Source organism: Brucella tritici, from assembly GCF_902825325.1.
GTDB lineage: Bacteria > Pseudomonadota > Alphaproteobacteria > Rhizobiales > Rhizobiaceae > Brucella.
In genome coordinates this window covers 172,808-227,220 of the sequence record NZ_CADEAR010000008.1, presented here as the reverse complement: position 1 = coordinate 227,220, position 54,413 = coordinate 172,808, and the positions used below count along the sequence as shown (strand labels likewise).

The window sequence follows — 54,413 nt, the reverse complement described above, 5'->3', positions numbered from 1 at the left end:
CATTCCGCTTTTCTCGATGGTTATCAGCCAGCTCTGGGGTCTTGAACGCATCACCTCGCGTAGCCTTATCGGCCTGCTGCTTGGCGTGACCGGCATCGTGCTTCTGGTTGGCTTCCCTGCCGTTGCTGTCACGCCGGCCTTCATCATGGGCTGTGTTGCTGTGCTTTTCTCCTGTTTTTCAGCGGCTTTCGGCAGCAACTATGCCAGCCGCCGTCTTTCCGGCACCGGCTCATGGGAAACCACCATCGGCGCATTCGTCTTTGGCGGCATTCTGAGCTTGCCATTGATCGTTGCCGTCCCTGTGCCAGCCATGCCGGGGCCGGTTGACTTTGTATATCTGCTGATTTCGGCATGTGTGATGAGCGCGCTCACCTATGTGCTTTATTTCAAACTGGTCGGAAATGTCGGACCGACAAAAGCCATCAGCGTTGAATTTGTGGTGACAGTCATCGCAGTTCTGGTCGGTGCGGTGTTCCTGAAGGAGCAGCTTTCCGTGATTCAGTTTGTCGGCGCTGCTATCATCATTGCAGGTTGCGCTCTGGTGCTGAGTTCGCGCCCGGCACTACCCAAAGAACCCCAAACTTTCCCGGTCTCGGAAGCGACGCCGGACGGTCTCAAATCCGATCCGCTTTGATTTTGCATTTTAGTTGAATGTCAAAGGCCCGCGCTCCTACAGCCGGGCCTTTTCTGCATTTGTAGTGCGGAATCCTCATAAATTGACCATATGATAAAAAATTTGACCTTCCGTGAAAATCTGTCATCCTGTCATTAACGGGCATCATATGACGACAAAGATCGCAGCCCGGAATAGTTGAGGCGCGCAAAGGGAACCCGCGCCAAAACGCAAGCAAAAATGGGAGATGCGATCCATGCGATCAGCAGAGAATTCGCCTATTGATGCAGTCGATAATCCGGGACACGCAAACGGGCCTGACATCCGTGGGGCGCGGCTTGAAAAGGCCGAATACGCGCATGTTTTCGACGATCTGCATCCGCCGCTTACCAAGCATGAAGCCATTGTGGAATCGGATCGCTGCTATTTCTGCTACGACGCACCGTGCATGAATGCCTGCCCGACCAGCATCGACATTCCGTTGTTCATTCGGCAGATCAATGCTGGCAATCCGGTAGGCGCCGCAAAGACCATTCTTTCGGAAAACATTCTTGGCGGCATGTGCGCCCGCGTTTGCCCGACAGAAACGCTCTGCGAAGAAGTGTGCGTTCGCGAAACTTCGGAAGGCAAGCCGGTCAAGATTGGTGAATTGCAGCGCTATGCCACCGATGTTCTGATGGAAACCGGCAATCATCCATTCAAGCGCGCGCCTGAAACCGGCAAACACATCGCTGTTGTTGGTGCCGGTCCGGCGGGTATCTCTGCGGCTCATCGCCTTGCCATGCATGGTCATCAGGTGACGATTTTTGAAGCGCGGCCCAAGGGCGGCGGGCTCAATGAATATGGTATTGCCGCCTATAAGACGGTCAATAATTTCGCCCAGCGCGAACTCGAATTCGTGCTCAAAATCGGCGCGATCAACGTCGAATATAACCAGACGCTTGGTCAGGACATCACCATTGAAGCCTTGAAATCTGGCTATGATGCAGTTTTCCTCGGCATGGGCATGCCTGGCGTGAATGATCTCGGACTGGCGGGCGAAGATGCGCCCAATGTGATCGATGCCGTCGATTACATCGCCAATCTGCGACAGGCAAAAGACCTCTCGTCCCTGCCCGTTGGCCGCAATGTCGTGGTTATCGGTGGCGGCATGACCGCTGTAGACGTCGCCATCCAGACCAAGAAGCTCGGCGCTGAAAACGTGACCATCGTTTATCGTCGCGGTCAGGAAAACATGAACGCCAGTGCCTATGAGCAGGAACTGGCGCAGATTCATGGTGTGGTGATCCGTCATTGGTTGCAGCCGCATGCACTTGAGCGGAGCGAAGACGACACGGTCAATGCCGTGGTCTTTGAATACACCAATACCGATAGCGGCAAGCTTTCCGGCACCGGCGAATATCTCATTCTTGAAGCCGATCAGGTTTTCAAGGCAATCGGCCAGAAGTTTGAACCGGAGCCGCTAGCGGGTTCAGGTATCGGGCTTTCCAAAGGACGCATCAGCGTCGATGAAGATCGTCGTACATCCGTTGAGGGCATATGGGCTGGGGGCGACTGCGTTGCAGGTGGTCAGGATCTGACCGTTGCATCGGTGGAAGACGGCAAGGTTGCAGCAGAATCCATCCATGCGACGCTGACAAAACGTCCCGAAGCGATTGAAGGCTTTGCCGATGCGGTGTTGTCGGGCGGCGCACTTCATGCGCCCTCCCCGTCTGCTTCGCACGACCGCAGTGTGCCATTGGGCCAGGAACAGGGCTGAGGAGAGTAAAAATGGCTGATCTTTCAACGAACTTCCTCGGCATCAAGTCTCCAAACCCGTTCTGGCTGGCTTCGGCTCCGCCGACCGACAAAGCTTACAATGTCGAACGGGCTTTCAAGGCTGGCTGGGGTGGCGTGGTCTGGAAAACGCTGGGGGCTGAAGGCCCGCCGGTGGTCAACGTCAATGGTCCGCGTTATGGCGCGATCCATGGTGCCGACCGGCGCCTGCTGGGTCTCAACAATATCGAGCTGATCACCGACCGGCCGCTGGAAGTGAACCTGCGTGAAATGAAAGAAGTGAAGATGCGCTGGCCCGACCGCGCACTGATCGCCTCGATCATGGTGCCTTGCGAAGAAGAAGCATGGAAAGCAATCCTGCCACTGGTGGAAGAAACCGGCGCAGATGGCATTGAGCTGAACTTCGGCTGTCCGCACGGCATGAGCGAACGCGGCATGGGTGCGGCTGTTGGCCAGGTGCCGGAATATGTCGCCATGGTCGTCAAGTGGTGCAAGCAATATAGCCGGATGCCAGTGATCACCAAACTGACGCCGAACATCACTGATATTCGCAAGCCCGCACGCGGTGCCCATGCTGCGGGTACGGATGCCGTGTCGTTGATCAACACCATCAATTCCATCGTGTCGGTCGATCTCGACAGCATGTCGCCGGTCCCATCCATTGATGGTCGCGGGAGCCATGGCGGCTATTGCGGCCCGGCAGTGAAGCCGATTGCGCTCAACATGGTGGCGGAAATTGCGCGCGACCCTGAAACGCATTGCCTGCCGATTTCAGGCATTGGCGGGATTACCACATGGCGCGATGCAGCCGAATTTATCGCGCTCGGCTGCGGCACGGTTCAGGTCTGTACCGCTGCTATGACCTATGGCTTCAAGGTCGTTGAAGAAATGATCGACGGTCTTTCCGACTGGATGGATAGCAAAGGCTATCAGACGCTCGATGATTTCCGTGGCATGGCTGTGGGGCATGTCAGCGACTGGCAATATCTCAACCTCAATTATGTCACCAAGGCGCGGATCGATCAGGATCTCTGCATCAAATGCGGGCGTTGCCATATTGCCTGCGAGGACACCTCGCATCAGGCAATCACCAATCTGGTGAATGGTGCGCGGCACTTTGAGGTCATCGATGAGGAATGCGTTGGCTGCAATCTTTGCGTCAATGTCTGCCCGGTCGAGGATTGCATCACCATGGAGCAGATCGGTGATTTCGATCCGCGCACCAAGGCACCGATCCCGGCACAATATGCCAACTGGACGACCCATCCGAACAATCCGATGGCCGTGAAAGAGGCTGCGGAATAGAGCGCATCCCGAAAAGTGAGAACCGGTTTTCGGATAAGATACGCGTAAAACAAATATCAAAAACGCCGGGCAAAAGCCCGGCGTTTTTCATTGCTGACAGATGATTTAGCGACTGACGCGTTTACCTTTTTCCGGCTCAAACACATGGCTTGTTGCCGGATCAACCGCAATGGTCAGCACATCGCCGGAACGCACCGTCAGGCGCTCGCGGAACAGACAGGTAACCGGCTGATCGCCGAGCTTGCCCATAACCATGATTTCCGAACCGGTCGGCTCAACGATTTCGACTGTGACCGGCACGCCGTTATCGGCAATCTTCATGTGCTCAGGGCGCATACCGTAAACGGCCTTGCCCGAAAGACTTGAATAATCGCCTTCAGGCAGCGGCAGACGGATGCCGCCATCAGCCACAAACGAACCTTCTTCGATCTTGCCATTGACGAAGTTCATCGATGGCGAACCAATGAAGCCAGCGACAAACATATTGGCCGGACGATCATAAAGATCGAGCGGCGCACCGATCTGCTCCACCAGACCATCGCGCATGACAACGATCTTGTCGGCCATGGTCATGGCTTCGATCTGATCGTGGGTCACGTAAATCGTGGTGGTCTTGAGACGCTGATGCAGGCCCTTGATCTCGCCGCGCATCTGCACGCGCAGCTTGGCGTCAAGATTGGAGAGCGGTTCGTCAAACAGAAACACCTGTGGATCGCGAACAATCGCACGCCCCATAGCCACACGCTGGCGCTGACCGCCGGAAAGCTGGCGGGGGAAGCGGTCGAGCAGCTTGTTGAGGCCGAGGATTTCTGCTGCACGATTGACACGGCTGTCGCGTTCTTCCTTCGGCGCGTTTTTCAGCATGAGCGCGAAGCCCATATTGTCGGCCACCGTCATATGCGGATAGAGCGCATAGTTCTGGAACACCATGGCGATATCGCGTTCCTTGGCGCGCAGATCATTGACGACGCGCGGGCCAATGGCGATTTCACCATCGCTGATTTCCTCAAGCCCTGCGATCATGCGCAGAAGCGTGGATTTTCCACAGCCCGACGGGCCGACCAGTACGACAAATTCGCCGTCCTGAATATCCACGGACACGCCGTGCAACACGCCGACATTGCCATATTTCTTGATTGCATTTCGGATGGATACAGATGCCATCTTGAACCTCAACTCTTATTTGACGGCGCCTGCAGTCAGACCAGCAACGATCTGGCGCTGTGCGAAAACGGTTAGCAACAGGACCGGCAATGTCACCACAAGCGCCGCGGCGGCAAGTGGCCCCCAACTGACCTGTTCAAAGGACAGCATGTTGTAAACTGCGACCGGCAGGGTGCGTGTCTCGCGGCTTGCGAGCACGATGCCGAAAACGAAATTGTTCCACGAGAAGATCACCGCGAGGATGAGCGACACCACAACGCCGGGTTTGGCAATCGGGAGTGCAACTTTCATGAACACCTGCCACGAGGAAGCGCCATCGATAATGGCTGCTTCTTCAAGCTCCATCGGTGTTGTCTCGAAATAACCGATCATGATCCAGATCACGATTGGAACGGTGACGACCAGATGGATGATGATCTGCGGCCAGAGTGTACCGAGCAGACCCAGCGTCTGGAACAGCAGGAACAGCGGAATCAGGTAAGAAAGACCCGGCGTCATACGTGCAATCATGATGACGATTGCCGATTTATGCGCCTTGAGCCGTGCGATGCCATAGCCTGCCGGAACACCAACCAGCAGCGCAAGCAATGTCGCCATACCGGTCACGAGAAGGCTGTTCCAAAAGTAGAGCAGGAAGTCGTTGGCCGCAAAGATATCGGTGTAGTTCGACCAGGCAAAGCGTTCCGGTATCAGGATCGGCGGGTAAGCACCGTTGTCGATTTCGTATTTCAGCGAAAGCGACAGCATCCAGACGAAGAAGAAGATTGCCGGCGACACGATGATGAACACAAGAAGTGCAGTGCCAAGCTTTGAAAGAATAGACTTGCTTGCCATGACCGGTCCTTAAGCGTTCCACTTGGTCCGTTGGCGCAGCGCCAGAAGAACCAGTGACATGGCGATAATGACAATGAAGAACACCACGGCAATCGCCGATGCGTAGCCAATGTCGTAATAGGAAAACGCCACGTTATAGAGATAGATATTGATCGTTTCCGACGCTGTTCCGGGACCGCCCTGCGTCATCGCATAAATGATGTCGAAACTTTTTAGCGCATCGATCGAGCGGATGATGACAGCCACCATGATGAAGGGCAGGATCATCGGAAGGGTGATGTAGCGGAATTTCTGCCAGCCATTTGCACCATCGATTTCCGCGCTCTCAAACGGATCGCGCGGCATGGAGGCAAGGCCACCCAGCACGATCAGCATGACAAGCGGCGTCCACTGCCAGGTTTCAACAGCCACCAGTGACGGGATAACCGTGTTCTGATTGAATATCCATTCCTGCGGTGGAATGCCGATCAGCGACAGAAGATAGTTCAGAACGCCGAGCTGCGGGTGATACATCATCGTCCAGACCAGCGCGACCGCCACCGGCGTTGCCATCATCGGCATGACAAAGATGCCGCGCAAGAGCCCGCGCATTGGCAGCTTGCTGTCAAAGACCAGCGCTGCGATCGTGCCTAAAACCATCGGAGCCACGACCGACAGAACCGTATAGACAACCGTATGCCACATGGATTCCCAGAAGCGCATGTCGGCTGCAAGACGCAGATAATTGTCGAAGCCGACAAAGCTCTGCTCTCCACCAAGCTGCCACTGGTTGGTACTCATCCAGAGTGTAAACACCCATGGGAAGACGATCACCGCCCCGACGGTGATCAAGGCTGGAAGAACAAACGGCCAGTAGCTCGGCCGCAAGCGGCTCTTGCCAGTCTTGGTGGAGGAAGCTGCATTGGCAGCAGCTCCCGTTTTTGCTCCTGTCGGGGCGGCAGATGTCATTTTCCTTCGCTCCGTGCGAGGACCGGACGGAATTCCTCCGTCGCGCGTTTCATTTCAGCTTCTGCGTCCGCACCGTTCAGAAGATTGGTAAGGCCGACCCCGATGATGTCGCGGAATTCCGTGACTGGCACGATGACCGGCAGGCAGAGCTGGCTGATCGGGGCAGACTTCGAGAGAGCTTCCACCCAGCCTTCCGGCATGGTGACGCCCTTGCGCACGGCCTCATCGTCGATGACCGACTTGCGGAACGGAACGCCCGATCCCGACTGCAACAGGCGGGCACCCATTTCCTTGGAAATGGCCCACTGGCAGTAAAGATATGCGGCTTCCTTGTTCTTGGAGGCTTCGGTCACGCCGATGCCATCGCCTGTCGTCGGTGCTGCCTGGGCATTCGGGCCGGCTGGCATGACACCATAGCCAACCTTGCCGACAACGCGCGACTTGTTCGGGTCTTCGAGCGGTGGCGCAAAACCGATACCGTCGAGCCACATGCCGACACGACCCTGCAGGAAGTTCGACTGGCATTCAGCCCAGTTGAAGCCTGCAACACCGGGAGGTGCCGATTTGGTCATCAGGCGCTGATAGAGCTTGGCGGCTTCAATGCCTTCAGCCGAGTCAGTCTGTAGATTGCCATCCGCATCAACCGACTGCTTGCCATAGCCGAGCAGAAGGCTGGTATAGACCGGGGCATTGGCATTCTTCATGCCCCGCGCGACGAAACCATAGGTGTTGGTCGATGGATCGGTGAGCGCTTCAGCGGCTGCGACCAGCTCTTCGAAGGTCTTCGGGAATTCGATGCCCTTTGCGGCAAAGAGCTCCTTGTTCCAGTAGATGATCCAGTAATCGACCGAGAATGGCAGTGCGCCGAAACGGCCATTGGCATCCTTGGCGAAGGTCAGACCAGCGCTTGCGAAATCATCTTCCGTCAGCGACGCCTCGGTCAGCGTTGGGTCCTTCAGGAACGGATTGAGGTCGGCAAGCCAGCCACCCTTTTCAAACTGGCGCTTTTGAACGTGATAGCTGATATGGATGACGTCGAAGCTCGGACGGCCAGACGTCAGCTCGATCACCGCTTTCTGGCGCTGCTGCTGTTCCGGCATCTGTTCGGAATGCACCTTGATGCCAGTGAGCTCTTCAAATTCCTTCTGGTATTTCTGAAGAATTTCTCCTCGCGGGCTCTTGATGAGGTTTACTTCAAGCGTGGTCCCGGCAAATTTCTTCCAGTCGACTTTCGACTGGGCGAAAGATGGGCTGATACCCGTCATACCAGATGCAGCGATTGCTGCTGATCCCGCCAGAAACTGGCGACGTGTTGGACGTAATAGATTCATTACATGCTCCTCCCCTATCCTTCTTCCGGCCTGGCAACTCCTCTTGCCCGGCCCTGGTTATTAAATCTGCAAAGCCAGCTTGCGCGCATTGTTGATGTGAACGGCGATGGCATCCATGGCTGTCTGCGGATCGCGTGTTTCAATAGCAGCAAGCACAGCCAGATGCTCCTGCATGACCGGGATAACACGTCCGGTGATGCGGAAACGCTCCTGATTGATCAGACGCATCTTGATGGTGTTCGTCTGATAGGCACGCCAGATGATTTCATTGTCGAGCGAGCCGACAATCGTATCGTGCAGGCTCCAGTCGATATTCTGCGCCCGTTCTTCAAGCTCCGGCGTTTCGCCTTCTGCCTTTGCACGCTCCAGCGTTTCCTCATGCTCCGCACGCAATGAACGCAGTAACTCGTCGGAAGCCGACTGACAAAAAATCGCAACCGACTCTTTCTCGATGAAAAGCCGGAACTGAAACGCTTCACGGATCAGATTGAGGTCAATATGGGCGATCTGGAGCCCGCGCTGCGGCACGGTCTTGATAAGACCTTCCGCTTCAAGACGCGGGATCAGTTCGCGGATAGCTCCCAGCGGCAAGCCCGTCATGGTGACGAGCTGGCGCTGTGAAACGAACTGGCCCGGATGGAAATCGCGCGCCAGCAAATGCTGGGTGAAGCTCTGATAAGCCTTATCCCGCAGTTTCACCGGTTCGTTATGATCTTCCGCCAAAGCCGTTCCCCTCCATCCTCCAAGGCTTATGCCGCCCTCAAGCTGCTTTTGCCATATGCAGACGGTCGAATACACTGCCAATTGCATCGAATTCCGCATCATTCAGCGAAATCAGCGGCGCACGTACACGACGCCATTCCTTGTCACCCGTATGACGCGCCACCATGGCCTTGACCGCAGGCGTTACGGGATAGTTCAGCAACCGCTGCACGGCATCGACCAGTTCGGCATCATCCTGACCGTCATTGATCATGCGCAGCAGGCGGTGCGGGAACAGATTTGCCATGCCGGAAATTGCGCCTTGCCCACCAAGACGGACACCAGCTGCAAGATCGCGCTCATCGCCGATCAGGATCGCAATGTCCTTGTGGGCTGCAAGCAGCTTTTCCGTATAGGCCCAATTACCGGACGAATCCTTCACGCCCGTAATAATGTCACCGAAAGCCGCACGCAGACGACCGATGAGATCGACCGACAGTTCAACCGCAGTCACCGACGGAATATTGTAGAGAATGATGCTGCGCGCATCTTCGCCCAAACCTTTGAAGACTGCCGAGAACCAGTCGAACAGGCCCTCATCAGAGAGGTTCTTGAAATAGGAAGGCGGTGCCAGAAGGATGGCCTTGCAGCCGCGACGCAACGCATCGCCTGCCTGAAGAACCGCATCGGCAACCGAGTTCTCCATAACGCCAACAACGATATTGCCTGCAGGAAAGCCCTGCGCGATAAACGCATCAAGAAGGGCGGCGCGCTCGGCATCGGCAATCGACGAACCTTCGCCGGTCGTGCCGAACAGGGTTACGCTTGAGCAGCCATTATCAAGGCGTGCGCGTGCGTGCTTCAGCGCACGGCTGACATCGATTTTGCCATCTGCATCGAATGGCGTCGTGAGCGCTGCAGAGAGCCCGAAGCGCTCCTGCCCGGAATTGTTATGTGCCAAAACTGGCTCCTCCCAAATTTGAACTTTAAGTTTGCACATACTAACATGTTAGTAAAGAGTCAATTCGAGTTCAGTGTGCAATCGCGTCATTTTGGGGGAAGGATTTAGAGATTATCGGACTGGAACAATGCCGGTTTCAATGAAGGAAACAACTTCGGCCTGACTTGGTGAACCAGCGCGTCCACCAAAGCGCGCGCATTTGATGGCGGCAGCGGCATTGGCAAAACGGATGATGTCGGCAATCTTCCTGCCCTCAACCAGACCATGCGCGAAAGCGCCATGGAACACATCGCCCGCAGCCAGCGTATCGACTGCATCGACCTTGAAACCGGCCACATGGGAAACAGGCTTGCCAGCACCTTCCGCCCAATAGCAGCCATCTGCGCCACCAGTAACAGACGTGAAAACATCATAGCGATTGCTGAGAATGCGTACACATTCACGCAAATCAGGGGTGCCTGCAACGCTGATTGCAGCAGGCTCCGATGCAACGATATGAGTTGCAAGTGGCAGCAGCGTTTCCAGCAATTCTACGGGTGCGGTATCGGCATCCAGAATCGCCGGAATACCTGCATCGCGTGCCGCACGCAGCGCCGTTTCAGCAGCCCATGGCCAGCGAACATCGGTCATGACGGCAGCATAGGCTCCTGCCGTAATCGGCGGCACCGGATCAGATGGACTTGCAAGCCTGCGATCATAAAACGGCACGATGATGCGCTCACCATTCGCATCGACAAGGATCGAAGAAAATGCCGTGCGCGCGCCTTCCAGCCGCCGGATATAGGCACAATCAATGCCTTCGGCTTCAAGCTCTGCAACAGCGCGATCACCCACCGGATCAACCCCGGCAGAAGCCCAGAGCGCCACATCACCGCCAAGCCGGGCAATCGCAGCGGCTGCACTTGAAGCCATGCCGGCTGCGATTTCCACGGCTTCGCGCGGCAGATATTTACCTGCCGCGTGTGGGAGTTCAGCAAGGCGGAGAATGGTGTCCATGGTGAGGGCACCAACGCAGAGAATTTTGGAAGTCATGATTAGGAAATGAGACCTTCCGAGCGAAGCGTCGTCCAGAATTCACCCGGGATCGACTGCTCGAACCAGACGACATTCTGCCTGATCTGTTCCGGCGAACGAACACCGATCAGAATAGAGCTGACGGCCTCGTGCATCATCGGGAACTGCATGGCGGCAGCGGCGAGCGGCACATGATACTCATCGCAAATATCATGCAGGCGATTGGTGCGAGCAATGATTTCAGCAGGCGCGTCGGCATAATCGAACTTCTGTTCGCCGCCGCGCGGTGCAGCCAGAATACCGGAGTTGAACACACCGGCTATCACCAGCGCCATGCCACGCTTTTGTGCCAGCGGCAGAAATTCCTTTTCGGACACCTGATCGAGTAGCGAATAGCGGCCAGCCAGAAGCGAACAATCAAGATCAGCCTCGTCGAGCGCATCGCGAATGACCTGCCATTCATTCACACCAAGACCAAAACCCTTGATATTGCCTGCCGCGCGCAACTCGGTCAGCGCACGGAAACCACCGCCTTTGGTCAGCGCATTCCAGTGAAGTTCGTGTCTGTCGCCATGGGTCACGCGACCAATATCATGAACATAGAGAAGATCGATTTCCGGAAAGCCAAGACGCTGCTGGCTGTCATCGAAGCTCCGCATGATGCCATCATAGCTGTAGTCAAAAACCTCGCGAAAATTGAGGCCATTGTGCCAGCCCGAATCGAACGGATTTTTCGGCAGTGGCGGAGGTAAGGTACGACCAGCGCGCTCATTGGCCATCAAGCGCCCGACCTTCGTTGAGACAACAGCACGCTCGCTCTTTTCGCGCAGCATGTCGCCAAGAAGGTGTTCGCATCGGCCATAGCCATACATCGGCGCGCTGTCGAAATAGCGGATACCACTGCTCCAACCGGCTTCCAGCAATGCGTCCGCGTCAGCACGGGAAACAGGCGCATAAAGCCCACCCAAAGGTGCAGTACCCAGACCAAGCGCGGTTACGGTCAGGCCGGTGCGGCCAAGCGCCCGCTTCTCGGATGCCTTTAATTGCATGGGTATTTCCTCCATCGCGGCACGCAGAATGCCGCACTCCGTTTTCGCGCATCTTGTTCCGAAAACCGCTTCGCACTTTTCGGGATGCGCTGCCTCTTCCAGCGATTGATAGGAGCAAGCTTGCAGAAGCGCAATCGGAAAAGCATGCGCATGCAAACAGTCCATTCACTCGCAAATAAACCGCTCTTGACAGCCTTGAATTCCTGCCGATATTACTATGATGTCAGACCAATTTTAAAACCAATAAGGGAACCAGGTCTGATCTGATTGCGCTTCAAGTTTCTAGGCCAGTCTGTGAAGTGGAGGCAGGATGAAAGATCGCAGGCTGCTGCAGATTGCGCCATTACCGCCGATGGATCGCGCCCGGCAGGTAACGGACGCGCTCGCCAATTATATCGCGACAGCGCATCTTCAGGCCGGAGACCGCCTCCCCGCAGAGCGCGAACTGATGGCAGCACTCGTAGTCGGTCGTTCCACCATTCGCGAAGCAATCCGACACTTTCAGGCGCTGGGTGTGATCGAAGCCCGCAAAGGCAGCGGCACGTATCTGCTGAAGCCGATTTCGGCGGCAACCATCCACATGCCGCTTTCATTCGACCCCGCGCAATTGCGCGATGCATTGCTGCAATCGCTTGAAGTGCGCCGTGGTATCGAAGCCGAGGCCAGCATGGTCGCCGCCCGCAAACGCACGGCAGAAGACCTCGTTATCATCGAACGCAACCTCGATGAGATGGAGCGCGTTCATATCGCGGAAGGCACGTCAGGTCCGGAAGATCTGGCGTTTCACCTCGCCATTTATGACGCGACTCATAATCCGCTTTTCAGACAATTGCTCGAACAGATGCGCGAAGCCTTCTTGCACTTCTGGGATCATCCGTTCGAGCGGATCGACTTCGCGCGGCGAACCTTTCCGTTCCACCGCACGCTCTTTAACGCCATCGTGGCTCAGGACCCTGAAGCCGCTCGGCAGGAAACACTCAAAATCCTCGACATTGTCGAGGAAGACATCAAGGAAATGTCCAAATGACTGACGGGATGGATCCGCTGGATTTCGCAGCGCTTACGGTTGCCCACGATGAAGGCAATGCTTTCGACGCCGTGGTTCCGCCCATCGTGCAGACATCACTTTTCACCTTCCCAAGCTATGACGACATGGTCGCCTCCTATCGCGGCGAAAAGGTTCGCCCGATCTACACGCGCGGCCTGAACCCGACCGTACGGGCATTTGAAGAAATGCTGGCGAAACTTGAAGGCGGCGAAGACGCGCTGGGGTTTGCCAGCGGCATGGCTGCGATCTCCTCAAGTGTTCTGGCATTTGTTAAGCCGGGTGATCGCATTGTTGCCGTGCGCCATGTCTATCCAGATGCGTTCCGCCTGTTCGGCACCATTATGAAGCGCATGCAGGTGCAGGTAGACTACGTCGATGGCCGCGACGAGGAAGCGGTCGCAAAAGCCCTGCCCGGTGCAAAGCTCTTCTACATGGAAAGCCCGACAAGCTGGGTTATGGAAGCCCATGATGTCGGCGCCTTGGCAACGATTGCCAAGCAGCATGGCGTGCTGAGCATCATCGACAACAGCTGGGCCAGCCCGATCTTCCAGCGCCCGCTGTCGCTTGGCGTTGATCTCGTCGTGCATTCAGCATCGAAATATCTTGGCGGCCATAGCGATGTCGTGGCCGGTGTCGTGACTGGCTCGAAAGAGCTGATCAATGCAATCCGCGCAGAAACATATCCATATCTTGGCGGCAAGCTTTCACCATTTGATGCGTGGCTTCTGGTGCGTGGTATGCGCACTTTGCCAACACGCATGAAGGCGCATGAGGCTTCGGCACTGGAAATTGCAAAACGCCTTCAGGCGCTGGATGTGGTTGAGACCGTCTGCCACCCGGCACTTGCCAATCGTCTGCCGGCGGGTCTCAAGGGTACGTCCGGTCTGTTCTCGGTCATCTTCCGGGAAGGCGTGAACATTCGCGAATTCTGCAATCATCTCGATCTGTTCAAGCTCGGCGTGAGCTGGGGCGGACATGAAAGCCTGATCGTACCAGGCGAAGTCGTGCTGCAGCAGAAAGCACAGCCAAATTCAGCACATACGTTCGGCATCGACCCGCGCTCCGTGCGCCTGCATGTCGGACTGGAAGGAACGGAAGCGCTGTGGCGGGATATTGAAGGAGCGCTCACAGCATCGACCGAATAACGAAAATCCAGTGAGGAGCAATAAGGGGAACTGCAATGAAAAAACTAATAGCAGCCGCATTCGCAACCATGCTTTTGAGCGGTACGGCGCTTGCCGATACCACGCTGAAGCTTGTTGAAGTCATCACCAGCCCGGAGCGCACAAAGACGCTCGAATCCATCGTTGCCAAGTTTGAGGCAGCCAATCCGGGCACCAAGGTCGAGATCATCTCGCTGCCATGGGGCGAATCCTTCCAGAAATTCGCAACCATGGTTTCGGCTGGCGAAATTCCCGACGTCATGGAAATGCCGGACACCTGGGTTTCGCTCTATGGCAACAACGGCATGTTGGAGAACCTCGAACCTTATCTCGAAAAGTGGGAAACCACTCCAGACCTGACCGAACGTGCGCTTGAGCTTGGCCGAAGCGTCAACAACACAGCCTATACGCTGCCTTACGGCTTCTATCTGAACGCCATGTTCTACAACAAGAAACTGCTTAGCGAAGCCGGCGTCTCCGAGCCGCCGAAGACGATGGACGAATTTGTTGAAGCTTCCAAGAAGATCGCAGCCCTTCCCGGCAAATCCGGTTTCTGTATGCGTGGTGGTCCCGGCGGCCTCAATGGCTGGGTGATTTTTGCTGCATCCATGGCGGGCAACAACAAGTTCTTCAATGAAGACGGCACCTCGACCATGAACAGCGAAGGCTGGAAAAAGGGCATCACCTGGATGGTCGATCTTTACAAGAACGGCCTTGCACCAAAGGACAGCGTCAACTGGGGCTTCAACGAAACCGTTGCCGGTTTCTATAGCGGCACCTGCGCCTTCCTCAACCAAGACCCGGATGCACTGATCGCCATTGCCGAGCGCATGAAGCCGGAAGATTTCGGCGTTACCATCATGCCGAAGGGTCCGGATGGCAAGACCTTCCCGACCATCGGTTTTGCCGGATGGTCAATGATGAGTGGAAGCAAGAACAAGGATCTTTCCTGGAAGCTGATCTCGATGCTGGAAGGCCCGGAAGGCAACATCGAATGGAACAAGCGCACCGGTGCATTGCCGGTTCTCAAATCCGCTCAGAACGATCCGTTTTATAGCGGCGAGCAGTTCAAGGGCTGGTTCGATGAACTGGCTGACAAGAACGTCGTTCCAACCGTCATGCCGACCTATCTGGAAGAATTTGCCTTCTTCAAGGATTCGCTCGTCATCAAGACCTCGCAGGAAGCGCTTCTCGGCGACATTACGCCAGACCAGCTCGCCGACCAGTGGGCAGAATATCTGACCAAGGCGCAGCAGAAGCACCTTTCAAAGCAATAGCACCATGAACAGCTTGCAGGCGTGGAACAACCGCGCCTGCAAAGCGAATGATGCAGCCCCGCGAAGGGAAAAATGATGAATGACACCGCTTCCATAAAGGCCCCGGTGCGCAAAGAAGTGCCGAGTGAAAAGCAGGACCGCCGCAGCTTTTTGCAGCGACTTGCGCACGCCTCCGAACCTTATCTCTACAGCGCCCCCGCACTGATCCTCATCGGCGCCATCATGCTGGTTCCGCTGATCCTCGGCGTGTCCTATGCCTTTCGCGATATCCAGTTGCTCAATCCGTTTTCCGGAGGCTTTGTCGGGCTTGATCACTTCAGCGAGCTTGCGACCGATCAGGCTTTCTATCGTTCCTTGAAAAACACGCTCTGGTGGACCGGTTGCTCGGTGCTGCTGCAATTCGTGTTCGGGCTTATTCTTGCCCTGCTGCTCGACAAGCCATTCGCTGGACGCGGGCTGGCACAGGCGCTGATCTTCCTGCCATGGGCTGTGCCGACTTTCCTCACCGGTCTTAACTTTGCGTGGCTGTTTAATCCGGTGATCGGCCCACTGCCGCACTGGCTGCATGCAATCGGCCTTCTAAGCGCGCCAGACAACATCCTGTCCGACCCTAATCTGGCCATGTGGGGCATCATTACCGCAGGTGTGTGGTGGGGTATTCCGTTCTTTGCCATCACCATGCTGGCCGCTTTGCAGGCTATCCCGCGCGATCTTTATGAAGCAGCAGCGATCGATGGCGCTGGCCCCGTCCAGCGTTTTCTCTCGATCACGCTTCCCTATCTTGCGCCAACCATGGCCATCACCATTTTGCTGCGCACCGTCTGGATTGCCAACAGTGCCGATCTGATCGTCGTGATGACCGGCGGTGGCCCTGCCGACCGGACCCAGATCGTCGCCAGCTATATCTTCACGCAAGCCTTCAAACGGCTCGATTTCGGCTATGCCTCGGCGATTGCGATGGTCCTGCTCGTCTTGCTGATGGTCTATTCGATGCTCATTGTGCTGTTGCGCCAGACGCTTCTGAACAAGGATTGAGGCCATGACCAACCGTAAGCTCCTCCTTGTTGGCGCGCATCGCATTGCCATTCTGCTATTCGTCCTGTTTGCACTGTTTCCGATTTTCTGGCTGGTGAAGGTTTCCGTCACGCCCAATGATCTGCTTTACAGCGAAGGCGTACGGCTCTGGCCATCGCGCATGACGTTCGATCACTTCAGCCATGTGTTGAACAACAGCTCGTTTCCGCTGTTCTTCCGCAACAGCCTGATCGTATCCGGCTCGACCGCCATTATCGTTACGCTGCTGGCTTCGCTGTCCGGCTATGCGCTTTCACGTTTCAACTTCCGCGCCAAATACTGGATTGTGGCGCTGATGCTGCTGACGCAGATGTTTCCGCTCGTGATGCTGATCGCGCCAATCTACAAGATCATGGCACCGCTCGGTCTCACCAACAGCCTGATCGGCCTCATCATCGTCTATTCGGCATTCAATGTGCCTTTTGCCACCTTCCTGATGCAGTCGTTCTTCGACGGCATTCCGAAGGATCTCGAAGAAGCCGCCAAGATCGACGGCGCAACGCAGTTCATGGCTTTCCGCCAGATCATTCTGCCGCTGACCCTGCCCGGTATTGCTGCAACGCTCGGCTTTGTTTTCACCGCAGCGTGGAGCGAGCTTCTGTTCGCGCTGATGCTGATTTCCGGCAATGATTCAGCCACGTTCCCGGTTGGGCTTTTGAGCTTCGTCTCAAAATTCTCGGTCGATTTCGGACAGATGATGGCAGCGGGCGTGCTCGCGCTGATCCCGGCCTGTCTCTTCTTCTTCCTCATTCAACGATATCTCGTGCAGGGCCTCACGGCTGGCGCGGTCAAAGGCTGAAAGGATTTTTCCCTATGGCTTCCATCGATATTCAGTCAGTCCGCAAAAGCTATGGCGAACATGCTGTTCTGCACGGCGTTGATCTTGAGATCAAAGATGGCGAATTCATCGTGCTGGTCGGCCCGTCAGGCTGTGGCAAATCCACATTGCTGCGCATGATTGCAGGACTTGAAGACATCACCGCCGGTCAGGTGCAGATCAGCGGCAAGCGCGTCAATGAACTGGCACCCAAAGACCGCGATATTGCGATGGTCTTTCAGTCCTATGCGCTCTACCCGCATATGAGTGTCGCCGACAATATGAGCTACAGTATGCGGCTGCGTAAAACGCCGAAAGAGAAGATCGCAAGCGCCATCAAATCCACGGCCACCAAGCTCGGCCTTGAACCCTTTTTGGAGCGACGCCCCAAGGCATTGTCAGGAGGGCAGCGCCAGCGTGTTGCAATGGGCCGCGCCATCGTGCGCCAGCCAAAGGCCTTTCTGTTCGATGAACCGCTCTCCAATCTCGATGCCCGCCTGCGTGAGCAGATGCGTGCTGAAATCAAGAAACTGCATGGCGAGCTGAAAGCGACCTCAATCTATGTCACCCACGACCAGATCGAAGCCATGACCCTTGCCGATCGCATCGTGGCCATGCATGGCGGCGTGGTGCAGCAGGTCGGCCCTCCGCTTGAACTCTATGACCGTCCGGCAAACCTTTTTGTGGCGGGTTTCATCGGCTCACCAGCGATGAATTTTCTGGATGTTACCTACCAGGAACAAGACAGCAAAGCGCATCTGAGCCTCACGGACGGAACGCAGATCGCACTGGCATCGCCCATGTCCCTTGACGACGGAGACAGGGCGACACTCGGCATCCGACCAGAGCACGTGACTTTGGAGCAATCAGGTAATCTTCCGACGCATGTGGACCTCGTCGAGCCGACCGGCTTTGGTATTATCCTGCACCTCAGCCTGCATGGATTGCCGTTCAAGGTTTTCACGCTCGATCGCGATGCACTGCTCGCTGAAGGTACAGTTCACGTGAGTTTTCCAACTCAACACCTGCATCTGTTCGACAAGGACGGAAACCGTGTCGAGGCGCGAAGGACTTAGTAATCCTTCGCGAAACGCGCTTGAATGCTCTGTGACAGAAGCGCGACCGGACGCGTTGTGTCACCCGGCGGATTCCATAGAAGCTCTTCGATCTCGCTGGAAGCAACAGGCATCTGACCGTCTTTCAACCGGAGATGAAATAACTCCGCCTCGACCGTTGCATCGTCTTCGTTGGCGGCGGGTGCAGACATCTTTGCTGCGTAGCGCAACTGGCTCTCATCGATGCGAATACCAAGCTCTTCCTCAATCTCGCGGATGAGCGCAATTTCAGGCTGCTCGCCTGCATCGATCTTGCCGCCCGGCTGGAAGAATATATCGCTGCCGCGCTTGCGCACGAGAAGGAAACGGCCCGCCTCGTCGCGGACAATGGCTGCAGAAATTCGAATCGTTTTCATGATGACGAATTCTCGTTGCGTGGGCGAATGCCGTCAAGAATGATGGCGCTTACCGCTCTGGCCGTTTCATCATAAAACCCGGCCTCCTCCGAACGCGAACCCAGAACGGCACCGACCTGTACAGAGAAATCCGAGTAATGCTGTGTTACCGCCCAAATGGTGAAGATCAGATGATAGGGATCGACCGGAGCCAAGCGTTTTTCAGCAATCCATCGATGAATGACAGCCGCTTTTTCGTCGACCAACTGCTTCAGGTGCCCTTTGAGAAAGTCAGAAATCGCCGGAGCGCCATGCAGAATTTCATTGGCGAAAAGGCGCGAAGCTTCAGGCTTTCTCGCCGACATTTCCAGCTTCACGGCGATATAGCGGCGCAACTCTTCCAGCGGATCACCATCCGGATTAATGTGTTCGAAAGGCTCCAGCCAGGTAGCAAGCGTATCTTCCAGCACGGTGACGTAGATGTTCTGCTTGCGTGGGAAATAATAGAGCAGGTTCGGCTTGGACATGCCCGCCTTCTCGGCGATCTGATCGACCGTCGAACCGCGAAAGCCGTATGCGGAAAAAACCTCCAGAGCAGCATCGAGGATCAGCCTGCGATTTATACCCTGAATACGTGTCGCACCTTCCGATTTCTCGTTCGACATCTTCTCGGTTCCGACTGTGTCAGTCCGTGAGTCTGAAGGAGCTGTGGCCATTTGACACCTTTCAGCAGTGTAGAATTTTTCAAAAGCGCTTGACCATGTTCAAACGCTCTTCTAGCCTGCAATTTGACCAACTAGTCAAGTTTTTGCCCGCAAGGCAAGAATATTGTGGCCAAAGAGCCGGGTCGTGGGAACATATATTGGCGGGTGGATGCGGGCTAGCAGTATAATGGCTCGAATTTGAACGCACATACATAATGCGGAGGCAGAGCGCATGGTGCTCACCAGCAATCTTAGAGTCAACGGCGATCGTCTTTGGGACAGTCTGATGGACATGGCCCAGATAGGGCCTGGTGTGCGTGATGGTAACAACCGCCAAACCTTGACCGATGAAGACGGCGAAGGCCGCAAACTGTTTCAGAGCTGGTGCGAAAAATCCGGGCTTACCATGGGCGTGGACACGATGGGGAACATGTTCTTCACGCGCCCCGGCGAAGATGCCGACGCTGATCCGGTCTATATGGGCAGCCATCTCGACACGCAGCCGACGGGCGGTAAATTCGATGGCGTGCTGGGCGTTCTCGGCGGCCTCGAAGTCATGCGCACGCTCAACGACATGAATATCAAGACAAAGCGACCTATCGTCGTCGTCAACTGGACGAATGAGGAAGGCACGCGTTTTGCCCCGGCCATGCTCTCATCCGGTGTTTTTGCCGGTGTCCACGAGCAGGACTGGGCTTATCAGCGCACCGACGCCAAAGGCAAGAAATTCGGAGACGAACTGGAGCGCATTGGCTGGAAAGGCGATGAACCGGTTGGGCAGCGCAAAATCCATGCGATGTTCGAGCTTCATATTGAACAGGGGCCAATCCTTGAGGTCGAGCACAAGGACATCGGCGTCGTCACACACGGCCAGGGCCTGTGGTGGCTGCAGGTAACCTTGACCGGCAAGGAAGCGCATACCGGCTCTACGCCTATGAAGATGCGCAAGAATGCAAGCCTTGGCCTTGGCAAGATGCTGCAGCTCGTCAACGAAATCGCCATGTCTCACCAGCCGGATGCGGTGGGCGGCGTCGGCCATATCGACGTTTCACCCAATTCACGCAACGTGCTGCCAGGCCAGATCGTTTTCACGGTCGATTTCCGCTCGCCCAACCAAGATGTGCTGGACGACATGAAAACGCGGTTTGAAAAGGAAGCGCCGAAGATCGCCGAAGAACTGGGCATCGGCATCGAGATTGAAGTGGCCGGACATTTCGACCCGGTAACCTTTAATGATGGCTGCGTGGTGGCGATCCGCAACGCGGCGGAACGGCTCGGCTATAGCCACCGTAACATCGTTTCTGGCGCGGGCCACGATGCCTGCTGGGTCAACCGCGTAGCCCCGACTGCCATGGTCATGTGTCCATGCGTGGATGGGCTCAGCCATAATGAAGACGAGGATATTTCGAAGGAATGGGCGTCGGCGGGAACCGACGTGCTTCTGCATGCGGTATTGGAGACTGCTGAAATTGTAAGCTGATTTCACAACCATCCACTACTGCTACTGTTCGCAACAAAACCAAAAAGGGGAACGACGAACAATGGCAAAGGTCATCAAAGGCGGAACCGTCATCACGGCTGACCGCACCTTTAAAGCCGATGTTCTCATCGAAGGCGAAAAGATTGTTGCTGTCGGCGACAATCTCTCCGGCGATGAAGTCATAGATGCATCCGGCTGCTATATCATGCCGGGCGGTATCGACCCGCACACTCATCTGCAAATGCCCTTCATGGGCACCTATTCATCCGACGATTTCGACACCGGCACTGCGGCAGCCCTTGCCGGTGGCACGACGATGGTTGTGGATTTCGTTCTACCTGGACCGGAAGGCAATCTGCTCGACGCATTGCAGGAATGGTTCCAGAAGGCAGGCAAGGCCCGCACCGATTATTCTTTCCATATGGCGATCACCGGCTGGAGCGAACGCGCTTTCAATGAAATGCCGGAAGTGGTGAAACGCGGCATCAATACCTTCAAGCACTTCATGGCCTATAAGGGTGCGTTGATGGTGAATGATGACGAGATGTTCGCCTCGTTCCAGCGCTGTGCGGAGCTGGGCGCCATGCCGCTCGTTCATGCCGAAAATGGCGATGTCGTCGCGCAGTTGCAGGCCAAGCTCATGGCAGAAGGTAATGACGGGCCGGAAGCCCATGCCTATTCGCGCCCGCCGGAAGTGGAAGGCGAAGCGACCAATCGCGCGATCATGATTGCCGATCAGGCAGGTGTTCCGCTTTATGTCGTGCATGTTTCCTGCGAGCAGAGCCATGAAGCGATCCGCCGTGCCCGGCAAAAGGGTATGCGCGTGTTCGGCGAGCCTTTGATCCAGCATCTGACGCTTGACGAGAGCGAATATCATAACAAGGACTGGGATTATGCGGCACGCCGCGTGATGTCTCCGCCATTCCGTGACAAGCTCAATCAGGATAGTCTGTGGGCCGGTCTTGCGGCCGGAAGCCTGCAATGCGTTGCAACCGACCATTGCGCATTCACCACCGAGCAGAAGCGTTACGGCATCGGCAATTTCACCAAGATTCCGAATGGAACGGGCGGTCTCGAAGAACGCATGCCAGTGTTGTGGTCGCGCGGCGTGCGCACAGGACGCCTGACGCCAAACGAGTTCGTGGCTGTCACCTCGACCAACATTGCCAAGATCTTGAACATCTATCCGCAGAAAGGCGCAGTGCTGCCGGGAGCGGATGCCGATCTTGTCATATGGGACCCGGAGGCCACCAAGAAGGTTTCTGCAAAAACACAGCATTCCTCCATTGATTACAACGTGTTCGAAGGCTTTGAACTCAAGGGCCTGCCGAAGATGACGCTTTCACGTGGGCGTATCGCATTCGACAAGGGGCACGTCACGGCAGAGCCGGGCGACGGACGCTTCATTGAGCGCGAGCCGAATGGCCCGGTCAATCGTGCGCTGTCGCAATGGAAAGAAATCGTTGCGCCGCGCAAAGTGGAGCGCAGCGCCGAACATATGCCGATAGGGGTCTGAGACATGGCCATCGTCCAGCTTCGGGAACCGCGCATGAGTTTGAATGACAGCATGGCCCCGGAGAGGGGCGAGGCAAATGCGCAGGCAGTGATCGACATCAAAGACTTGTCGCTCGTCTTCGAGACGAATGATGGGCCGGTCCATGCGCTGTCCAACATTGATCTTGCCGTCAAGCGCGGCGAGTTCGTTTCCTTCATCGGACCTTCGGGATGCGGCAAGACCACGCTGATGCGCGTCGTGGCCGATCTGGAACAGCCCACATCAGGCTCCGTAACGGTGAACGGAAAGACGCCAGAACAAGCCCGCCTCGACCGATCCTACGGTTATGTATTTCAGGCGGCCGCTCTGTTTCCCTGGCGCACCATCGAAGACAATATCAGCCTGCCGCTGGAGATTATGGGGTTTTCCAAGGCCGAAAGGCGCGAGCGGATCGAAAAAAACCTCGCGCTCGTCAACCTGACGGGCTTCGGCAAAAAATATCCCTGGCAACTTTCCGGCGGCATGCAACAGCGCGCATCGATCGCGCGCGCCTTATCATTCGATCCGGACATGCTGTTGATGGACGAGCCTTTCGGCGCTCTGGATGAAATCGTGCGTGACCATCTCAATGAACAGCTTCTCAAGCTTTGGGCCGCTACCCGCAAAACTGTGATTTTCGTCACACACTCGATCCCGGAAGCGGTGTTTCTCTCGACCAAGATCGTTGTCATGAGCCCGCGACCGGGCCGCATTCATGAAATCATCGATTGCGATCTTGGCCCGGACAGGCCGCTTGAGATTCGCGAATCTGAAGCATTCCTGAAAATTGCCCATCGGGTTCGTGAGGGATTACGTCTGGGGCATATCCATGATTGAGGATACTCAGCAACCGCATCGTGCTGGAGATCGCCCATGAAAGGCTTTCTGCACGATAGATTCATTCCGGTGGCAACCATACTCGCCGTCATTATTGCGCTTTGGTACGGCCTGGCGGTGGTGCTCAACGTGCCGTTCGAGCGGGATCAGGCGACACGCGCAGGGACGGAAATCCCCTACTCGACGCTTGTTGCCAATACGATGCATCAGGACCGTCCGGTCCTGCCCGCACCGCATCAGGTAGCTGAAGAAATCTGGAAAACCGTCTTTGGAGTCAAGCCCAGTTCCAAACGCAGCCTGATCTATCACGGATGGGTCACCTTATCGTCCACCCTGCTCGGTTTTGTGCTGGGATCGGCACTGGGCGTTCTTCTCGCCGTGGGGATCGTTCATTCCCGCACACTCGACAAGAGCCTGATGCCATGGATCATCACCTCACAGACGATCCCGATCCTTGCCATCGCTCCGATGATTATCGTGGTGCTGAATGCCATTGGCATATCGGGCTTGCTGCCCAAAGCCATCATCTCGACCTATCTGTCTTTCTTCCCGGTCGCTGTCGGCATGGTGAAGGGGCTGAGGTCGCCTGATGTGATGCATCTCGACCTCATGCGCACCTACAATGCATCGAGATCGCAGGTGTTCTGGAAACTGCGCTGGCCTGCGGCCATGCCGTTCCTCTTTACATCGATGCAGATTGCCGTCGCGATCAGCCTCGTTGGCGCGATTGTCGGTGAATTGCCAACCGGCGCAGTCGCCGGCCTTGGTGCGCGGTTGCTCGCAGGTTCGTATTACGGCCAGACCGTGCAGATATGGGCAGCACTTGTTGCGGCAGCTCTGATGGCTGCGGTGCTGGTGGCGCTAATCGGTATCGCAGCACAGCTTGTGAACAGACGTATGGGCGTAAAACCGGAAAGGGCAGCCACATGATGACAGGCATCCTATCCGTCGCAGCGCTGATAGCAGTTTCATGGCTGCTTGTGGGCTGGGTCGCCAGTCTGAAGACCCGCAATCCTTTGGGCCAAAAGCTTTTGGATATCGCAGTGCCGGCGCTATTCGGCATCGCAATGCTGATGCTCTGGGAGGTAACCGTCCGGCTTTTCGCTATCCCTCAGGTTCTTCTGCCAGCACCATCGGCAATCTGGGCACGCATAGCGGCGTCCGTACCAATTCTCTGGGCGGATTTCAGGCAGACCTTTCTGAAGGCCGTCATTATCGGCTATGTCGCCGGATGCGGTCTCGGCTTTATAACCGCCATCGTCGCAGACCGGATTCCATTTCTGCGCAAGGGGTTGTTGCCGCTGGGTAATCTGGCCGCCGCACTTCCCATCGTGGGCGTCGCACCGATCATGGTGATGTGGTTTGGCTTCGACTGGCAATCGAAAGCTGCTGTGGTCATCATCATGACCTTCTTTCCTATGCTGGTGAACACGGTTGCGGGCCTTGCCAGTACCGGATCGATGGAACGGGACATGATGGAGACCTATGGCTCAAGCTACTGGCAGACATTGTTCAAGCTGCGTCTTCCAGCGGCCATGCCATTCATCTTCAACGCGCTCAAGATCAATTCCACCCTCGCGCTTATCGGAGCGATCGTGGCGGAGTTTTTCGGCACGCCGATTGTCGGCATGGGCTTCCGCATCTCTGCGGAAATCGGACGCATGAATGTGGATATGGTCTGGGCTGAAATCTTCGTAGCTGCTCTTGCGGGGTCGCTCTCATACGGGCTGATCGCGCTGATCGAGCGCAAAATGACATTCTGGCACCCTTCATACAGGAGGGCATAAGCCTGAATATTTGGCATCTGCAAAAATAAGGTGGACCAAAGTGCATTCCGAAAAGTGGGAACCGGTTTTAGGGCCAAATGCACACAATAAAAAAAGAACCAGAGGAGAACTGAAATGAAAAAGGCAATTTCTTTATGCCTTGGAACAGCCGGACTAGCGCTCGCGCTCATGAGCAGTTCGGCAATGGCAGCCGACAAGCTGACCTTGCAGCTCAAATGGGTGACGCAGGGGCAGTTTGCCGGTTACTATGTAGCCAAGGACAAGGGCTTCTATGAGGAAGAAAATCTCGATGTCGATATCAAGCCGGGCGGACCGGACGTCGCTCCACCGCAGGTAATTGCCGGTGGCGGCGCAGATGTTGTGGTTGACTGGATGCCGTCGGCACTCGCGACCCGCGAAAAAGGCGTCCCGCTCGTCAACATCGCTCAGCCCTTCAAGAAATCCGGCATGATGCTGACATGCCGCAAGGACACCAACATCACCAAGCCGGAAGACTTCAAGGGTCGCACGCTTGGTGTCTGGTTCGGTGGCAACGAATATCCGTTTCTTTCATGGATGAGCCATCTGAAAATTCCGACCGAAGGCGGCAAGGATGGCGTGACAGTTCTGAAACAAGGCTTCAACGTCGATCCGCTGATCCAGAAGCAGGCCGACTGCATTTCCACCATGACCTATAATGAATATTGGCAGGTGATCGATGCAGGCATTCCGGCTGATCAGCTCGTTGTCTTCCCATATGAAGAGCAAGGCGTCGCCACGCTGGAAGACGGGCTCTATGTGCTGGAAAAGAGCCTCGACGATCCGGCGATGGTCGACAAGCTGGCCCGCTTTGTCCGCGCATCGATGAAGGGCTGGAAATATGCCTCCGAAAATCCGGGGGAAGCCGCCGATATCATACTCGACAATGATGCTTCCGGCGCACAGACCAAGGAAGTTCAGGAGCGTATGGTCAAGGAAATCGGCAAGCTGGTTGACGGCTCCGATGGCACCCTTGATGTAGCGGCGGCTGACCGCACGGTGGAAACACTGCTTGGCGGCGGCTCCGATCCGGTCATCACCAAGAAACCGGAAGGTGCGTGGACCGCGAAGATAACAGACGCCATGAAGAAGTAAGCAGTTTAAAAATTGCGAAAAAGAAACCGGCCCAAAAGGCCGGTTTTTTTGTTCTGAGTTTACTCCGCCGGTTCAGCCGTGCCGCCTCTTGGCGGCGTCCCTTTGAGGGCATGGTTGAGTTCTCGCTCAAGCCGGGCTTCCTCCTCGGCTTTTGGCTGCGTAAAGCGGCCCAGCAGCAGATAGGCGACAGGTGTTACATAAAGTGTGGCAATCGTCGCAAGGCCGAGGCCACCGACAATGACCCAGCCCAGAGCCACACGGGCTTCTGCGCCAGCTCCACTTGCCAGAATCAGCGGCACACCGCCAAGCACGGCGCAGATCATCGTCATGCAGACAGGGCGAAGACGAATGTTGGATGCTTCCTCGATTGCTTCACGAACGCTCAAGCCCTTATCGCGCAATTGATCGGCGAATTCGACAATCAGGATACCGTTCTTCGCCATGATGCCGACCAGAAGCACAAGGCCAATCTGGCTGTAGACATTCAGGCTCGTGCCCGTGAGCAGCATGGCGAAAACGGCACAACCAAGCCCAAGAGGAACAGTCGCCATCACGATCAGCGCACTGACGAAGCTTTCAAACTGCGCTGCCAGCACCAGAAGAATGATGATGATGGCAAAACCGAACACCATTGCCAGACCGCTTGAAGTTTCGCTGAGCGTCGAAGCTTCCGCCAACGGAATGATATGGCTTCCCGGCGGCAACAAAGGTGCTGCGATTTCCTGTGCGGCCTTATAGGCATCACCCAAAGCAAAATCATCGCGAAGATTTGTCGTTATCGAGACTGAACGCTGGCGCGTCTCGCGATTGAGCTGTGGCGGCACAGCTTTCTCAACAACCGTCGCGATCGACGACATGGGTACGTAGCGACCGTCTGTCGTCTTCATGAATACATTCTCAAGATCGGTCGGATCGTTGATCGGGTTTGTGGTGGCAACGAGCTTCACATCGAAACTGCGATCCCCAACATAAACCGACCCGATCTTGCGACCATCGAGTACCGACTGCACGGCATTCGCAAGTCCGGTGATGTCGATACCGAGATCGGAGGCTCGTTCGCGATTAATCTCGACGGAAAGCTGCGGCTGGGTCGGCTCCACAGAAAGTCGCGGCTGGACAAAGCGAGGATCCTTTTCCAGCGCGGCAACGACCGCCTGGGCCGCAGGCTGTAGCTTGGCATAGTCACTGCCGACTATGGCAAACTGCAAACCATTACCCGCGCCGCGAATACCAAGGCTGTTCGGCTGGGTGGTAAAGATACGCACCGCCGTTATGCCTTTGACGCGCTCGGTAATGTCAGCCATGATTTCCTGCTGGCTGCGTGCGCGCTCCTTCCATGGTGCCAATGTCAGGACGACAAAACCGTTATTTGACGATCCGCCGGAGCCTGCGATGGCATAGGTAGTGGTGATTTCACCGCTATCGCGCAGAGGCTGGACTGCCTCTTCAATCTTGTCGAGCTGTGACTGGAGAAACTCCACACTGATACCCTGCGGCCCATTGATACGCAGCAGTGCAACGGCGCGATCTTCCGAGGGCGTCAGTTCCTGGCGGATCAGGCCGTAGCCGACAAAGGATGCGCCTGCGAAAAGCATTGCCACGAGGACAACAACGAATGGTGCCGACAGACAGATGTGCAGCGTCTTTTTATAAAAGCTTGCGAGCCCGCCCCCGATACGACGCAGGAAAAGCGGACCGTGGCCGCCATCTTCCCCACTTCCTTCCTTGAGGAAACGAGAGGCAAGCATCGGACAAAGCGTCAGCGCTACAACTGATGACAGAAGAACTGCAATCGCCAGAACGAAACCGAATTCACGGAACAGGCCACCCGCCTGCCCCGGCAAAAACGAAATGGGAACAAAGACTGCCGCCAAAGTCAGCGTGGTAGCGATAACGGCAAAGAAGACTTCCTGTGTGCCAAGCACTGCCGCGGCGCGCGGCCCCATACCCTGATTGCGTCGCCGGACAACGTTTTCCAGCACCACGATGGCATCATCCACCACGAGACCTGTGGCGAGCACCAAAGCCAGAAGGGTGAGAATATTGACCGAGAAGCCCGCCAGATAGATGGCTGCGATTGTACCAATGAGCGCGACGGGCATCGACAAGGCCGGGATAAGCGTGGCGCGTATATCCCACAGGAACATGAAGATGATCGCAACGACGATAATCACCGACGCAATCAATGCAATTTCCACCTCGTGGATTGCACCATTGATGAAGTTCGCGTCGTCACTGGTAACGGCAATATTGACGCCCTCGGGCAAAGTCTTCTGCAGATTGGCAACCGCTGCGCGAATACCCTCCGAGATGTCGAGCGTATTCGACTGTGCCTGACGCACGATGCCGAGACCGATTGCCGTCTTGCCATTGGAACGAACTGCCGAGCTCTCGACATCCGGTCCAAGCGTAACGGTTGCGACATCGCGGATTTGCGTGCGTCCGTTGATGTAGACGTTTTCGAAATCCTCAGGCTTTTCCAGATTGGCCGTAGCACGAACCACGATAGACTGATCGGCACTGCGCAAGGAGCCAGCCGGAGCGTCCAGCCCCATGGAGGACAGCGCCTTGGTTATATCGGCGATGGTCAGACCATAGCTCGCAAGGCGCGCCTGATTGATATCGATACGGAAAATCTTGTCGCGGTCGCCGTTGATCTGGACGTCAGCAACACCCGGCACTGCTGACAGGATATCCTGGATCTGATCCTCGACCAGCACCGTCATATCGTCGACGGACATAGTGTCGGACGTAACTGCCAGACGCATCACCGGATCGGCATTGGAGTCCGCCTTGATGATGCGTGATGGGTCCGCCTCTTCCGGCACGTCATTGGCGACACGGGAAATCGCATCGCGCATATCGGCGGCTGCAACGTTCAGGTCTACGCCGTCGTTAAACTCCACCGTGACACGGCTGCGTTCGAATGACGACGTCGAGGAAATAGACTTCACGCCCGAGACCCGCGCGACAGCGTTCTCGAGAACCTGCGTCAACTGACGGTCAATGGTTTCAGCGGATGCACCACTGAAATCTGTGCTGATTGTTACGACAGGCCGGTCAACGTCCGGCAGTTCGCGAATATCGACGCCCGTGAATGCAGCAAGACCCGCGACGACAATCAGGACGTTGATAACGAAAGCAAAAACTGGACGACGGATGAATAATGCCGTCGATCCGCCGTTGCCGGATGGGGAATTGTGACTGGTCACGCTTTCATCCTCAGCCTGCAACACGCTTTATCGAGGCAGGGTCGGCGAGTGCTGTGCCCTGCTCGTCCTTTACGCGCACAGGCGCGTCATCCCGTACGGTTTGAACACCCTGGGTAACGATCATGTCGCCCTGCTTGACCGGGCCGTCGATCAGAATGTTGGTTGAATTGCGCTGTACGATACGAGCGTCAATTTTCTTGGCGACACCGTTTTCAACGCGCCAGACATAGGAGCCGTCCGCACCCCACTGAATGGCAAGCGGATCGACCGAAGGATAGCGATCCCCCGGAAACAGAACCGTAACGGAGAATGACATGCCCGCGCGCAGACGATCCTGCGTATTCGGAACTTCTGCACGAACATGCAGCGTCCGGCTGGCCTCATCCAGCATGTTGTCAACGGCGTTGATCTCGCCGCTGTAGGTCTCACCCGGGAACGCCGTCGATTCCGCAGTCAACGGCTGGCCAACCTTGATTTGCGGTGCAAAGCGCTCCGGCACCCAAATATCGATCAGTACTTTCGACCGGTCGTCGATACGTCCGATGGACGTCTGTGCGGTAATGTAGTTACCCGCATTGACGGGAAGGATGCCGACGATACCGGTGATTGGCGCGCGAACCGTGCGGCGGCTTAATGCAAGCTGCGCGTCCTGCAAAGCGAGTTGTGCATTCGCAACCGCCAGTTCAGTTTCGACCACCTGGACTTCTGTTGCAGTGTTCGTCGCCCGCAATTTAGCGATGCGCTGGCGGGTCGTCTGCGCATCCTTCAGCGCCGTCTCGGCTTTGGCTACAGCAATCTTCTCCGTCTCGGCGTCGAGTTCGGCGATCGGATCGCCTTCCTTCACACTATCGCCGGCCTTGACGTAGAGCTTCGTCATGTAACCACTGGAGTATGGGGTTATCGACACGGTGCTGAGAGCCCGTGCCGAACCGATGGCCGTCAAACGGTTATTGATGGTTTCTTCGCCAGCGGCCTCGACAACAACGAGCGGCGCAGACCGTCCGCCGCCACTTTTGGGCGTTTCTTCGCCTGTTGCCGCAGCTTTCACCACGTCGTTTTTGTTCTTATATGCATACCAGCCACCAATGGCGACCGCAGCTATGAGCAGGCACAAGGCAATCTGCTTCCAGGACTTCATTCAGCTCTCCGGCAAGGTTTACCGTCATCCTGACGGACCTCGTATTCAAAACCATTATGTCGGACGCGGAAAATGCCAGCAAATAGTATCAGAATGATGATTGCCTTCACATTGCGCAAATCACGCATCCTATAAGGATGCATGGATTTTTCCGTCCAAGACTTTGCACGCACGATCTTAAGGCGTCGAGTTAAATTTCGGTAATGCTGCGCTGCCGGATCGCATAAACGAATGTGTTCTTAACCGATTGAACAAAGGCTGTTGGATTTATCGGTCGGCTCCATATATAGGAGGCTACCTTTATGAATTGCGTTTCGACGGCACACCGGTTGAGGCACCGCGGCAATTGGGCCGGTTCGCCTCGAATTGGAAGCAGGCTATGGCGGTTGTTGAAAAGACCACAGATACGGGCGCCCCTTCCCCTGAAGCGGCCTCTCAGACTGCGACCGTCGAACGGCTCTCTCCAACGCAATTTACACGGCTGCCCTGGCGTAGCCGGCTTTCAAGCAAGCTGCTGCTTTTGACCGCTCTTGCGGTGCTGATTACCGAAGTTCTGATCTTTGTACCGTCCGTAGCCAATATGCGCGTGCGCTGGATGAGCTCGCGCCTCGATACGGTGGGCGCTGTCAGCGAGGTTCTTGCCGCTGGCGGCAACATGGACGTGCCGCGCGACATTCAGGACAAGGTACTTCTGGCAACCGGCACCAAGGCTATCGCGATGCGTGAAGCCGGTGCATCGCGTCTGCTTGCCATGTCGGAAGTGCCCGGCAAGATCGACCAGGTTATCGATCTTAACAATATCAGCGAAGCCGCTGCCATATGGGACGCATTCGGAACACTGTTCAACGGTGGAGACAGAACGCTACGAATCTACGGCTCCGTTTCACCGAACGGCTCTCCGGATCGTATCATCGAAATCGTGACTTCAGACACGCCGCTTCGCCACGCCATGCTCGTCTATGCGCGCAACGTGACTTTTATCTCGCTCATTATTTCCGTGATCGCGGCAAGCCTGATCTATCTGATCATTCACGAAATGCTTCTGCGGCCAGTGCGTATCATGCATCGCAACATGATCGATTTCGCCTCATCCCCGGACAATCCCGCACTCATCCTCGTGCCAGAAAATCGCAAGGATGAATTCGGCGTTGCCCAGCGCCAGATATCCCATATTCAAAGCGACCTTCAACGAACGCTCAAGGAACAGAAACATCTGGCCGATCTCGGTCTAGCCGTCTCCAAGATCAACCATGACATGCGCAATATTCTGGCTTCCGCACAATTGATGTCGGACCGGCTTGCCGATACCGAAGATCCTATGGTGCAGCGGTTTGCGCCCAAGCTCATTCGTACTCTCAGCCGCGCGATCAGCTATTCCGAAAGCGTCATGGCCTATGGCCGCTCGCAGGAAGCACCACCGCGCCCGCGCCGGGTCCTCCTGCACACGATTATCTCGGACGTAAGGGAAACCTTGAGCCCCAATTCAGAGAACAGCATCGAGTTCGAGAATCTCGTTCCGGAGGATTTCGAGCTGAATGTCGATTCCGAGCAGCTATTCCGCGTCCTGAGCAATCTGTGCCGCAATTCTGTTCAGGCGATGGAGCGTGACCAGACCAATGATGACGCGACAGTGAAGCGGCTCACGATTTCTGCGGGGAGAATTGGAACAACTGCGATCATCGGCGTCGAGGATACGGGTCCCGGTCTTCCGCAAAAGGCCCGCGACAATCTTTTCACGGCTTTCAAGGGATCGACACGCAGCGACGGTACCGGACTCGGGCTTGCCATCGCGCAAGAACTGATCCGCGCGCATGGTGGAACAATTGAGCTTCGTGAAGACCGTCCCGTTGGCGTGCATTTCGAGATTCGCATCCCTGATTTGCCGATGCAGCGCGAGGACCGCAACAACCAGCGCACCGAAGAAAACGCCTAGGCAATCTGCCGGTGCACCAGCTTGCGACCGAAAAGCCCGGAAATGCGGGGCCTGACAAGAAATCTTCACAGAACCACATTTTTTTCTAAGAAGACGCTTGCATTTAGCGATCTGTCCGATTATCAACCGCCCATCGCCGCAGCGAGCGGCACACAAGGCAAGCACCCGTAGCTCAGCTGGATAGAGCACCAGACTACGAATCTGGGGGTCAGAGGTTCGAATCCTTTCGGGTGCGCCATTCTTTTCAATAACTTAGCAGCAATGACGTTCCTACACGTTCCTTTGGCGTTCCTGTAGGATGTTTTTCAAACGTTCTTCGGCGTTCTATGAGCCACGCGCAATTCCGCAACCGTGCGCGTTTTTTCAATCGTATTGCGATTATATCTGGCAGTCGTTGCAATGTTCGCATGGTTCGCATGATGGCGAAGATGCTCGATGTTTGCGCCCGCGTCAGAGCCTTCAGTTACACCGCCCGCACGGCTGTCGCGATTCCAAACGTCGCGCGGCACGCCGCATTCGTTGGCAATCGATCTCCAGACGCGCGCGAACCGCTGCCGGTCGCGATATGGCAGGCCGGTCGATTCGTCGACGATCATCGGGCCGATCCGCTTTTCTTGCGGAACGTGGTCGAGGATCGAGCGCAGGAACGGATACGCAGTCGTATCGTGCTCGGCGACCTGTCCGGTTTTTGTCGTGACTTTTGACAGAATGCCATTGGCGTCAATGTGGCTCCAAGCAAGACCGCCGGTCCATCTTCTGCGACCTGAAACAATGCCCTGCCCTTCGTCCCGATCCGCCAAAGGCTCCCACAGCCCAATAACGTCGACCTGACGCAATGTGAGCTCGAATTGCAAAGCCTGAGCGAGAGCAATCGAGAGCCTGCCCTGTTCGATAGCCTTGGCGCAAATCGCTTCGACCTGTTGGAAGGTGATGCGTTCCGTGCGTGCCGGAGGAACGTGAAAGCGCATCTGCTCCAGAACGACAGCAAGTCTGGCGCACTCGGTAACGTTGGCGACAATGCCGAACTTGACGACGATACGCAGCATTTGCATTGCCTTGTATGCCCGTCGCACGCGCTCGGGTTTAGGCTCCAGCTTCGTACCGGCCTTCTTCGCGAGCTCAATTTCTTTTTCGGTATGGGCTGCCGGTTCCTTCAGCTTGTTATACCAACGCTGGAAATCGAGGCCAGACAGACGTGAAAGCTGGCGGGTGCCGACAGTTTCGATCAGCAAGTCGAGGCTTTCGTCGTACATCTCGCGCGTGTTGTGCTTGATGTTGTGGTACGGGCTTTCTTCCGTTTCACGGTACACTTTGATGAGCGATTTCAGCGAGCCGTCGTAGAGCGGCTTGGCGCCCAGACCACGATTCGAAAGCCAGAGTTTCAATTCGCTGGACAGAACCCGGCAGCGGTGGGCGATTTCTTCATCGCTGCCGAATACCGGCACCGTCTTTTGCGGATAGTCCTTTGCGTTCTTCGAGACAGCCGACGCCACCCAATAGTGGCGCACTGTTCCATCCTTGTTGGGTCTTCGTTTTAAACCCGGAGCGTTCAATTCCATTTTTCTTCTCCGTCCAGGGCGGGATTGCCCTGCGGTAATTCTGTGCCGAGATTGTATCGCTTATCAAGGAATGCCTTGCAGGCTGGCCAGTACCGGCGACCTTCAAACATCTGGTCAGGCATAGGAAAGCCGTCTTTCTCCAACGTTTTCAGGATGGTCTTGCACTTGTCTGTCGGCAAACCGATACGCTCGGCGATTTGAGATTCCGTGAGGAAAAGCTGTTCTGCCTTTGCCATCACACACACCTATTCAGTTGATTTCAGAATGCGTGGTTTCGAATCGCGGCTCCTTCCTGTTTCAGATTGTGATTTGTTCTCTGATTGATCACGGTATAAGACAGCCAGCCTTGGAGGCTGTCATGGATAGATCGGGAACGGTCGCAACGTTGGGTGATTTCAAACGGTATGGATATTTGCTTACCGCGTACTGCAACGGGTGCCATCATAGCAAACAGCTTGATATCGACTGGATGATTGAGAAACTCGGCCCAGATCACGGCGCGCTCAAGAAAGACCTTGCGCACAAACTGCGTTGCTCGAAATGCGGAGCGAAGAAGGTTCAGCTTCTCGTCTCGCACATCAGCGCGTCCCGAGCGAAGGGTGGCGGTAACAACTGGGGCTGTACGTGACATTATGCGCGCCCCTTAACTTCAAGCAGCATTTTCCACCCTGCCACCTCAAGGCGATGGAACTGCCGCACCTGCTCAAGTTCGGCAATCAGATCAACGATAACTGTCAGAAGTTCGTCCTTTGACAACTCTCGAATGTCGGTTCCGCGCCATTGGATAATCATAGGAATGTCGCTCATCCTCACTCCCTTTCCCGCAGTGCGTGCCGAGCTTCCCACACGCCATATCCTTTGCCGAAGACGCACCCGCTGGCGAATAGGAAAAGTGCTGTTGACCCGTCACCACCGTCGAGTGCGAGCCTTAAAAGGCATGCGCAAAGTCCGATTGCCCCAATAACCATCAAAGCGCGCGGTGTCATTTCAGTTCCCTTCCCCGAAGTGCGGCTTCGGTATCATCGACAATCGGGACAATCCGCCATTCCACTTGTCTGTCGACAGGCTTGTTGTTGAGGTCAAGAGTTTCAACAAAGAACGCTTGCTCCAGAACGCCATTTCTCCAACGGAGTTGGACCGTCGGCGTGGAAATGCTGCCGGGAGTTTCCATCTTGAACGGGATTTTCATTGCTGATCCCTTTCCCGCAGTGCGGCGCGGCCTTCTCGCGCTCGACCTGAAACGAGCAGTATTTTTTTGAGGTCGGCGGATAGCGTTCTTTTGTCAACAGGCTCGTCAGGCCCGCACGCAAGACATGCTGAAAAGCTTGCAACGAGAATATCACCCCATGTCAGCTTAGCCATGGTCGCCGCCTTTCAGGGATTGGCGCTGCGCCGTCTCTCCGCTGATTTCGATGTGATCCGCAATCTCGCGAAGCAATGACGCCATCTGGCGAAGCTTCTCTTGTTTCGGATCGCTGTCGAGATAAGGGCGAGAGCTAGGAACATCGCCAATCAGCGCAGAAAAGTAAGTCCGCGTCGGGTTGTGAAGATGGCAATATTCTCCGGCAGGGAACAGGCTGTCTACAAAAGCCTGCGCTTGTTCGCGGGTCAGCTTCATTCGCTCTGCTCCCCAAGTGCCCGGATTGCGCGGGCTGACTTCGCATAGCCGATTGCCAGACGGTTGTAGTGCTTTCCTTCTTCGTAGAACCGGGTTTGCTTTTTCAGCCCGTATTTCCCGCTCTTTCGCTTGTCGTGGAAAGCTTTCGCGTGCTTCCGAGCCGCCTCCGCCTTGTGATCGAGGTGTTGCGCGACAGAAGCGAGAACGGCGGTCGTGATTTCCTGCGCAATGTCTATAGAGCGAGCCGGAACCGCTCGTGCACGGTCCTGCCAGACCATCTGTTCGACTTGAGCGATGAGTTCCTTACTCGGCATGGCTGGCCTCCATCACTTCGCCAAGACCAAGCACGCAGTAACGAGGCTCAATGCCGAACTGACCGCCTTGGAGAATGAAAGTAATCCGCTTGAATAGATGTTGACCGAACGTGTCATAGAACCGGCCCGTTTCGTCCATCTTCACAAGCTTGAGGGTGTCACCGGTCTGGAAGGCGCGGTCATTCAAGCGGACTTCGAACGTCTTGCGTCCATCGGCGACGGCTTCGAAATACTGCGGCAGGGTTTTCAGAACGTGAGTTTTCATGGCTTGCTGGCCTCCTTTGCGCGCAAGAGGGCGATCAGAAGTGCGATGGCGGGCATTGCGCCTTCACCTAGATAAGCTTCACCATTGACATGAATGAAGGCGAACGGAGCTTCTCCATCATCTTCAGTTTCGGCTACTGAATACCCAACTTTACCGAAGACACGTTTCGCCAGAGCGATAACGGCGTCTACAGAGGCGGTGAAGGGGTTCGAGGAATAACGTGTGTGAGGATCGTAGACTGTGCCGTCTGGCGAAGCTTGCCAGTTCGCCCAATACTCTTCGGCTAAGCCTGATCGGGCTGCCTCGATGCGGCGAACAGCAACTTCAATCTCCGCATCCATCCCCCTGTCAGGCGCGTCTAGCTTGGAGAGGCGGGTAATGAGGTCGGTCATAGCTTCCCCCTCAGCACCGCCTTCTTAATCCGCGCATCCTTCGCCGCGTTGTCGGCTTTCAATCGCTCAACTTCCAGCAATGCCCCGCGCAGGGCTATGTCCTGACGACGAATTGTTTCATCCTTCGCCGCGTTGTCGGCTTCGAGCTCGTTGACGCGCTTGATCTGGATATGAAGACTTTCGGCCAGCATTTCTTTCTTCGCCCGTTCCGCCGCCAATAGCTCCGCAGCCTGCGAGCGGGTGACTTCCTCGCTTTCGAGACGCTTTTCCAGTCTTTCGGAATATTCCCGGTAATCCTTGGCTTTAGCTTGAAGCTCGGCAATGATGGCTCCGGCCTGCGAGCGGGTGACGAGTTCGCGCCTTTCGGTGTCCGGCGATAGCTGCTGAGAAAGAAAGTTATCCTTCACCCAATGGCCATTCAGTTTTGACCTGACTTGGTATTCCACCGTCTCCAGTCCCGTATCTGTAGCGGCAGGCGCGGGGCGGGTGTTCTCTAGACGCTCCGCATCTTCGTCCAGACACGTGTTGCAAAGGCCGTTCGCATTCCGAGGTACAGAACCGCAGCGAACACACGACCCATCAGAGGGGAAGTCATCCTCGTTGGATAAACTGCAATTCCATTTTTCAATTATGCTGCCATCAGCCGATCCGTCGCAAAAGCCAAGCATAGGGCAATCTGTAGGATCAGCATGGATGATGGCATCCGCATCGCCTTCGGAAGGCCATAAAGCACTACGTAACATCATGGTTTTACTGCAAAACGGGCAAGGTTTCAGTTCACTCGCCATGACGGTCGCCTCCTGATGGGTGGGTGGCTTCGGGACGGGTTTCGCCCACCACAACCGAAAGAGCTTTGTCTATCTCGGTAAGAACGGCGTCTTGTTCGGAGTTGTGCTCGCGGGTGTCGTAGCATTCGACATAGGGGCGGGCCATTTCTAGCAACCGCTTTACCCGAGCGATCCGCCGTCCAGCGGTTTCATCGTATGGACGATTGTAGCCGATGATAGCCACGCCATTGCCGCCGCCCTTGATTTCAGGCGTAACGTTACCTTGGTTGACTACATGGAGTATCGGCCCTGCGTTATCAGCTATGCCCTGCGGCCTGACTTCATAACCACCATCCTTGGAAGTAACGACAACATCCACGCCAAAGGTCAGGGTGCAATTGCCCTTCTCGATCTTTTCCAGCCATTGGGGAACGGTATCCCCGGCGCTGAAATACCAAGCACGTTCACGCACGGCGTCGGCATGGTCCGGGGAGGATAGGGCGCGAATATCCGCTACGGTTCCGAGTTCGATCCATTGTCCAGACCCGCCATAGCATCCGATGCTTTCCGATGGATCAACGCTGTCAAAGCGATCAATAGGCAACTCCCGTTCGCCATGCGCTCCCGGTTCGTTCTTCTGTTGATCCGGTACGTTAGAGACAGCTTTATTTAGCTGTTCGCGGGACGTTCCAAGGGCGCGGATGGCGGCAGGTATCTCCCGGTCTGCTGTGCTGGTAGTATCGGCAAACACAAGCATCTCTGCCGCTTTCTGTGCGGCGGCTTCAATGCCCTGCCGGTACCCTTCTTCCAACGCCAGCTCACGCGCTGCGGATGGCTCAAGCGCGGAGAGCGCCTCGCGCAACCACTGATATTCCGGGTGCGGTTTCGACAGTTCGACGGCATGGCCTTGTGCGTCATTCCCCGGCCAATCGGTCGGAATGGCCCACATACGGGCGTCGATAGCATCATTGTGCGGCTGCTTCGTTTTCAGGTCCAGCCACCATGCATTGAATGCATTCGACATGCGAACAGCCGATAGGTAATCGGGCGCTGCAATGAGATCGTCAGGACCGTGAATAATGACGGCCCAGAGGGTCACGGCCTCTTCCGGTAGGGTGGTCATGGCTGGACACTCCAGATTGCGGTCCAATAGCGGAAGGCGACAACGCCGCATCCGAGAAGGACGAAAGCCACGCATGTGATGAGGATTCCGACAGCGAGTTTGACGGAGAAGCGATCCGGGTCGCGGTATTGGTGAGCGCAATAAGGCTCACCGTCGCGATTGCAGATGCAGTTCTGGCCAAGGTCGCATGTGTTCCGGCGGTCGGTCATAGCGGCACCTTTTCAATGGCTTCGTAAATGTCGGGATGGCTCAGGCCCTTGAGCCGGTCCTGGTGCGCGCCGAAAATGAACTGCGCAGTTTTCTGCACGTCATCGGAGCGGTCTTCGAAGTTCGGCTTGTAGGTTGTGTGCGCGTCGACCAATGCAGCGCGGTTGTCGGCCTTATCCAGTGCATTGTGATAGTTCACGAGAACCATCTGATTATTGACGGACGCCGGGGAGGAGTCAGACGGAGGAGTTTCCCCGGCGCCCGATGCTCTCGCGGGGGAGGAAGGCCGCGAGGGTGCATTCGAAAGTGTTTCACCACGCGCCCAGGCGCGAAGCTGACGGCCCGATTCCTCGGTCACTGCCTTGCCTTCTGGGAAAAATGCGAGGTGCTGACGTTGAAGCTTGCCGTAAACAGCTTGCCCGTCCTTGATGAGCGGCACGCCTGGATTATCTGGCGTAACCGTGAAACTCATCGTCATGTCATACATGAACCTTTTCTCGCAGACCGGAGTCCACCCGGCCTGTTCGATGGCGTTCTTTTCCTTGCCAGTGCGCTCGTCGCGGATTTTGACAAACTTGATCTTTTCTTCGGCGCGCATGCAGAAAATGACGTAGCAACGCACCTGACGAAGTGGCGAGATAAGACGTGTCTTGTGGCGGGTCTTTGGAACCTTCCAGCCCGGCGCATTGAACTTGTCGATTTCCCAACCTTCCAGGTTGTCAAACGGTTTGCGCGCCAAGCGCGCCACTTCGTCGTCATGCATTTCCTGCAAGCCGCCGACGCCCTCGTATTCGTCGGACATTGAGTCGACGACGATAACCTTCGCCCCTGCCCGCTCTGCGGTTTGGATTGCCTGCATGAAGGCTTCCGGCGTGAATGGCGGGCGCATGTCGAGGTGTTTGAAATTGAACTGCTCAGCGTAATGCAGCGCGCGCTTGGCTTCCGTGTCGATGAAATAGATTGGCTCTCCCTGCGCGAGCCCCGTAGCAAGTCGCAACGCGCTCATGGTCTTACCGGAGCCCGATGCACCCGAAATGCCAATCAGAAGACTCGTATCGTCACGCTTCGCGTCAGTGAAATTGTAATCGTTCATGGCAACCTCAGCAGGGCAGCGCAATCGGCTTTGGCCGATGCGGCACTTCTTCAAATGGGTTCAGGGGATCAAACGGCAGATTTTGGAGCCGTTCGTCTTCAATCTCGCGGGCAAGCCAGCGGGTTTCAGTGTACGGTGGCATTTCTGCCGTTTTCGTCTTGCTCGGGTAGCCAGGCCATTCGTTCATGGTGACGTGATGATCCCACATACGAATGGCGGCACTGGCTTTCTTCTCGCCGATCTGGCGGCCAGGAATGTCGAGTTTCGCGACCGTGATTTCATGCGGCGGCTTCTGTTCCTGAACGATAAACAGGAAGTCGAGCGCGATTTCATGCTTGTCGATCTGCGGGAACAAATGACGGAGCCCGCGACGGTAAAAGCCGTCCTGCAACTCGTATTCGTTGTTGTAGATCGTCTTCTGCACGGCATCGGGCGCCGCTGACATTTCCGTGGTCTTGTAGTCGATCACAGTGATGCGCTTCGGTTCGATCACAAGACGGTCGATACGAGCCCGGCACCAATGACCGCCGACAACATCCTGCCAGCAAGCGGTCACTTCATTGTAATACTCGCCGATCACTTCGCCGGTGACCAAGGCACGGATGCGCTCATCTTCGTGGATCGACAGTTCGCGCTTAGCGACATTCATCATGTCGATAAGAAGCGCGTAATCTTCCTTCAATAGCGGGATAGCGCCGGTTTTGTGCGCTGTAATGCGCGCCGCCTTTGCCGCGTTCGTTTGATATGTCGGCGCATCGATCATTTCGATTTTCGTCGGCTGGCTAAGCAATATGGCATGTGCAGCTGATCCGATTTCAGCGCGCTTTTCCTGCTTTTCTTCCTTCTTCGGCGCTGTGTTCAGCCGTGGGTGAGCCGTCCACGCATGGCGCGCGGATTCATCAAGCAACTTCTGACCGATCGAACGTGAAAGGCTCGGCGTCGGGCACGGATCGGCGTGATAATCACCTTCCGTCATCGCATACAGGCCTGGCTTGGTGACTGGCAGTTTGAGAATGTCAGCCACGATCACCCCCACGGGCTAGCTCAAGCGCCTTTTCCTTGTCTTTTTCCCAGTCGTGTTCGACATAATCACTGATGGCTTCAAGTATTTCGTCCTTGTCGCCTGCTTCCTTGATTTGCTCAAAGAGGTCTTGCAGACGATAAAGCATAGAACCAGCCGCATATGCTTTGTCCGATGCCAGCTTAAGGGCAGCGTTTGCCAGTTGATAATCTGATATTTCAAGTGTCTGGTTGAACTGTTTGACAACCCAATCAACGGTCTGGTTCTGGTCATCAGCAATAAGCTGCGCGGCTGCTATCGCCTCATCTTCTGAAGGGTGAAGATCACGCTCATTATAAACAGAGCCTGAGCCAACTCCGGTTTCGACACACATGTACCGAAAGCCATTGTCGTGCGCACCTTCAGCACTATTAAACTGAACGCTACCGATAGTCAGCGATCTTACGAACGGCTCAAACAGCGAGTAATTCAACGACATTTCGTGATTGCTTTGGTACGAAGCAGTGCACCGAGGACACGAAAATTCATAATCAGTTCCAGCCGGTGAGGTGGCCTTCCACTTCCTTGTACCAAAGCAATCCGGGCAAGGGCGCTGCTTTCTGCTGGAAACAGTTCTGCCAACATAAACCGTATCGCCAATCGAATACTTGCTTTCGATTTTCATGCGAAATACTCCGCCCAGATCATGACCGCCGAACAAAACGTGACGATCACGAGAAACTTGAAAAGGTCGATGAGAATGTCATCCATGGCGCACCTCGCCCGGGAATTCGGAAGCCAGCGCGATTGCAACGTCTCGGACCAAAATGCCGGTCCAGATTGCGTTCGTGGTTTCTTCCTTCGCCTTCGCCAGCATTTCGGCTTCCAGCGTTGCGCGGCGGGTGTGGCCGGAGATTTGAAGGGTCTTCGCCATTACGCGCGCCCTCCGATCACATTGCTCACATGAACTTCACTGACAGTCTCGCCAGTATCGTTCATCAGCATGTTGAGCAGACGCGGGATAAGCGTCGAACCGTGTTCCCAATCCGTGTTAGCGACAATGTTTTTAATACAATTCGCGATCAGTGCAGCCGTTGCATGGACGAGATCGTCTTGAGACGTGCCAAGGTTCATCTCGGTAAGCGACCACCGAATGAATTCCGCCTGCGCTTCTACGCTGCGCAGTTGCGCTGCCATTTCAGGATCAGTCACCTTGCTCATGACAGCTGTCATGCTCGACCGAAAGTCCGCAACGGCTTTATCTACATCATAGAAAACAGTCATGTTCGCGCCCTCACAGATACACTGACGGGCTGCGGCAAGCGCGAACGTGCGAGCGATATGAACGCTCGTCGTCGGCTTCCTCAGCGGCGATCAGATGGAAGTTTGGGAGGTCGCGCACCCACTGCGGCGCGTCATCGTCGAACGGGCCTTCATAAGACCGGGCAACATCATCGGTGATGTCGCTGCCGCGCATGGTCCGAACATCAAAGCGCAGAATGCGCTGCGTGTCGTAACCGTCGGCGGCCTTGATGATGTCTTTGTCAGTTGCGCCGATGCTCACACAGGCATCAACCATTTCAATCTGCCCTGCCCCGTCATGGGTTTCGAGCAGGATGCGGGTGTATCCGTCTTTGATGTGAGATTTGAGCATGGGTAATGCCCTCCTTGTTGGAAAGCATATTCCCCAATATGTGTAATATTGTCAACCCCAAATTGGGTAACATCGAAATTTCAAAGCACGCCTATGATTTCCTTGAGAAAATCACAGGGGGACAAATTTGCGCTTTGGACTTTCGCCAGAAACAGACGCCATCATAACGATAGTGATCTATACGGTGATCATTGCCGCTATGCTGCTCATTCCGTACTTCCTGACGGAATATGTGAAAGGCGCTTACCGAAGGAAAGCAGCATTCGAATCCGTTCGTCGGTCGAAATATAACTGGTCAGTCATTTTTTTCTTCGCGGCCGTGTGGGGCGTGCCTATCGCGATAGTTGTTGCGGGTCGCCTGCTTAAATGATTACCGCGGCGCCATAGAGGTCACCCGCGCAGCCCACAAAAGTTCGACATCTTCAATTGGGCTCTCGGTCTGGGACAACAGATGATAGAGGTCGGGGTGCGATCCGCGCATCATTTTTTTGACGAGTGTGCGCCCGTCAAGAAGCTGGACCACACACAGTTGACCGATCAAATCCGGCGTTGGAGGCGTGCGAAGCTCATCGTAATACACGAGCCAACGATTAAAGAATGGGCCGAGAGAGTCGCCTCGGGCTTCTACGGCTACAGTATGTTCAGTGCCATTCTCAGGCATCGGGACCTCCTCGAACGGTCCCTGGGCGTCAAAAAAATGTGCTTCCGATCCTGCTGCAACATATCCGACGAGTGGAGCCGTGAGCGTAGTAGAGAATACATCCTTCTCTAAAACGTTAAAAGCCTCTGCGGCTCGGCGAATATATTCTGCCGTAAGCTGACGTTCTCCACGCTCCAACTTGATGAACTGACTGCGCGACACACCCATGGCTTCGGCGGCCTGCTCGTGCGTCCAATCGCGTTCGGTTCTCAGTTTGCGAAGATTGTTACCCATAGCGGGAACCTTTACTTAATCGCGCCTTTGGTGTCCTTCCCCGATTTGTGGAAGATTAGCTTGACAAAGTTACCCACATTGGGGAACATGCCACACCATGAAGCTGCACCGTTATTTACAACTCACCGGGATCGATGATGAAGCTTTTGCTTCATCTATCGACATGTCTGTCTCTGGGCTGCGCAAGCTGAAAAGCGGCGAGCGCATTCCTCGTCCGCATACGATGCGGCGCATCTATGAAGCGACTGGCGGCGAAGTGACCGCCAACGATTTCTATGAAGATTTGATCCCAACACGCTCGACTTCTCAACAACAGGCTGTTTCCTGATGTCTGCATCATTGCCCCTTTTTGCTGGGACAGGATTCGCTAAGAACCGAAAGCGGATTCGCTGTGTTGACGCCGTGTGCAACATGGCTCGGCGTCTCTGGCCGTCGAAGACCGCGATCAATCTCTCCAGCCGTGCCGAAATCTCTCAACGTGCAGCCGAGCTATGGCTTGAAGGCCGTACCGAGCCGGGTGCCGACGCTCTTATCAATCTTCTCCGCTCCGATGTTGGTTTCGATTTGCTGCAATCCATCATGGATGGCGCCGATACCCGTTGGTGGCGCGACTTCGAACGCGGCGTGCGCATCGCTGAACTTGAACAGCGCATGAAATGGCAGGCCGAGCAGCTGGCATCCCTCAAAGCGGAGTTTTCGAAATGATCCGAAACGCTCTTACGGCGAGCCTCATTTGGCTTGCCGAAGCTACCCAGAAAATTACCGAAGTCCTTTTGCTCGTGGCCAAGCGGCGCGTGCGGAATGACATTTTCAAACGCGATGGAGCAAACAAATGAATGCAGTTGCTGAGGCTGTTTCACTGGCCGAAGAAACCTTAACTGGCGATGTGCGTGACGTTCTTCTGACTCATGTGCGCTCGATGGAAGACCCGTGGTCGAAACTCTCCGAGCAGAAACAGCAGGACAAAATCTATGCGATTGAACGTTGCGCAGAAGATGTTGTTCGGCGCGCGGTTTCAATTATCGCCAAGCGTGGCTTCGACGTCCTCCCTATCAAGGTTGCTGATTTCACAGTCAAGGGCGGTGAGATCAAGGGCAAGTTCGGCGCATTGGTCAGTGAGCAGAATGTCGTTTCCCTGTCTGACCATCAGGGCCAGAGCGCATTGATTGTTCTGACCGATGCGACTGACTTCTTCGGCGAGCGCACCGAAGCGAAACCCGATCCCGATGAACCGGGCCTCCCTATCGAAGATACCGACGACGGTAACGTCGGCGATGTCGAGGACGGCCCGGAACTCGAAGATCAAGAATTCCCCGGCGACGAGGAATAAGCGGATGCGGATCACGTTCCATGTTCCGGGTGATGTAGTTCCGTGGGCGCGCGCTGGCAAACACGGCAAAGTTCAATTCACGCCGGGAAAACAGCGCAATTACATGGGCGTGATCCGCGATTTCTGTTCGCAGGCGATGAGGGACCGGCCACTGTTTGAAGGGCCGGTTCGTCTCACTATCGCCGCCGTTTATCCTTGGCCGAAGACTGTCACGAAGAAACGCCTTGCCTCTCCCGACGGCGCTTGGAAATCCACCAAGCCAGACGGCGACAACATCGCGAAAATCGTCAAGGACAGCATGAACAAGATCGCGTTCGTCGATGATGCGCAGTGTGCGGTCACGACTGTTTTCAAGGTCTACGGCGACAAGCCCGGCCTGCGCGTCACGCTCGAATCCCTCGAAGGCATCCAGGCACCGATTGCCTGATCGGGTTTGTTGAACGCCGGTCGCGGCGCTCCGCCAATTCGATCTAAATGTGAGGATCCCAAGATGACATTTTGGTACGAAGGACACTTGGCCCAGATTGCGCAGATGCTGCGCGATGGTCTTTCCGCTCGCCAGATAGCCGCAAAGTTCGACGGTGTCAGCCGCAATGCTGTCATCGGCCTTGTCGGTCGTCGCGCTGATCTGGCTGAAATCGGCTTTTCCCGTTCGCCACGTGGCGGAGAAGATCGCGCGCACAAAGTCGCCCGCCTTCGTCGTGAGAAGGCGCCACGGCCCGAGAAGCCCAAGAAAGAGGCTGTCGCGGTCGAGGAAGCCGCCGAAGTTGTCCGGCCAGACATTGCCGCGTCGCTCTATGACGCCAATTCCCTGCGCGTTGAACTGCATAACATTCCCGTCGGTGGCTGCCACTGGCCAGTGAATGACGTGCCGAAAGGCGGCGTATTCCTGTTCTGCGGCTGCGAAGCGTTGCCAGAGAAGCCGTATTGCGAGGTTCACTATAGCCGCTCAATCGGCAAGGGCACGGAATCCGAGCGTGCTGCCGTCACCGCTGCGAAGTCGATTGCGAGGGCGGCTTAATGGGTAAGCGGTCGACTGGTTTCGTGCGCCGCGAGCGCGATTTCTATGAGACGCCATATTCGGCGGTTCTACCTCTCATCCCGCATCTGCATGGTGTCAGTACGTTCGCGGAACCTTGTGCGGGTAATGGCGCTCTCGTCGGCCATCTGCAAAAGCATGGCCTCGTTTGCACGTATGAGGGTGATATTTCCTATGGTTATGACGCGCTGACACACCGTTTTGAAGCCGATGCTGTCTTTGATGCAATCATCACCAATTGTCCGTGGCGTCGTGATCTTCTTCATCCAATGATCACGCTCTTTATGCGTATTGCTCCCAGCTGGTTCTTATTCGATGCCGATTGGCTCCACACGAAACAGGCCGCACCTTTCATCAAGCATTGCTCCCACGTCGTTTCTGTCGGTCGGGTCAAGTGGATCGAGGGATCGAAACACACTGGCAAAGACAACGCCATGTGGGCGCGCTTCCACAATCAGCACGTCGACGGCCCGCGCTTCATCGGCCCCGCCGTGAAGGAGGTCGCATGAGCCAGTCCGCTTTCGAGGAACTATTCGGCGCCGCTCTGATGCGCATTCTGGAATCCGGCTATGACTGGCGGGATCGGGAGGCAAAGCGATGATCATTGCCAACCGTGTCACCTTCCACGCTGTCGAGCGCTATTGCAGCCGTATTTTGGGCGTGAAGTGCTATCCGCCGAAAGGATCGCGGCCATATGAGCGCGCAGAGATATTCTGCGAAGCTGCTGGCCTGACGCTTGAGCAAATACGTGCGCTCATCATGACACCTAACGTCGAACGTGCGTGCCGTCTGGGCTTCAAGCGGATGGTTTCCGAGGGCTTCACAGCGATTATCGACGATGGGATCGTCGTGACCGTTGTCGAGCGCAAGAAGCCATCTGCCTGCCGCAAACAGCGCTGGGAAATGGAGCTCGATCAATGACCGTTCTCCAGCTATTCCGCCGTGGTCGTGACACGCTCCAGATCGCAAAACACATGCGCAAATCCGAGGCTGAAGTGCTGAAGATGCTTCATATCCTTCGCAGCCATGAGAAGCGCAGGAAGGCCCGTTTCGGGTCACTGGACGGCAACCGATGACCAAGATGCCTTGGGTGCGCTTCTTTCCTTCTGACTGGCTTGGCGGCACGCGTGGAATGAGTGCTGTTGAGACTGGCATATACATCACGCTTATTGCCACCATGTACGAGCGTGGCGAGCCGATCGTGGAAGATCATGCCCGTCTTGCGCGTCTCTGCGGTGCGTCAAATTCTGCTTTCCGGAAGGCTCTCGACACGCTCATTGATGAGGGAAAAATCACCCGTATTGAGGCCGGTCTCTGGAACGATAGAGTCGAAAAAGAGCAAGTCTACCTCTCAGAAAAGTCAGAGGTAGGATCGCGAGCAGCAAACGCGCGTTGGAGTAAAAAACACAACAAAAACAATACCGCAAGTGATGCGGACGCATTGCAAACGCAATGCCAAGGCAATGCTAACCAGAAGCCAGATACCAGATATATATCTACTGACGTAGATATAAAAGAAACGCGCACGCGCGATTTCACTTCCGAATTCGAAAGCCATTTCTGGCCGATCTATCCGAATAAGGTCGGCAAGCCCGTAGCCCGTACAGCGTTCATCAAAGCCAGAGCAAAAGCCGATCTCGAAACCATCATGGCCGGGCTGCGGGCTTACGTCTCCAAGACTGATGACCGCGCGTGGTGCAATCCGTCGACGTGGTTGAACCAGGAACGCTGGGCAGATGCACCGGCGCAAGTTCCTCGCGGTCACGCGCCGCCCGGCGGGCAACAGCCCGCAATGATGGCCGACCTTACCGGCGCGCTGCTGCGCCAAATGACCGACAGGCAGAACGATGAACCAGATAGCGAAAACCGATCCACGATTGAAACCAGCTACTCCGGGGGAAATCACGGAACATCTGCACCAGCTTTTCGCCTCACTGCCCCAGAAGGGCGGAGATGATCCTGTCGCTGTCCTCAAAGGCTACACGATTGCCATCAACGGATATCCTGAATGGGCAGTTGGCAAAGTCGTTCATGCTTTCATCCGAGGCATGGTTCCAGGCCAGAGCAAACAGTTTTGCCCCAAGGCTCCCGAACTGTCGGCAGCAATCCGCAAGGAGCTCGAGCCAATCTATTCGGAACTGAGCAACGACCGCGAAAAAGCGAAATCGCGAGAAGAAGTCGTCAATTTCCGCAAGATGTCGGCTCCAACGGTCAAAATTACTCCCAAGGGAGAAATAATCGACACGAATGTCGATCACGGCACATGGCTGGATCGCTCCAGGCGCCGCGCATATCCAGACGGCGCGATCTGGGTAGCGAAAACCGCCACGGTTCATGCTCCGGCCAAGCCAATAACCAGCAATCCGCCCATGGAAGATGAAAAAATCCCGTGGTGACGACAGGCATAAATTCGATGGCAATTGACATAATTAGACAGGTTTAGACATGGCAACGCGGCAAAAGAACCAGAAATATTTGAGTGTTGGCGATATTACCGAGCGTTACGGCGTATCCCGCGCCACGGTCTACAACTGGCAGAAGCGGGAGGCTGATTTCCCGGCAGCCGTAAAAATCTCGGGCCGTCCGTACTTCAGCGAATATGAGCTCGACAAATGGGATGCAAAGCGCGGTGGTGTCGACCCTGACATCGACAGCCGCATTCACGGACTGAAACCCTGCTCGGGCGTCATCACCGACTATCAGCAGTTCATTGATGCCATGGTGCGCCGTCGTGACGATCTGCACATGTCGAGTATGGAGCTTGATGCCCAATCCGGCATGCAGGAAGGCTATACCAGCAAACTGGAGAACTACGGACGTCCACAAGGACGTGGAATGGGCCCAGAGACGTTCCCGCTATGGCTTGGCGGTCTTCGTGTGGGGATAGTCCTCGTCGATCTGCCGCGTCGGCCTCGCAAGAAGCAAGTTGAGCAATAAGGATCACGGTTATGAATGACTTTATGCACCAGACTTTACAGAGCGGAATGAACTGGCCGACATCGTTTGCCATCGTCGGGCTGGCGTTCGCATTTGTCGCTTTTGTTTGGATTCTGGCCAAGTATTAGCGATCGACGCCAGGCCAGTCTTGATCTTATGCATATGTGACGGATATTCCGTAAGGTGTGATATGACGGACGTTATTGAGAAGCGCCTGACCAAACTGAACATCGAGTGGGTTCCTGTCATCTTCGCAAACGGTGAGGATGATGACGGCCCCGGCGTTGCTGCATATGTATCGGGCAGAAAGGTCCAGTTTGGCGATGAGATTTACCCGCCCGAAAAAGACCTACTCATTACAGGTCGACAAATGGTTTTTGACCGCAAACTAGAAATCTTGAACAGCCCAAACAGTGGGCTGGGATACTGCATAATCGGTGACCATTGGCCAGACGAGGGTAAAATTGTTGTTGTCTCGGCAGGTTTGGGTGTCCTCACGATAGAGAAATGCTGTCTCAATCTTAGAGGTAACTTCTACAAATAGCCCTGCCGTGATATGAATCGGCTCTGCGGGTGCTAGTTGCAGGCGACCGAACGTCAAAACGGTTGCCGGGAGGTGCAAATCCTCCCACAGCGCCAAATATCCGTATGGTGGTAGGCCACAGTGTCAGCCTCGGTTCGCCGGGGCTTTTTCATGCCGGCAACAGCGCAAATATAGCTGCCAGCACGAACACTGACAGTTTCACCCGGATAACAAAGCCGGATGGAGTAGCAAATTCGAGAAGCATGGGCGCACCTTTCACCAAAAACAAAGGTGCTGCTTGCTGCGCAGTATGCTTGAAATGGCGTTGAGCGCAAGGGAACGCCGCGCTATAAACGCCCGCTTCCCCGCGTATTGTGCGTAACCTGCCGGGGCAAATGTGAATAAGTGGGAAAGTTGCCGCTATTCGTTCGGGTCTTTGCCGGTCTCTCCAGCCAGAATCGCAGCAGCTGAGTTAAACATAGCCTGGGCAGCTTCAATGCGATCCCAACCGGCGGCCTCGGCATCGTCGAGGATAGCGACAAGCCCATCGCTTACAGCTTCTTCGCAATCAATTTCACGATCGATGTAGTTGTCAGGCTGTTTTGGTCCACGCATGTCATTCCTCCTCTGGCTTCTGCAGCCTTCTTTTGATCGCGGCGTTGAATGCATCAAAAGCGACTTCAGGATTGGTTTCGACCATCAAATTAATGATATAATCGTAATCATCCGGTTCAATGCAGGCACGCACTACACGGCATTTGGTTCCGGCGCGCCGCTCTCCACGAAATACGATCTCTCCTTTCCTCAAATAGTCAGGCCATGCCTGCACCACGACATGCGATCTACTCGTAAACCCCTTAAGTTCCATCCTCATGGCGTCACATGCCCTATCATTCGTATCTCAACCGGGACTGATGGTATCACGCTCAACGACAGCCAATCGAATTGCGCACCAAGTGCCACGGCAGCACACGCCAGACGATAGCGCTGCATGACCGCCGCATCAATCGGAGCTTTGTTGCCCCGATAATATCCGCGCTCAATATCCGTGATCGTCGACACAGACATGCCCACACGTTCCGCCAGATCAGGCCGGGACAGCTTCATGATGTTCTCGCGCCACCATTGGCAACGCTCATTCTCCGGTGCATCTCGTGCAGGGTAAGACGTACTCATTCCAGCCTCATATCAGGTGGTGACCAAATCAGTGCCGATCATGTGATTTTCGCAGCACATCCGCGTAACAGAATGCGAGAATAACACGTTTCAGGTGGTGCTCAACGCACAAGCGAGTCATCGCATCATAATCGACCCCAAACATGCGAAATTCGCAGCGTTTTGGAGTGTGACCAAATAGACACAAAAATCCATCCACAGACCAACCATTGATTTCATTGCGCTTTTTACCTGTGCTTTGCGTGCTTTTCCGCAACATTCTACCGCTTCGCGCGGACACACCCTTCGTTCAATGCAAGATCACTCGATTAACCGTTTGAGCCGCGAACTCCATGGCATTCCCAGCACGCAGAGCAGCCCATTACAGCGCAAAAGCGCAAAAAGCCGCCGCACAGCTTCGAAAAGAAAAAAAAGAGCCCAAGGTTACGCCGAAACAGAAGGCCGTAATCGAAGCCATGGTGTTCGAGGGCATGACACGGGCTCAAGCCACCAAAACCGTGGGAATGTCGGACGAAGCAATGCGTCAGGCGCTCTTAAAGCCCCAAGTCCTCGCTTATCTCAATGAGTGTCAGGAGGTGTTACGGACTAGCCTCCGGCCCCGGGCGCTACACACGATGGGTGAATTACTCGACGACAAGAATTCGTCGGTGAAGTTCAAGGCGGCTGAGTATCTGGACGGGCAGAACCGTGGCACTCACACAGTTGGTGCGTCTGTCAACGTGCAGATCAACAACACGACGAACGTCGAGACACCTGGATACGTCATCGACCTGTCTGAGTTCAGCCGTTCGCCAGAGCCAAAACATGCGCAACAGATAGAACATCTGGAGCATGAGCATGTTAACCAGTTGATATCTCAGGAGAACGTTCCTGATGAGGACTGAGGAACGCGCACCCCGTACCCCCTTCGTTCTCGATTCCGGGCCTTTGAGGGGTGGCCCCCAAAAATCGCGGGCTGAATCTCCAGTCCACCCCCACACAGTCGATTTCCCCCTTTGGAACGTTCGGTCAGATTTTTTTTAACCTGTTGGAGAATTCGCGATGACCCGATACGTATCTCTCCGTCGCCCTCGTATGGATTGGTACGAAGCCAATGCGCTCGATAGCCTGCCGCGAACAGTGCATGAGCCTGAACCGGTAGATACGGGCATCATTGATGCGGACTGATTTCCAATCATTCGCATGATGGACCAGATTGGCTTCATTCGGGATGAGGATCGATGACTGACATCGAAGAAAAAGTTCCCCTCCCCAAGATCGACCGCGACGAACAGGGCCGCAAGATTTATCGGCCTGGCGGTCGGGTGCTGGCGGAATATATCGCTGATCGGTCGCACGTTTCGATTATCCGCGGTTCGATCGGTTCGGGCACTTCGTCGGCGTCGATCATGAAGATGCTCGCAATTTCGATGGAGCAGCACAAGAACCCCGATACGGGTTTTCGTCATACACGGTGGTGCGTGGTTCGCAACACCTTTCCTGACCTGAAGAACACGACGGTCAAGACCTGGCTCGATTGGCTGCCCGAAGAACAATACGGGCGGTTTTATTGGGACCGGCCATTCCGCCACATGATCCGCGTCGGCGACATGGACATGGAAGTCTATTTCATCGCTCTCGACAGCCCGGACGATGTTCGCAAGATGCGTTCGTTCGAAGTGACCGGCTTCTGGTTCAACGAATTGGAGTTCATCGAAAAGGATATCGTCGACGAAGCGGAATCGCGAACAGGTCGATATCCGGCGGTGAAGGACGGCGGCGCCAAGTGGGACGGCGTGATCGCCGATATGAACGCGCCACGTGAAGATCATTGGATTCCGCTCATGATGGGCGAGGTCCCATTGCCGGACAACTGGACCGAGGAAGAACGACTTTCCTATCGCAAGCCCGACAATTGGGGTTATTTCGTTCAGCCTCCTGCGATGATCGAGGAGCGAGACGGCTCGGGCACTCTCATCGGCTACAAGATGAACCCGCTCGCCGAGAATATCCGCTGGCTGAAGCCCGGATATTACGAGGAAAAGATCAAGGGCAAATCGAAACAGTGGATCGATAGCCGCGTGCTGAACAAGATTACTGTTTTCGTTGATGGCAAGCCAGTCTGGCAGCAATTCAACGAGGAAACCCATGTTTCCAAGACGCCGCTTGATCCTATCCCAGGTTGGCCGGTCTATGTCGGGCTCGACTTCGGTCGAAACCCAGCGATGGTTGCCGGGCAGATCGTGAATGGCCGGTGGCGCATTTTTGCGGAATTGACGGCGCGCGATCAGGGCGCATCGCTATTTGCTCCGCAAGTTTCCCGGCTGTTGACGCAACGCCTTGGCGATTGGACGGCAACACGCGCCGGACGCCATTCGAGTTCAGGGGATGGTTTTCAAGTCGAGTTTTACGGCGATCCGAAGGGAGCAGACGGAACCCAGGCCGATGAGCACACAGCTTACGACATTTTCCGCTCGCAAGGGATGCCGGTTGAACCGGCGCCGGTGAAGAACAACCACATTCAGACCCGTATTGAAGCCGTCGAACATGCGATGATTACGATGGTGAACGGTTCGCCGCGATTTGTCGTTTGCGGGACGAACTGCCGAACGCTGAAAGTGGCGTGCGCTGGCGGCTATCACTTTGCGCGCCTTAAAGGCACGGCGAACCACAAGGATACGCCCGAGAAAGACCGCTATTCCGACATCGCCGATGCGCTGCAATACATGATGCTTGGTGCTGGCGAGGGTCGGGCGGCTGTTGGTCGCGAACATCGCGGCTCGGGCCAACCTGTTTCAACGAATATGCGACCAAAAACGAGGCGGCGCGGTGGTTTCTGAGGACGGATTTACGCTTGCAGAGTGCGAGCCGGCTGAATGGTTCGTGGTATTCCATCGCGATTCCTTGCGCCGGTGGGTGAATTGGCTGGCATGGGGTCGATACAAACACGTTTCGGCTTTTGGCCGCGTGCCGTGGTCCGGTGACTGGGTGTTTTTCGACTATTTGACCGGCAGAACCCGCGTTTTGATGGTGCCTGACGAAAAATCAGACCGGTTCCTGGCTCATTACTCGAAAATGGGCAAGATTGTGCGGATGCCTGCGGCAAATCCCGATGACGAAACCATGAAATTCAAGCCCGGTCTGTGGTGCGTCACTGCCGTCGCTCATTTGCTCGGATTGCGCACCTGTGCTTTGCGCCCCGACGCACTTCTTCGCCATTGTCTCGCCAACGGTGGAACAATCGTAGTGGATGATGACGATGAAACCCAAGGAAGACCCAGCGCTGAAAGCTCAGGAAGAACAATCGCGACTTGAGCAAATTCAGGCAATTCAGGACGATGTGACCCGCCGAACCAATGACGCTATGCGTCGTTATGGCACTCGCTCGTCAACCGCGCCTATCATGCGTTGATCGACATGGCGAAAACCTCAAAGCCCGCCGCTCCAGACGAAACGCTGAAGAACCTCGAACGTGAGGCAAATTCACGTTTACAGGATGCGCGCGGGCAAAAGGATTTAGTCGTCAAGGACTTGCAGGAGTCCTATTTCTTCACCCGCCCTCGCCTGTCTCGCGACGTTTCTTCCCGATCGGCGCCGTCCAAGCGCATCGAAGACGTTGACGATCTGGCGACAGGGATCGGCCCAGAGGTAAGTGAAGATTTCGCGACTGAACTGATTTCGGCATTCTTCCCTCAGAATGTTCGATGGGCGGAAAGCACGGCTGAGGCGGCGGTTCTTGCGGGGATCGAAGAAAATTCAGCCGAAATGAACGATCTCAAGAAATTGCTGCCTGTTTACGACGCCACGGTCTTTGCAGCGATCAACGCTTCGAATTTCAATGCCGAACTGGCTACATCGCTCGACCCCGACGCCTCGCTTGGAACTGTCGCTTGGTGGATTGATGCGCCCGGCGGTGGCAGGCCATACCGCGCCGAACACGTTCCGACGCGCGAGCTAGAATTCAATGTCGGACCTGACGGCGAGATCGACGATCGTTTTCGCGTTCGCCATGTCACTGCCAGCAAAATTCGGTCGGTATTACCCGATCAGGAATTACCCGCCGACGTTGAACGGAAAATTCAGAGCAATTCAAAAGCCAAGATCGAAATTGCCTGGGGCTTCTGGCGAGACTGGAGCAAGCCGCACGATGACGACTGGATTCACGTCCTTCTCGTTGATCGAAAGCTTGTTCATCACACCACGCTTTCCGGCCTTGGCTGCCTGCCACTTATCATTGCG

68 protein-coding genes and 1 tRNA gene (2 of these 69 running past the window's edge) are annotated in these 54,413 nt (G+C 55.6%); 35 read left to right on the top strand and 34 right to left on the bottom strand.

Going from position 1 to position 54,413, the window contains the following annotated elements; all coding sequences use genetic code 11:
- The 3 genes from HWX93_RS14115 to preA form a co-directional block, all read left to right on the top strand.
- Positions 1-634 carry the 3' portion of a DMT family transporter gene (locus HWX93_RS14115; protein ID WP_176037676.1) on the top strand. 299 nt of this gene lie to the left of the window's left edge, so only the last 634 of its 933 coding nucleotides appear in the window; its start codon lies beyond the left edge, outside the window; it ends in the stop codon at positions 632-634.
- A 226-nt stretch (positions 635-860) separates the two neighbouring features.
- Positions 861-2,372, top strand: coding sequence for an NAD(P)-dependent oxidoreductase (locus HWX93_RS14110; protein WP_176037675.1), 1,512 nt, complete (start codon positions 861-863; stop codon positions 2,370-2,372).
- Positions 2,373-2,383: 11 nt separating this feature from the next.
- On the top strand, positions 2,384-3,694 hold the full coding sequence (gene preA / locus HWX93_RS14105) for an NAD-dependent dihydropyrimidine dehydrogenase subunit PreA (protein ID WP_176037674.1): 1,311 nt from the start codon (positions 2,384-2,386) through the stop codon (positions 3,692-3,694).
- Between the two features lie 105 nt (positions 3,695-3,799).
- Here preA and HWX93_RS14100 read toward each other — a convergent pair whose 3' ends face one another.
- The 8 genes from HWX93_RS14100 to HWX93_RS14065 form a co-directional block, all read right to left on the bottom strand.
- Positions 3,800-4,858 (bottom strand): ABC transporter ATP-binding protein, encoded by a 1,059-nt coding sequence (locus HWX93_RS14100; RefSeq protein ID WP_151554384.1) that lies wholly within the window; start codon positions 4,856-4,858, stop codon positions 3,800-3,802.
- A 15-nt stretch (positions 4,859-4,873) separates the two neighbouring features.
- Positions 4,874-5,692 carry a carbohydrate ABC transporter permease gene (locus HWX93_RS14095; RefSeq protein ID WP_151554385.1) on the bottom strand — a complete coding sequence of 273 codons (819 nt, stop codon included), beginning with the start codon at positions 5,690-5,692 and terminating at the stop codon, positions 4,874-4,876.
- A gap of 9 nt (positions 5,693-5,701) precedes the next feature.
- Positions 5,702-6,640: a carbohydrate ABC transporter permease gene (locus HWX93_RS14090; RefSeq protein WP_061344960.1), complete on the bottom strand. Its 939-nt coding sequence runs from the start codon at positions 6,638-6,640 to the stop codon at positions 5,702-5,704.
- On the bottom strand, positions 6,637-7,971 hold the full coding sequence (locus HWX93_RS14085; RefSeq protein WP_061344959.1) for an ABC transporter substrate-binding protein: 1,335 nt from the start codon (positions 7,969-7,971) through the stop codon (positions 6,637-6,639). The genes HWX93_RS14090 and HWX93_RS14085 overlap by 4 nt, the downstream gene beginning before the upstream one ends.
- Positions 7,972-8,031: 60 nt before the next feature.
- Positions 8,032-8,694, bottom strand: a complete 663-nt coding sequence (locus HWX93_RS14080) for a GntR family transcriptional regulator (RefSeq protein WP_151554435.1) — start codon at positions 8,692-8,694, stop codon at positions 8,032-8,034.
- A gap of 37 nt (positions 8,695-8,731) precedes the next feature.
- Positions 8,732-9,634: a dihydrodipicolinate synthase family protein gene (locus HWX93_RS14075; RefSeq protein WP_151554388.1), complete on the bottom strand. Its 903-nt coding sequence runs from the start codon at positions 9,632-9,634 to the stop codon at positions 8,732-8,734.
- 111 nt (positions 9,635-9,745) lie between these two features.
- Positions 9,746-10,666 (bottom strand): PfkB family carbohydrate kinase, encoded by a 921-nt coding sequence (locus HWX93_RS14070; protein WP_176037673.1) that lies wholly within the window; start codon positions 10,664-10,666, stop codon positions 9,746-9,748.
- Between the two features lie 2 nt (positions 10,667-10,668).
- Positions 10,669-11,697 carry an aldo/keto reductase gene (locus HWX93_RS14065; RefSeq protein WP_176037672.1) on the bottom strand — a complete coding sequence of 343 codons (1,029 nt, stop codon included), beginning with the start codon at positions 11,695-11,697 and terminating at the stop codon, positions 10,669-10,671.
- Between the two features lie 310 nt (positions 11,698-12,007).
- Between HWX93_RS14065 and HWX93_RS14060 the strand changes: the two genes are divergently transcribed.
- The 6 genes from HWX93_RS14060 (at position 12,008) to HWX93_RS14035 (ending at position 18,152) form a co-directional block, all read left to right on the top strand.
- Positions 12,008-12,724 carry a FadR/GntR family transcriptional regulator gene (locus tag HWX93_RS14060; RefSeq protein ID WP_176037671.1) on the top strand — a complete coding sequence of 239 codons (717 nt, stop codon included), beginning with the start codon at positions 12,008-12,010 and terminating at the stop codon, positions 12,722-12,724.
- Complete coding sequence (locus HWX93_RS14055) at positions 12,721-13,890, top strand: PLP-dependent transferase (protein WP_176037670.1); 1,170 nt, start codon at positions 12,721-12,723, stop codon at positions 13,888-13,890. Before HWX93_RS14060 ends, HWX93_RS14055 begins: the two co-directional genes overlap by 4 nt.
- 35 nt (positions 13,891-13,925) lie before the next feature.
- Entirely contained in the window at positions 13,926-15,185 is a 1,260-nt protein-coding gene (locus HWX93_RS14050) for an ABC transporter substrate-binding protein (RefSeq protein WP_176037669.1), read from the top strand.
- 75 nt (positions 15,186-15,260) lie between these two features.
- Positions 15,261-16,220 (top strand): carbohydrate ABC transporter permease, encoded by a 960-nt coding sequence (locus HWX93_RS14045; RefSeq protein ID WP_176037679.1) that lies wholly within the window; start codon positions 15,261-15,263, stop codon positions 16,218-16,220.
- A 4-nt stretch (positions 16,221-16,224) separates the two neighbouring features.
- A complete protein-coding gene (locus HWX93_RS14040; protein ID WP_010658175.1) occupies positions 16,225-17,058 on the top strand; it encodes a carbohydrate ABC transporter permease in 834 nt (277 codons plus the stop codon).
- 14 nt (positions 17,059-17,072) lie between these two features.
- Positions 17,073-18,152, top strand: coding sequence for an ABC transporter ATP-binding protein (locus tag HWX93_RS14035; RefSeq protein ID WP_176037668.1), 1,080 nt, complete (start codon positions 17,073-17,075; stop codon positions 18,150-18,152).
- Here HWX93_RS14035 and HWX93_RS14030 read toward each other — a convergent pair.
- Positions 18,149-18,547, bottom strand: a complete 399-nt coding sequence (locus HWX93_RS14030; RefSeq protein ID WP_109985986.1) for an NUDIX hydrolase — start codon at positions 18,545-18,547, stop codon at positions 18,149-18,151. The two genes, HWX93_RS14035 and HWX93_RS14030, sit on opposite strands and share 4 nt — an antisense overlap.
- Complete coding sequence (rutR, locus tag HWX93_RS14025) at positions 18,544-19,242, bottom strand: HTH-type transcriptional regulator RutR (RefSeq protein ID WP_109985985.1); 699 nt, start codon at positions 19,240-19,242, stop codon at positions 18,544-18,546. The genes HWX93_RS14030 and rutR overlap by 4 nt, the downstream gene beginning before the upstream one ends.
- Positions 19,243-19,462: 220 nt before the next feature.
- On the opposite strand from rutR, the gene HWX93_RS14020 reads away from it, so the two are divergent.
- From HWX93_RS14020 to HWX93_RS13995, 6 genes are all read left to right on the top strand, one after another.
- Positions 19,463-20,710: a Zn-dependent hydrolase gene (locus tag HWX93_RS14020; protein WP_176037667.1), complete on the top strand. Its 1,248-nt coding sequence runs from the start codon at positions 19,463-19,465 to the stop codon at positions 20,708-20,710.
- Positions 20,711-20,771: 61 nt separating this feature from the next.
- A complete protein-coding gene (hydA, locus tag HWX93_RS14015; RefSeq protein WP_109985983.1) occupies positions 20,772-22,226 on the top strand; it encodes a dihydropyrimidinase in 1,455 nt (484 codons plus the stop codon).
- 33 nt (positions 22,227-22,259) lie between these two features.
- Positions 22,260-23,081, top strand: a complete 822-nt coding sequence (locus tag HWX93_RS14010; protein WP_109986259.1) for an ABC transporter ATP-binding protein — start codon at positions 22,260-22,262, stop codon at positions 23,079-23,081.
- Between the two features lie 36 nt (positions 23,082-23,117).
- Positions 23,118-24,011, top strand: coding sequence for an ABC transporter permease (locus HWX93_RS14005; protein WP_109985982.1), 894 nt, complete (start codon positions 23,118-23,120; stop codon positions 24,009-24,011).
- The gene (locus HWX93_RS14000; RefSeq protein WP_109985981.1) at positions 24,008-24,868 is read left to right on the top strand and encodes an ABC transporter permease; all 861 of its coding nucleotides are present in this window, start codon (positions 24,008-24,010) and stop codon (positions 24,866-24,868) included. The genes HWX93_RS14005 and HWX93_RS14000 overlap by 4 nt, the downstream gene beginning before the upstream one ends.
- A 114-nt stretch (positions 24,869-24,982) precedes the next feature.
- Positions 24,983-25,981: an ABC transporter substrate-binding protein gene (locus HWX93_RS13995; protein ID WP_010658166.1), complete on the top strand. Its 999-nt coding sequence runs from the start codon at positions 24,983-24,985 to the stop codon at positions 25,979-25,981.
- Positions 25,982-26,040: 59 nt separating this feature from the next.
- Here HWX93_RS13995 and HWX93_RS13990 read toward each other — a convergent pair whose 3' ends face one another.
- Together HWX93_RS13990 and HWX93_RS13985 are read right to left on the bottom strand one after the other, a co-directional pair.
- Positions 26,041-29,193, bottom strand: coding sequence for an efflux RND transporter permease subunit (locus HWX93_RS13990; RefSeq protein WP_109986258.1), 3,153 nt, complete (start codon positions 29,191-29,193; stop codon positions 26,041-26,043).
- 10 nt (positions 29,194-29,203) lie between these two features.
- Entirely contained in the window at positions 29,204-30,331 is a 1,128-nt protein-coding gene (locus HWX93_RS13985) for an efflux RND transporter periplasmic adaptor subunit (RefSeq protein ID WP_109985980.1), read from the bottom strand.
- Between the two features lie 379 nt (positions 30,332-30,710).
- Between HWX93_RS13985 and HWX93_RS13980 the strand changes: the two genes are divergently transcribed.
- Complete coding sequence (locus HWX93_RS13980) at positions 30,711-32,264, top strand: sensor histidine kinase (protein WP_109985979.1); 1,554 nt, start codon at positions 30,711-30,713, stop codon at positions 32,262-32,264.
- A 161-nt stretch (positions 32,265-32,425) separates the two neighbouring features.
- Positions 32,426-32,502 (top strand) — tRNA-Arg (locus tag HWX93_RS13975).
- A gap of 67 nt (positions 32,503-32,569) precedes the next feature.
- Here HWX93_RS13975 and HWX93_RS13970 read toward each other — a convergent pair.
- From HWX93_RS13970 to HWX93_RS13885, 18 genes are all read right to left on the bottom strand, one after another.
- Positions 32,570-33,823 carry a site-specific integrase gene (locus HWX93_RS13970; protein ID WP_176037666.1) on the bottom strand — a complete coding sequence of 418 codons (1,254 nt, stop codon included), beginning with the start codon at positions 33,821-33,823 and terminating at the stop codon, positions 32,570-32,572.
- Positions 33,814-34,059: a winged helix-turn-helix domain-containing protein gene (locus HWX93_RS13965; protein WP_176037665.1), complete on the bottom strand. Its 246-nt coding sequence runs from the start codon at positions 34,057-34,059 to the stop codon at positions 33,814-33,816. The genes HWX93_RS13970 and HWX93_RS13965 overlap by 10 nt, the downstream gene beginning before the upstream one ends.
- Positions 34,060-34,082: 23 nt before the next feature.
- The gene (locus HWX93_RS13960; RefSeq protein ID WP_176037664.1) at positions 34,083-34,400 is read right to left on the bottom strand and encodes a hypothetical protein; all 318 of its coding nucleotides are present in this window, start codon (positions 34,398-34,400) and stop codon (positions 34,083-34,085) included.
- Between the two features lie 53 nt (positions 34,401-34,453).
- The gene (locus HWX93_RS13955) at positions 34,454-34,630 is read right to left on the bottom strand and encodes a hypothetical protein (RefSeq protein ID WP_176037663.1); all 177 of its coding nucleotides are present in this window, start codon (positions 34,628-34,630) and stop codon (positions 34,454-34,456) included.
- Positions 34,631-34,805: 175 nt separating this feature from the next.
- Complete coding sequence (locus HWX93_RS13950) at positions 34,806-35,012, bottom strand: hypothetical protein (protein ID WP_176037662.1); 207 nt, start codon at positions 35,010-35,012, stop codon at positions 34,806-34,808.
- Positions 35,013-35,177: 165 nt separating this feature from the next.
- The gene (locus HWX93_RS13945) at positions 35,178-35,441 is read right to left on the bottom strand and encodes a hypothetical protein (protein WP_176037661.1); all 264 of its coding nucleotides are present in this window, start codon (positions 35,439-35,441) and stop codon (positions 35,178-35,180) included.
- Positions 35,438-35,755 (bottom strand): hypothetical protein, encoded by a 318-nt coding sequence (locus HWX93_RS13940; protein WP_176037660.1) that lies wholly within the window; start codon positions 35,753-35,755, stop codon positions 35,438-35,440. Before HWX93_RS13940 ends, HWX93_RS13945 begins: the two co-directional genes overlap by 4 nt.
- Positions 35,745-36,020, bottom strand: coding sequence for a DUF3850 domain-containing protein (locus HWX93_RS13935; RefSeq protein ID WP_176037659.1), 276 nt, complete (start codon positions 36,018-36,020; stop codon positions 35,745-35,747). Before HWX93_RS13935 ends, HWX93_RS13940 begins: the two co-directional genes overlap by 11 nt.
- Complete coding sequence (locus tag HWX93_RS13930) at positions 36,017-36,412, bottom strand: hypothetical protein (protein ID WP_176037658.1); 396 nt, start codon at positions 36,410-36,412, stop codon at positions 36,017-36,019. The genes HWX93_RS13935 and HWX93_RS13930 overlap by 4 nt, the downstream gene beginning before the upstream one ends.
- Positions 36,409-37,200: a hypothetical protein gene (locus tag HWX93_RS13925; RefSeq protein ID WP_210267219.1), complete on the bottom strand. Its 792-nt coding sequence runs from the start codon at positions 37,198-37,200 to the stop codon at positions 36,409-36,411. The genes HWX93_RS13930 and HWX93_RS13925 overlap by 4 nt, the downstream gene beginning before the upstream one ends.
- Positions 37,190-38,302 (bottom strand): hypothetical protein, encoded by a 1,113-nt coding sequence (locus HWX93_RS13920; protein WP_176037657.1) that lies wholly within the window; start codon positions 38,300-38,302, stop codon positions 37,190-37,192. Before HWX93_RS13920 ends, HWX93_RS13925 begins: the two co-directional genes overlap by 11 nt.
- On the bottom strand, positions 38,299-38,511 hold the full coding sequence (locus HWX93_RS13915) for a hypothetical protein (RefSeq protein ID WP_176037656.1): 213 nt from the start codon (positions 38,509-38,511) through the stop codon (positions 38,299-38,301). The genes HWX93_RS13920 and HWX93_RS13915 overlap by 4 nt, the downstream gene beginning before the upstream one ends.
- Positions 38,508-39,602: an AAA family ATPase gene (locus HWX93_RS13910; RefSeq protein WP_176037655.1), complete on the bottom strand. Its 1,095-nt coding sequence runs from the start codon at positions 39,600-39,602 to the stop codon at positions 38,508-38,510. The genes HWX93_RS13915 and HWX93_RS13910 overlap by 4 nt, the downstream gene beginning before the upstream one ends.
- A 7-nt stretch (positions 39,603-39,609) precedes the next feature.
- Positions 39,610-40,626, bottom strand: coding sequence for a PD-(D/E)XK nuclease-like domain-containing protein (locus HWX93_RS13905; RefSeq protein WP_176037654.1), 1,017 nt, complete (start codon positions 40,624-40,626; stop codon positions 39,610-39,612).
- On the bottom strand, positions 40,619-41,287 hold the full coding sequence (locus tag HWX93_RS13900; protein WP_176037653.1) for a hypothetical protein: 669 nt from the start codon (positions 41,285-41,287) through the stop codon (positions 40,619-40,621). Before HWX93_RS13900 ends, HWX93_RS13905 begins: the two co-directional genes overlap by 8 nt.
- A gap of 78 nt (positions 41,288-41,365) precedes the next feature.
- On the bottom strand, positions 41,366-41,536 hold the full coding sequence (locus tag HWX93_RS13895) for a hypothetical protein (protein WP_162792600.1): 171 nt from the start codon (positions 41,534-41,536) through the stop codon (positions 41,366-41,368).
- Positions 41,536-41,823: a hypothetical protein gene (locus HWX93_RS13890; protein WP_176037652.1), complete on the bottom strand. Its 288-nt coding sequence runs from the start codon at positions 41,821-41,823 to the stop codon at positions 41,536-41,538. The genes HWX93_RS13895 and HWX93_RS13890 overlap by 1 nt, the downstream gene beginning before the upstream one ends.
- 73 nt (positions 41,824-41,896) lie before the next feature.
- The gene (locus HWX93_RS13885) at positions 41,897-42,256 is read right to left on the bottom strand and encodes a hypothetical protein (RefSeq protein ID WP_176037651.1); all 360 of its coding nucleotides are present in this window, start codon (positions 42,254-42,256) and stop codon (positions 41,897-41,899) included.
- 127 nt (positions 42,257-42,383) lie between these two features.
- Between HWX93_RS13885 and HWX93_RS13880 the strand changes: the two genes are divergently transcribed.
- A complete protein-coding gene (locus HWX93_RS13880) occupies positions 42,384-42,626 on the top strand; it encodes a hypothetical protein (protein ID WP_176037650.1) in 243 nt (80 codons plus the stop codon).
- Here HWX93_RS13880 and HWX93_RS13875 read toward each other — a convergent pair whose 3' ends face one another.
- Complete coding sequence (locus tag HWX93_RS13875) at positions 42,627-43,190, bottom strand: helix-turn-helix domain-containing protein (RefSeq protein ID WP_176037649.1); 564 nt, start codon at positions 43,188-43,190, stop codon at positions 42,627-42,629. It lies immediately after the preceding gene.
- 97 nt (positions 43,191-43,287) lie between these two features.
- Between HWX93_RS13875 and HWX93_RS13870 the strand changes: the two genes are divergently transcribed.
- From HWX93_RS13870 to HWX93_RS13815, 12 genes are all read left to right on the top strand, one after another.
- Complete coding sequence (locus tag HWX93_RS13870) at positions 43,288-43,518, top strand: helix-turn-helix transcriptional regulator (protein WP_109368293.1); 231 nt, start codon at positions 43,288-43,290, stop codon at positions 43,516-43,518.
- Between the two features lie 83 nt (positions 43,519-43,601).
- Positions 43,602-43,895 carry a hypothetical protein gene (locus HWX93_RS13865; RefSeq protein ID WP_176037648.1) on the top strand — a complete coding sequence of 98 codons (294 nt, stop codon included), beginning with the start codon at positions 43,602-43,604 and terminating at the stop codon, positions 43,893-43,895.
- Positions 43,896-44,022: 127 nt separating this feature from the next.
- Positions 44,023-44,520, top strand: coding sequence for a hypothetical protein (locus HWX93_RS13860; protein ID WP_176037647.1), 498 nt, complete (start codon positions 44,023-44,025; stop codon positions 44,518-44,520).
- Positions 44,521-44,524: 4 nt separating this feature from the next.
- The gene (locus tag HWX93_RS13855; protein WP_176037646.1) at positions 44,525-44,947 is read left to right on the top strand and encodes a RusA family crossover junction endodeoxyribonuclease; all 423 of its coding nucleotides are present in this window, start codon (positions 44,525-44,527) and stop codon (positions 44,945-44,947) included.
- A gap of 63 nt (positions 44,948-45,010) precedes the next feature.
- Complete coding sequence (locus HWX93_RS13850; protein WP_176037645.1) at positions 45,011-45,541, top strand: GcrA family cell cycle regulator; 531 nt, start codon at positions 45,011-45,013, stop codon at positions 45,539-45,541.
- Positions 45,541-46,068, top strand: a complete 528-nt coding sequence (locus HWX93_RS13845) for a hypothetical protein (protein ID WP_176037644.1) — start codon at positions 45,541-45,543, stop codon at positions 46,066-46,068. Before HWX93_RS13850 ends, HWX93_RS13845 begins: the two co-directional genes overlap by 1 nt.
- Before the next feature lie 88 nt (positions 46,069-46,156).
- Entirely contained in the window at positions 46,157-46,480 is a 324-nt protein-coding gene (locus HWX93_RS13840; protein WP_176037643.1) for a hypothetical protein, read from the top strand.
- Positions 46,477-46,635, top strand: a complete 159-nt coding sequence (locus HWX93_RS13835; protein ID WP_176037642.1) for a hypothetical protein — start codon at positions 46,477-46,479, stop codon at positions 46,633-46,635. The genes HWX93_RS13840 and HWX93_RS13835 overlap by 4 nt, the downstream gene beginning before the upstream one ends.
- The gene (locus tag HWX93_RS13830) at positions 46,632-47,516 is read left to right on the top strand and encodes a YdaU family protein (RefSeq protein ID WP_176037641.1); all 885 of its coding nucleotides are present in this window, start codon (positions 46,632-46,634) and stop codon (positions 47,514-47,516) included. The genes HWX93_RS13835 and HWX93_RS13830 overlap by 4 nt, the downstream gene beginning before the upstream one ends.
- On the top strand, positions 47,437-47,955 hold the full coding sequence (locus HWX93_RS13825; RefSeq protein ID WP_176037640.1) for a hypothetical protein: 519 nt from the start codon (positions 47,437-47,439) through the stop codon (positions 47,953-47,955). Before HWX93_RS13830 ends, HWX93_RS13825 begins: the two co-directional genes overlap by 80 nt.
- 49 nt (positions 47,956-48,004) lie before the next feature.
- Complete coding sequence (locus HWX93_RS13820; RefSeq protein ID WP_176037639.1) at positions 48,005-48,496, top strand: helix-turn-helix transcriptional regulator; 492 nt, start codon at positions 48,005-48,007, stop codon at positions 48,494-48,496.
- A 190-nt stretch (positions 48,497-48,686) separates the two neighbouring features.
- On the top strand, positions 48,687-49,040 hold the full coding sequence (locus HWX93_RS13815; RefSeq protein ID WP_114214201.1) for a hypothetical protein: 354 nt from the start codon (positions 48,687-48,689) through the stop codon (positions 49,038-49,040).
- Between the two features lie 399 nt (positions 49,041-49,439).
- Here HWX93_RS13815 and HWX93_RS13810 read toward each other — a convergent pair whose 3' ends face one another.
- The 3 genes from HWX93_RS13810 to HWX93_RS13800 are packed head-to-tail and all read right to left on the bottom strand — an operon-like array spanning position 49,440 to position 50,195.
- Positions 49,440-49,634 (bottom strand): hypothetical protein, encoded by a 195-nt coding sequence (locus tag HWX93_RS13810; protein ID WP_176037638.1) that lies wholly within the window; start codon positions 49,632-49,634, stop codon positions 49,440-49,442.
- Between the two features lies 1 nt (position 49,635).
- Positions 49,636-49,851, bottom strand: a complete 216-nt coding sequence (locus HWX93_RS13805) for a hypothetical protein (protein WP_176037637.1) — start codon at positions 49,849-49,851, stop codon at positions 49,636-49,638.
- 38 nt (positions 49,852-49,889) lie between these two features.
- Positions 49,890-50,195: a helix-turn-helix domain-containing protein gene (locus HWX93_RS13800; protein WP_176037636.1), complete on the bottom strand. Its 306-nt coding sequence runs from the start codon at positions 50,193-50,195 to the stop codon at positions 49,890-49,892.
- Positions 50,196-50,527: 332 nt separating this feature from the next.
- Here HWX93_RS13800 and HWX93_RS13795 point away from each other — a divergent pair, with 332 nt between their 5' ends.
- The 5 genes from HWX93_RS13795 to HWX93_RS13780 form a co-directional block, all read left to right on the top strand.
- Positions 50,528-51,079 carry a hypothetical protein gene (locus HWX93_RS13795; RefSeq protein ID WP_176037635.1) on the top strand — a complete coding sequence of 184 codons (552 nt, stop codon included), beginning with the start codon at positions 50,528-50,530 and terminating at the stop codon, positions 51,077-51,079.
- Between the two features lie 157 nt (positions 51,080-51,236).
- Positions 51,237-51,362, top strand: a complete 126-nt coding sequence (locus HWX93_RS23175) for a hypothetical protein (RefSeq protein ID WP_268904582.1) — start codon at positions 51,237-51,239, stop codon at positions 51,360-51,362.
- 53 nt (positions 51,363-51,415) lie between these two features.
- Entirely contained in the window at positions 51,416-53,014 is a 1,599-nt protein-coding gene (locus HWX93_RS13790; protein ID WP_176037634.1) for a hypothetical protein, read from the top strand.
- The gene (locus tag HWX93_RS13785) at positions 52,935-53,489 is read left to right on the top strand and encodes a hypothetical protein (protein WP_176037633.1); all 555 of its coding nucleotides are present in this window, start codon (positions 52,935-52,937) and stop codon (positions 53,487-53,489) included. Before HWX93_RS13790 ends, HWX93_RS13785 begins: the two co-directional genes overlap by 80 nt.
- Positions 53,490-53,591: 102 nt before the next feature.
- On the top strand, positions 53,592-54,413 hold the 5' portion of the coding sequence (locus HWX93_RS13780) for a portal protein (RefSeq protein WP_176037632.1). It continues 783 nt past the right edge of the window; only the first 822 of its 1,605 coding nucleotides appear in the window; its start codon is at positions 53,592-53,594; the stop codon falls past the right edge of the window.

Bases quoted from the DNA above. Each gene is read 5' to 3' on its own strand.
- HWX93_RS14035 (WP_176037668.1), top strand. From the start codon at position 17,073: ATGGCTTCCATCGATATTCAGTCAGTCCGCAAAAGCTATGGCGAACAT.
- HWX93_RS14020 (WP_176037667.1), top strand. From the start codon at position 19,463: ATGGTGCTCACCAGCAATCTTAGAGTCAACGGCGATCGTCTTTGGGAC.
- HWX93_RS13870 (WP_109368293.1), top strand. From the start codon at position 43,288: ATGAAGCTGCACCGTTATTTACAACTCACCGGGATCGATGATGAAGCT.
- HWX93_RS13845 (WP_176037644.1), top strand. From the start codon at position 45,541: ATGGGTAAGCGGTCGACTGGTTTCGTGCGCCGCGAGCGCGATTTCTAT.
- HWX93_RS13995 (WP_010658166.1), top strand. From the start codon at position 24,983: ATGAAAAAGGCAATTTCTTTATGCCTTGGAACAGCCGGACTAGCGCTC.
- HWX93_RS14030 (WP_109985986.1), bottom strand. From the start codon at position 18,547: ATGAAAACGATTCGAATTTCTGCAGCCATTGTCCGCGACGAGGCGGGC.
- HWX93_RS14010 (WP_109986259.1), top strand. From the start codon at position 22,260: ATGAGTTTGAATGACAGCATGGCCCCGGAGAGGGGCGAGGCAAATGCG.
- HWX93_RS13820 (WP_176037639.1), top strand. From the start codon at position 48,005: ATGGCAACGCGGCAAAAGAACCAGAAATATTTGAGTGTTGGCGATATT.
- HWX93_RS14005 (WP_109985982.1), top strand. From the start codon at position 23,118: ATGAAAGGCTTTCTGCACGATAGATTCATTCCGGTGGCAACCATACTC.
- HWX93_RS14090 (WP_061344960.1), bottom strand. From the start codon at position 6,640: ATGACATCTGCCGCCCCGACAGGAGCAAAAACGGGAGCTGCTGCCAAT.
- HWX93_RS13795 (WP_176037635.1), top strand. From the start codon at position 50,528: ATGGCATTCCCAGCACGCAGAGCAGCCCATTACAGCGCAAAAGCGCAA.
- HWX93_RS13890 (WP_176037652.1), bottom strand. From the start codon at position 41,823: ATGAGCAAGGTGACTGATCCTGAAATGGCAGCGCAACTGCGCAGCGTA.
- HWX93_RS14095 (WP_151554385.1), bottom strand. From the start codon at position 5,692: ATGGCAAGCAAGTCTATTCTTTCAAAGCTTGGCACTGCACTTCTTGTG.
- HWX93_RS13810 (WP_176037638.1), bottom strand. From the start codon at position 49,634: ATGCGTGGACCAAAACAGCCTGACAACTACATCGATCGTGAAATTGAT.
- HWX93_RS13920 (WP_176037657.1), bottom strand. From the start codon at position 38,302: ATGACCACCCTACCGGAAGAGGCCGTGACCCTCTGGGCCGTCATTATT.
- HWX93_RS14045 (WP_176037679.1), top strand. From the start codon at position 15,261: ATGAATGACACCGCTTCCATAAAGGCCCCGGTGCGCAAAGAAGTGCCG.
- HWX93_RS14040 (WP_010658175.1), top strand. From the start codon at position 16,225: ATGACCAACCGTAAGCTCCTCCTTGTTGGCGCGCATCGCATTGCCATT.
- HWX93_RS13875 (WP_176037649.1), bottom strand. From the start codon at position 43,190: ATGGGTAACAATCTTCGCAAACTGAGAACCGAACGCGATTGGACGCAC.
- hydA (WP_109985983.1), top strand. From the start codon at position 20,772: ATGGCAAAGGTCATCAAAGGCGGAACCGTCATCACGGCTGACCGCACC.
- HWX93_RS13830 (WP_176037641.1), top strand. From the start codon at position 46,632: ATGACCAAGATGCCTTGGGTGCGCTTCTTTCCTTCTGACTGGCTTGGC.
- HWX93_RS14110 (WP_176037675.1), top strand. From the start codon at position 861: ATGCGATCCATGCGATCAGCAGAGAATTCGCCTATTGATGCAGTCGAT.
- HWX93_RS14085 (WP_061344959.1), bottom strand. From the start codon at position 7,971: ATGAATCTATTACGTCCAACACGTCGCCAGTTTCTGGCGGGATCAGCA.
- HWX93_RS13865 (WP_176037648.1), top strand. From the start codon at position 43,602: ATGGCTCGGCGTCTCTGGCCGTCGAAGACCGCGATCAATCTCTCCAGC.
- HWX93_RS13950 (WP_176037662.1), bottom strand. From the start codon at position 35,012: ATGAAAATCCCGTTCAAGATGGAAACTCCCGGCAGCATTTCCACGCCG.
- HWX93_RS13940 (WP_176037660.1), bottom strand. From the start codon at position 35,755: ATGCCGAGTAAGGAACTCATCGCTCAAGTCGAACAGATGGTCTGGCAG.
- HWX93_RS14070 (WP_176037673.1), bottom strand. From the start codon at position 10,666: ATGACTTCCAAAATTCTCTGCGTTGGTGCCCTCACCATGGACACCATT.
- HWX93_RS14100 (WP_151554384.1), bottom strand. From the start codon at position 4,858: ATGGCATCTGTATCCATCCGAAATGCAATCAAGAAATATGGCAATGTC.
- HWX93_RS13860 (WP_176037647.1), top strand. From the start codon at position 44,023: ATGAATGCAGTTGCTGAGGCTGTTTCACTGGCCGAAGAAACCTTAACT.
- HWX93_RS13965 (WP_176037665.1), bottom strand. From the start codon at position 34,059: ATGGCAAAGGCAGAACAGCTTTTCCTCACGGAATCTCAAATCGCCGAG.
- HWX93_RS14065 (WP_176037672.1), bottom strand. From the start codon at position 11,697: ATGCAATTAAAGGCATCCGAGAAGCGGGCGCTTGGCCGCACCGGCCTG.
- HWX93_RS13790 (WP_176037634.1), top strand. From the start codon at position 51,416: ATGACTGACATCGAAGAAAAAGTTCCCCTCCCCAAGATCGACCGCGAC.
- HWX93_RS13800 (WP_176037636.1), bottom strand. From the start codon at position 50,195: ATGAGTACGTCTTACCCTGCACGAGATGCACCGGAGAATGAGCGTTGC.
- HWX93_RS13885 (WP_176037651.1), bottom strand. From the start codon at position 42,256: ATGCTCAAATCTCACATCAAAGACGGATACACCCGCATCCTGCTCGAA.
- HWX93_RS13985 (WP_109985980.1), bottom strand. From the start codon at position 30,331: ATGAAGTCCTGGAAGCAGATTGCCTTGTGCCTGCTCATAGCTGCGGTC.
- preA (WP_176037674.1), top strand. From the start codon at position 2,384: ATGGCTGATCTTTCAACGAACTTCCTCGGCATCAAGTCTCCAAACCCG.
- HWX93_RS14000 (WP_109985981.1), top strand. From the start codon at position 24,008: ATGATGACAGGCATCCTATCCGTCGCAGCGCTGATAGCAGTTTCATGG.
- rutR (WP_109985985.1), bottom strand. From the start codon at position 19,242: ATGGCCACAGCTCCTTCAGACTCACGGACTGACACAGTCGGAACCGAG.
- HWX93_RS14055 (WP_176037670.1), top strand. From the start codon at position 12,721: ATGACTGACGGGATGGATCCGCTGGATTTCGCAGCGCTTACGGTTGCC.
- HWX93_RS13955 (WP_176037663.1), bottom strand. From the start codon at position 34,630: ATGAGCGACATTCCTATGATTATCCAATGGCGCGGAACCGACATTCGA.
- HWX93_RS13970 (WP_176037666.1), bottom strand. From the start codon at position 33,823: ATGGAATTGAACGCTCCGGGTTTAAAACGAAGACCCAACAAGGATGGA.
- HWX93_RS13925 (WP_210267219.1), bottom strand. From the start codon at position 37,200: ATGGCGAGTGAACTGAAACCTTGCCCGTTTTGCAGTAAAACCATGATG.
- HWX93_RS13900 (WP_176037653.1), bottom strand. From the start codon at position 41,287: ATGAAAATCGAAAGCAAGTATTCGATTGGCGATACGGTTTATGTTGGC.
- HWX93_RS13945 (WP_176037661.1), bottom strand. From the start codon at position 35,441: ATGAAGCTGACCCGCGAACAAGCGCAGGCTTTTGTAGACAGCCTGTTC.
- HWX93_RS13895 (WP_162792600.1), bottom strand. From the start codon at position 41,536: ATGGCGAAGACCCTTCAAATCTCCGGCCACACCCGCCGCGCAACGCTG.
- HWX93_RS13855 (WP_176037646.1), top strand. From the start codon at position 44,525: ATGCGGATCACGTTCCATGTTCCGGGTGATGTAGTTCCGTGGGCGCGC.
- HWX93_RS13935 (WP_176037659.1), bottom strand. From the start codon at position 36,020: ATGAAAACTCACGTTCTGAAAACCCTGCCGCAGTATTTCGAAGCCGTC.
- HWX93_RS13980 (WP_109985979.1), top strand. From the start codon at position 30,711: ATGGCGGTTGTTGAAAAGACCACAGATACGGGCGCCCCTTCCCCTGAA.
- HWX93_RS13815 (WP_114214201.1), top strand. From the start codon at position 48,687: ATGACGGACGTTATTGAGAAGCGCCTGACCAAACTGAACATCGAGTGG.
- HWX93_RS13850 (WP_176037645.1), top strand. From the start codon at position 45,011: ATGACATTTTGGTACGAAGGACACTTGGCCCAGATTGCGCAGATGCTG.
- HWX93_RS13835 (WP_176037642.1), top strand. From the start codon at position 46,477: ATGACCGTTCTCCAGCTATTCCGCCGTGGTCGTGACACGCTCCAGATC.
- HWX93_RS13915 (WP_176037656.1), bottom strand. From the start codon at position 38,511: ATGACCGACCGCCGGAACACATGCGACCTTGGCCAGAACTGCATCTGC.
- HWX93_RS13930 (WP_176037658.1), bottom strand. From the start codon at position 36,412: ATGACCGACCTCATTACCCGCCTCTCCAAGCTAGACGCGCCTGACAGG.
- HWX93_RS14050 (WP_176037669.1), top strand. From the start codon at position 13,926: ATGAAAAAACTAATAGCAGCCGCATTCGCAACCATGCTTTTGAGCGGT.
- HWX93_RS13840 (WP_176037643.1), top strand. From the start codon at position 46,157: ATGATCATTGCCAACCGTGTCACCTTCCACGCTGTCGAGCGCTATTGC.
- HWX93_RS13910 (WP_176037655.1), bottom strand. From the start codon at position 39,602: ATGAACGATTACAATTTCACTGACGCGAAGCGTGACGATACGAGTCTT.
- HWX93_RS14060 (WP_176037671.1), top strand. From the start codon at position 12,008: ATGAAAGATCGCAGGCTGCTGCAGATTGCGCCATTACCGCCGATGGAT.
- HWX93_RS23175 (WP_268904582.1), top strand. From the start codon at position 51,237: ATGACCCGATACGTATCTCTCCGTCGCCCTCGTATGGATTGGTACGAA.